This is a genomic window from Streptomyces sp. DSM 15324, assembly GCF_001514285.1.
In the GTDB taxonomy this organism is placed as follows: domain Bacteria; phylum Actinomycetota; class Actinomycetes; order Streptomycetales; family Streptomycetaceae; genus Streptomyces.
This window is the reverse complement of sequence record NZ_KQ949026.1, coordinates 288,358-346,028: the sequence shown is the minus strand read 5'-3', so window position 1 is coordinate 346,028 and position 57,671 is coordinate 288,358. Positions and strand designations below refer to the sequence as shown.

Genomic DNA, 57,671 nt, shown 5'->3' with positions numbered 1-57,671 from the left:
GCGGGTGCCGGTCGCGGTGGGGGCCGACGGCGGCCCGGTCGAACTGGACATCAAGGAGGCCGCGCAGGGCGGCACGGGCCCGCACGGGATGCTGATCGGCGCGACCGGCTCGGGCAAGAGCGAGCTGCTGCGCACCCTGGTGCTGGCTCTCGCCCTGAAGAACTCCTCCGAGACCCTGAACTTCGTCCTGGTGGACTTCAAGGGCGGCGCCACGTTCCTCGGCCTCGACGAGCTCCCGCACACCTCGGCGGTGATCACCAACCTGGCGGACGAGGCGGCCCTGGTGGAGCGCATGCGCGACGCCGTCCACGGTGAGCTCATACGCCGCCAGGAACTGCTGCGGGCCGCGGGCAACTTCACCTCCGCCCTGGAGTACGAGAAGGCCCGCGCCGCCGGAACTCCCCTGGCGCCGCTGCCCAGTCTGTTCATCGTGGTCGACGAGTTCAGCGAACTGCTCGCCGCCCACCGGGACTTCATGGACCTGTTCGTCATGATCGGCCGGCTGGGCCGGTCCCTCGGGGTGCATCTGCTGCTGGCCTCGCAGCGCCTGGACGAGGGACGCATGCACCAGCTGGAGAGTCATCTGTCCTACCGCATCGGCCTGCGCACCTTCTCCGCCATGGAGAGCCGCGGGGTACTGGGGGTCCCGGACGCCTACCAGCTGCCGTCCCAGCCGGGCGCGGGCTTCCTCAAGAGCGGCGTGGAGGCGCTCACCCGATTCCGCGCGGCGTACGTGTCGGGGCCGTACCGGACCCGCCGGGGTCCGGTGCTCCAGGCGCGGCTCGCCAGCCAGGTGGTGCCGTGGACGGCGGACTACGTGGTGCCGCGCGCCCCGGCCCCGCAGCAGCCGGAGCCGGAAGCCGCGGAGGAGGGGGAGGAGGACGCGGCGTCCCTGCTGGCGGTGGCCGTGGAGCGGATGCGCGAGGCGGGACCGCCGGCCCTGCGGGTCTGGCTGCCGCCGCTCGACCTGCCGCCCGCCCTCGACGCACTGCTGCCCGGCCTCGCCGAGGACCCGCAGCGCGGGCTGGTCTGCGCCGACTGGCCGGGGCTCGGCCGGCTGACGGTACCGGTCGGCGTGGTGGACAAGCCGTTCGAGCAGCGGCGTGACCCGCTCGTCGTCGATCTCTCGGGCAGCGGCGGGCACCTCGCGGTCGCCGGCGGTTCGCAGAGCGGCAAGTCGACGGTGCTCCGCACCCTGATCGCCGCGCTCGCCCTCACCCACACGCCGCGCGAGGTGCAGTTCTACTGCCTCGACCTGGGGGGTGGCACGCTCGCGGCACTCGCCGGACTGCCCCACGTCGGCGGGGTGGCGAACCGGCTCGACACCGAGCGGGTCCACCGCACGGTGGCCGAGGTGACCACCCTGCTCAACCGGCGCGAGCAGTTCTTCCTCGACCGCGCCATCGACTCGATGGCGACCTACCGCAGGCGCCGCGCGGCCGGTGAGTTCGAGGACGAGCCCCACGGCGACGTCTTTCTGGTGGTCGACGGATGGGGCACGCTGCGCCAGGACTTCGACGCGCTGGTGCCCGCGCTCAACCAGATCGCCACGCGCGGTCTGAACTACGGCGTGCACCTGGCCGTCGCCACGGCCCGCTGGATGGAGCTGTCCGCCCAGGTGCGCGACCAGGCGGCGACCCGCCTGGAACTGCGGCTGGGTGACGCCATGGACTCCGTCGTCGACATCCGCAGGGCCGCGACCGTGCCCCGCAGCCCGGGACGCGGTCTGACGACGGACGGCAAGCTGCACTTCCTGGCGGCACTGCCGCGCATCGACGGCCGGGAGGACGCCGACGACCTCACCGAAGGGGTGGCCGCGCTGGTGGAGCGGGTCGCCGGCTGCTGGCCGGGTCCTGCCGCACCCCCCGTGCGGACCCTGCCGCACCGGTTGCCCGCCGCGGAACTGCCCGAGCCGGACCTGACAGACGGGCTGCGGATCGCGCTGGGCCTGGACGAGGAGACCCTCTCGCCGGTCCGGCACGACTTCAGCCGCACCCCGCACCTGATCGGCATCGGCGACACGGAGAGCGGGAAGACCAACCTGCTGCGCCTGGTCGTGGCGGCCGTCACCGCCCGCTACGGACCCGACGAGGCCCGTATCCTGGTGGTGGACTACCGCCGCACGCTGGTCGAGGCGGTGCCGCAGGAGTACCGCCTCGGGCACGCGGTCTCGCTCGACGCCCTGCGGGACCTCGTGGCCGGTTCGAGCCGGGCCCTCGGCACCCGGCTGCCCGGACCGGACATCACGCCGGCCCGGATGCGCCTCGCCGACTGGTGGACCGGACCGAGGCTGTTCGTGCTCGTCGACGACTACGACATGGTCGGCGGCGGCTTCGGCGGCACGCACCCCTTCGACCCGCTCTTCGACCATCTGGCCCTGGGGCACGAGGTGGGGCTGCACCTGGTGGTGGTCCGGTCCGCGACCGGTGCGGGGCGCGGCCTGAACGACCCGTTGCTGCGGCGCCTGGACGAGATCAACACACCGGGACTGCTGCTGTCCTGCCCCCCGTCGGAGGGCTACCTCTTCGGCAGTGTCAAGCCGCGCACCCTGCCGCCCGGCCGCGCCCAGTACGTCGCCCGCCGCAAGGCGCTCCTCATGCAGACCGCGCTCGTGGACGAGGGCACCGGGGAGGCGCCGGGCGGGGAATGAGACGCCGCACGGCGCGTCCACGCGAGGTAGGGAGGAGCACGGGGGGCGCTGTCCTTCTCGGCACGGCGGCTCCACGCACCGGCTCTCGAACCTCAAGTCGCCTTCACAGCTGCCCACTTGGGCCGATCCCGTACGTCCGGGCGGGATCGAGCCCGGCACATGGCGATCCAGGATTTCCCGGGCGGGCTCGGTGGCCTCACGAGGTCATGAAAGAGGAGGAACACGCGTGTCACGCCAGGTGCTAATGGTCCGCCCGGAGGGACCCGACGGCTTTCGGACGATCGGTGAGGTTCTGGCCCGGGCGCGAAGCGGCGCCGTCGTCCGGGTGGCTCCCGGCACGTACGCCGAGAACCTGACCCTCGCCACCGCGGTCACCCTCGTCGCGGAGCAGGGCCGGGGCAGTGTCCGGATAGCGCCGCGCCGCGGCAGCGCGCTGGTGCTCAGGGCCGAAGCCGCCCTGCTCACCGACCTGGTGTTCGAGGGGCGTGACGGTGATCTGCCCGTCGTCGACGTGCCGCGCGGACAACTGGCCATGGACGGCTGTGAGATCACCGGCTCCGCGTGGACGGCCCTGCTGGCCCGGGCCGGCGGCTCGCTCGCCCTGCGCGACTGCCGGATCAGCAATCCCGGGGGTGCCGGGGTCGTGGTCACCTCCCCGATGGACAGTTCCGTCGAGTCGTGCACGATCGAGCACCTCGGCACCTCCGGCGTGGTCATCGGGGAGAGCGGCCGGATGACGTTGCGCGGCTGCACGATTCGCGACGCCCGCGGCAACGGCCTCCTGGCCGGCGGGGAGTCCCGGGGGTCGGTCGAGGAATGCGACATCTCCTCGACCGACAAGCCCGCCGTCGCCCTGGAGGGCGAGAGCACCACGCGCGTGCTGCGGACCGTGGTGCACGACACCAGTACGGGGATCCAGCTCGCCAGCCGGGGCCGGTCGGAACTGGAGGAGGTACGGGTCACCGGCACCACCGGCGCCGGCATCGTCGTGAGCGGTGGCAGCGACCCGGTCGTCCGCAGATGCCGTACGTCACGCACCAGGAGCCATGGACTCCTGGTCACCGACCGCTCCCGGGGCACGTACGAGGACTGCTGGCTGGACATGGCCGAGGCCCCCGCCCTCCGGGTGAGCGGTCACGCCTCTCCCGTCCTGATCGGCCTGACCGTCAGGGACTGCGCGGCGACCGCCGTCCTGCTCGAGGAGGAGTCGGCCGCCGAACTGGACCGGCTCGACGTCACCGACGCGCAGGGGGACGGCATGTCCATACGCACCGGCGCCAACCCTCTGGTCAGGCGCGCCCGGATCACCGCGCCGCGCGGACACGGGGTGGAAGTCCTCAAGGACGGCCGGGGCCGGCTGGAGGACTGCACCGTGGAGCGGCCCGGCCGCTGCGGTGTCAGGTCCGAGGACGACGGCAACCTCTACATCGGAGGCGGAGCGGTCCTCGCTCCCGCTGCCGGCGGTGTGTCCGTCGGCACCGACGGCGTCGTGACCGTACGGGACCTGGAGATCACCGGGGCCCAGGAGTCCGGTGTGACCGTGGAGGGCGGCGGGGAGATCACCGCGACCCGGCTCCGGGTGGCCGGCAGCCACCGGCACGGGATCGTGGTCGCCGAGGGCGGACGCGGGGCGTTCAGCTCCTGTGAGATCCGGGGCAGCGCCCAGGACGGTCTGCGCATCGAGTCCACCGAACCGGTGTCCGTGGTCAACTGCGCCGTCCGGGACAACGGCGGGCGCGGGCTCGTCCACTCCGTTCCCGGTGAGCGACTCGCCGTGGACGGACTGACCAGCAGCGGCAACGGCAAGCAGGACTCCTGGGGCGCGGAGCACAGCGGCGCCGCGGACCGCACGCAGGACGACGCCGCCGGCCAGGAAGCGGGGCTCACCCGGGCGGACGGGCCCCTGGGCGCGCTCGACTCCCTCATCGGCCTGGACAACGTCAAGCACCAGGTGCGCACGCTGGTCAACCTGACACGGCTGGCGCAGCGCCGCGCCGAACTGGGGATGCCCGCGCCGCCCATGGGCCGGCACCTCGTCTTCGCCGGTCCGCCCGGCACCGGCAAGACGACCGTGGCCCGCCTCTACGGGGCGATCCTCGCCGAGCTCGGCGCGCTGCGGTCGGGGCACCTCGTCGAGGTCTCACGGGCCGATCTGGTGGCCCAGGTCATCGGCGGCACCGCCATCAAGGCCACCGAGGCCTTCGAACGCGCCCTGGGCGGCGTGCTCTTCGTCGACGAGGCGTACACCCTGCTCTCCGACGGCCGCGGCTCCGGCGCCGACTTCGGACGGGAGGCCGTCGACACCCTCCTCAAGCTCATGGAGGACCACCGCGACGACGTGGTCGTCGTCGCCGCGGGCTACTCCGCCGAGATGGAGGCGTTCCTGGCCTCCAACCCCGGTCTGGCCTCGCGGTTCTCCCGGACGGTGGAATTCGAGAACTACGCGGTGCCCGAGCTGGTGGCGATCGTCGAGAGCATGTGCGCCGGGCACCAGTACGCGCTCGACGACACGACACGGACCGCCCTCGGCGCGCACTTCGAGCGCATGCCGAAGAACGCGTCCTTCGGCAACGGCCGAGCCGCCCGGCAGGTCTTCGAGGAGATGGTCGACCGGCAGGCATCCCGTCTGGCGGCGCTCACGGAGCCGACCGACCAGGACCTCCAGCTCCTCCTCCCGGCGGACCTCGGCGACGAGGCGGCGCGCGCGGCAGCCGGCGAGGCCGCCTCCGGCGCGGACGGCGACCCCTTGGCCCGCCTCGGCGACCTGATCGGCCTGGCCGCTGTCAAGCGTGACGTCACCGACCTGGTCAACCTGCTGTCCGTCACCCGGCAGCGCGAGGCGGCGGGCCTGCCCGCGCCGCGCATCAGCCATCATCTGGTCTTCACCGGGTCCCCGGGGACCGGCAAGACCACGGTGGCACGGCTCTACGCCGAACTGCTGGTCTCCCTGGGGGTGCTTCCACGGGGCCAGCTCGTCGAGGTGGCCCGTGCCGACCTCGTCGGCCGGTACGTCGGTCACACGGCGCAGCTGACCCGGGAGGCCTTCGAACGGGCCCTGGGAGGAGTGCTGTTCATCGACGAGGCCTACACCCTGACCCCCACCGGGCCGGGCTCGGGACAGGACTTCGGACAGGAGGCGGTGGACACCCTGCTCAAGCTGATGGAGGACCACCGGGACCAGGTCGTCGTCATCGTCGCCGGCTACACGGCGGAGATGGAGCGCTTCCTGTCCTCCAACCCGGGGCTCTCCTCACGCTTCTCCCGGCGGGTGGAGTTCACCGACTACTCCTCGGACGAACTGGTCACCATCGTGCGGCAACACGCGACCGCCGCGGGGTACGAGTGCGGGCCGGGCACCGGCCAGGTGCTGCGCACGTACTTCGAGTCCCTGCCCCGCGACCGGTCCTTCGGCAACGCGCGGCTCGCCCGGCAGGTCCTGGAAGGCATGATGACGCGCCAGGCCGGGCGGCTGAGCACCCTGGCCGCCCCGGGGCTGGAGGATCTGCGGCTGCTGCTGCCCCAGGACGCCGTGCCCGGCAAGGCGGTGGCGGAATGATCCGGAGGAGCCCTGCCCCGGGACCGAGGCCGCGTCACGCGCTGCGGGCCCTCGTCGTCCTGCTCCCGGTTCTCGCGGCGGTGGCCTGTCCGCCCGCCGCCGGTGCCGTGTCCGGGGAGCCCGTACGGCTGCCCGTGATGCCCTCCCGGCTGGCGGCCGGGGCCGCCTGCACCGGCGGCTCCGCCACGGTGGCCGAGGCCACCCCCTGGGAACAGCGGGACCTGGAGCTGTCCCGGGTACGGGGGGTCGCCACCGGAGCCGGGGTGACGGTGGCCGTCGTCGACACCGGAGTCTCCGCGAAGGCGCCGTCACTGGCGGGCCGGGTCACGGTGGTCGGTGCGGCCGGTTCCGACTGCGTGGGCCACGGGACGTTCGTGGCCGGGCTCATAGCCGCCGCGCCCGTGCGCGGCGTCGCCTTCGCCGGAGCGGCCCCGCGGGCACATGTCCTCGCGGTGCGCGGCACGGACGAGCGGGGCACGGCGACCGACGCCACGGTCGCGGCCGGCATCCGGGCGGCCGTGGACGCCGGTGCGCGGGTGATCGCGGTCTCCCCGGCCGTGTCGCGCAGCTCGGCCGCGCTCCGGGGCGCCGTCGCCCACGCCGCCGACCACGACGCCCTGATCGTGGCCGCCGCGGCTCCCGACGCCCTTCGCGACCGCACGTCCTCCGCCTCGTCCCGCCCGCCCGCCGACTACTGGCCGGCGGCCGACACCGGCGTACTGTCCGTCGTCGACGTCGACGTGCGGGGGCACAGACCGCAGGGCGCGGTCGTCCCGGTCCACGCAGACCTCGCCGCACCGGGCGACGGCGTCCTCGGTATCGGCCCCCGGGGACGGGGGCACTTCATCGGCTCGGGCCCCTCGCTCGCGGCCGCATACGTCGCCGCCACGGCGGCCCTGGTGAGGTCCGCGCATCCCGGCCTCTCCGCCGCCGGAACGGCCCGCCGCCTGATCACCAGCGCCTACCCGGCGGACGTACCGAGGCTGGATCCCTTCGGGGCCGTCACCCAGGTGCCGGGCGCGGAATCGGTGCAGGCGGCACCGGGCGGCGGTTCCCGGCCGGTCCGCCTGGAGCCGGACGGGTCGGGGGCACGCGCGACCCGGCGGGCCCTGGTGGTGGCGGGGACGGGCGGCGGCCTGCTCCTGGCGGTCGCCTGGGCCGCCGCAGCCGGCCCGAGGGGCCGCGCCCGCCGGTGGCGCCCGGCCGGGAACGACCCGGCGCCGCCGGTCTGAGCCCTACCGGCCCCATCCACCACGGCAATAATCCGGCCAACCACGCAGAGCCACCCCAAGGCCTCGGGTGGGAAGCTTGCGAAGCCGGGGACGAGCGGGAACACTCACGGCCGTTCGCGCATTGAACCGGAAAAGAAGAGGGCGGCCGACCGCCCGGCGACCCGGGCGGCCCGCTCGGCTGGCGTGATCTGTGGGGTCGTGCGTCACGTGGTGTGTCCTCGATGTGACGGGCACATGAAACGGTTTGCCGAACATGCGTAGGGTGCAGAGAACTCTTCAGGACATCCACGGTTTCGACGGGCGAAGGAGGGAGCCGGAGCGATGGGCGACCACAAAGAACAGCCGTTGCGGGTCGGCGCTGCCGTACGGCGGCGACGCCGGGTCCTGGACCTCACCCTCGCCGTCGTGGCCGAGCGCAGCGGCCTGTCGGTCCCGTTCCTGAGCCAGATCGAGAACGACCGCGCCCGCCCCAGCACCGGCTCCCTGGAGAAACTCGCCGACGCCCTGCGCACCACGGCCGTCGAACTCCTCGCCGCCGCCGACCCGGCGTGCAGCGTGGACGTCGTCCGCGCCGAGGTGGCCGAGGCCGCCGAGACGCCGGGGCCCGTACCGCGCTCCCGCTCCCTGGTCCGCGGCCACCACCAGATGCACGCCACCGAGTTCTCCGGCGACCACGAGGCCGGCCGGGAGATCCAGAACCGCAACGACCAGTTGATGTACGTCGCCGACGGCGCCGTGGAGATCGAGGCGGAGGGCCGCGCCTACCGCCTGGGCCGGGGCGACACCCTGTACCTGACCGGCGGGGTCCGCCACCGCTGGCGGGCGACCGTCCCGGACACCCGGGTGGTCGTCGTGGCCGTCGCCGAGCACATCGAGGCGGTCCGGAACCGGAAGCGCTGACGCCCGTGCGGATCGTCTCCCTGGTGCCCTCCCTGACGGAGGCGGTGGCCGTCTCCGTGCCCGGCGCGCTGGTCGGCGCGACCGACTGGTGCAGCCATCCGGCCGACCTGGAGGTCACCCGGATCGGCGGCACCAAGAACCCGGACGTCGAACGGATCGCCGCCCTCGCTCCCGACCTGGTCATCGCCAACGAGGAGGAGAACCGCGCACCCGACCTCGCCGCCCTGCGCACGGCGGGCGTCGAGGTGCTGGTCACAGAGGTGCGGAACGTCCCGCAGGCCTTCCGGGAGCTGGCCCGCGTCCTCACGGCGTGCGGCGCGCGCTCCCGGCCGCGCTGGCTGGACGAGGCCGAGGAGGAGTGGGCCGGGCTGAAGGAGCCCCGGACCCGTCTCTCGGCCGTCGTGCCGATCTGGCGCCGGCCCTGGATGGTGCTGGGCCGCGACACCTTCGCCGGTGACGTGCTGGCCCGCCTCGGCGTCGACCACCTCCACACGCACCACGAGGACCGCTACCCGAGGATCGCCCTGGACGACCTCCTGGCGGCCGCCCCCGACGTCGTCGTCCTCCCCGACGAGCCCTACCGCTTCACCGCCGAGGACGGCCCCGAGGCCTTCCCCGGGCTGCCCTGCGCACTCGTCAGCGGACGGCATCTGACCTGGTACGGCCCCTCGCTCGCCGAGGCTCCCCGGGCGCTGGCCGCGGCCCTGCGCGCGGCGCTCGGCTGACCGGCCCCCGCCGGTACGCCCGTCCGGCCCGCCTCACGGGGCGCCGGGGGCGTCGTAGTCGGTGAGCAGGGGGCTGTGGCGCTCGGTGAGGGGCCCCACGCCGAGGTCGTCACGCATGAGCTTGCGCATCCGGGCGGCCGCCTTGCCGCGCGCTTCCCAGCGGGCGCGATCCTCCGCACTGCTGACGGCAGTGCCCTCGGCGTAGCCGTCGCAGATGCGTCGCAGGCAGTGGAACACGCTGTCGGAGGCCTTGACGACGGGTTGGGGCGCGATGAGCCACATCCGTTCCGATGCGGTGGCTATGCCCGAATCCCGGAAGGCCTCGCGCAGCGCGAGGGCCCGCTCGGCGTCGGAGGGGTGTTCTCGCTCGGCCACGGCCCGCAGGGTTTGGCCGAGGACCTTCACGGTGGTGGTGTACTGCGTGTAGATGTCGAGCCGCAGCCGATGAGCCTCTCTGACGTTCTCGTGCTTCCACCGGTTCCGATCGGCGATGGAAGTGGCGACGATGCCGATCGCGGCCCCGGCCAGGGTGGAGAGCAGTGGCAACCAGTCCATGCGGGCCAGCTTGGGCCATCCCGCGACGGCGGCACCAGCGCCTGCCCCCAGAGCCGGGGACACCCTCGCCGGTGGGACATAAACTGGGCTTATGAGCAGGGAAACGTCGGAGGAACAGCCCGCGGTCACCGGCTCCCTCGCGCATCGCGTGCCGGAGCTCGGAGCGCTGGAACTGCTGCTGGCCGTGGCCCGGCTGGGCAGCCTCGGGGCGGCGGCCCGCGAGGTGGGCATCACCCAGCCCGCCGCGAGCAGCCGGATCCGCTCCATGGAACGTCTGCTCGGGGTGGCCCTCGTCGACCGTTCGCCGCGCGGGTCCCGGCTCACCGACGCGGGCGCGCTGGTGACGGACTGGGCCCGGCGGATCGTGGAGGCGGCGCAGGCCTTCGACGCGGGGGCGCAGGCGCTGCGGGACCGGCGGGACTCACGGCTGCGGGTGGCGGCGAGCATGACGATCGCGGAGTACCTGCTCCCGGGGTGGCTGGTCGCGCTGCGCTCGGGCCGCCCCGACACGGCGGTCTCCCTCCACGCCGGGAACTCGGCGGCCGTGGCGGAACGGCTGCTGGCCGGGGAGGCGGACCTCGGCTTCGTGGAGGGACTGACGGTCCCCGCCGGCCTCGACTCCGCGGTCATCGCCCACGACCGGCTGATCGTCGTGGTGGCCCCCGGACACGCCTGGGCCCGGCGCCGGCGGGGGCTGGCCGCCGCCGAGCTGGCCGGAACCCCGCTGATCCTTCGGGAGAAGGGCTCCGGCACCCGCCAGGTCCTCGACAGCGCGCTGGGCGGTCTTGCGCGCCCCCTGATCGAGCTCTCCTCGACGACGGCCGTGAAGGCGGCGGCGGTGAGCGGGGCCGGACCCGCGGTCCTCAGCGAACTGGCGGTCGGGGAGGAGCTGTCCCTGCGGCGTCTGGTGGCCGTCCCGGTCGAGGGCGTCTCGCTCGCCCGGGACCTGCGCGCGGTCTGGCCGACCGGCCACCGCCCGACGGGCCCGGCGCGGGACCTGCTGTCCCTGACCCGCGGCTGACGCCCCGGCACCGAGGCCGTGGCACCGAGGCCGCCGCACCAGGGCCGTCGAACCAAGGCCGCCGTGCGAAGGCCCCCGGCCCGCTCATGGGGCGGGGGCGGCGGGCGGAGCGGCCCCGGCCGCCTCGGCTGACGGCGCCGCCCCGAGGCCGCGGCCCCGAGGCCGTCGGATCAAGCCCGCGGCATCAGGGCCGCGGCCCCGAGGCCGTCGGATCAAGCCCGCGGCACCAGGGCCGCGGCCCCGAGGCCGTCGGACCAAGCCCGCGGCACCAGGGCCGCCGCGCGAAGACCCCCGGCCCGCTCATGGGGCGGTGACGGCGGGCGGAGCGGCCCCGGCCGCCTCGACCAGTGCCCGCATCACCCGCAGGTCGTCCCCCATCTCCGGATGCCACTGCACCCCGAGCACCCAGCCGTCGGGCGCGGACGGCTCCACCGCCTCCACGGTCCCGTCCGCCGCGTACGCGCTCGCGACCAGACCGCTGCCGAGGCGGTCGACGGCCTGGTGGTGGTAGGCGGGCACGGCGCTCTCCTCCGGGACGGCGGCGGCGTACCGCGTGCCCGGCACCGGCTTGACCGGGTGACTGCCGAACACCCCGACCACCTCGGCGTGCCCCTCGATGTGCTGGGTCAGCGTGCCGCCGAGCGCCACGTTCAGCAGCTGCATGCCCCGGCAGATGCCCAGCAGCGGTACGCCCGCCGCCAGCGCCGCGTCGATCAGGGCGAGTTCCCAGGCGTCCCGCTCCCGGGCCGGCGGGCCGGTACGGGGCTCGCGCTCGGCGCCGTATCGGACCGGTTCCACGTCCGGGCCGCCCGCGATCACCAGGCCGTCCAGCCGGGCGACCGTCGCCGCCGCGTGATCGGGCGCGTCCGGCGGCAGCAGCGCGGCCAGACCGCCCGCCCGCTGCACCAGCCGGGGATATCCGACGGGCAGCAGCGCGGCGTCCAGTTCCCACACGCCCCAGCGCGCCCCGGCCTCCAGATACGTGCTGACCCCGATCAGCGGGCGGCCGCCGTCCGTCATCCGTCCTCCCGACCCGTTCCGTCACCCCGTCCGTCCAATGGACTGTACGCGCACCTTTTGACGGCCGGAAGATCCGCCCCGACGATCGTCGCGGCTCAGGTCAAGAAGCCCCTCAGCAGCGCCGCCGTCCCCGCGCAGTGCTCGCGCATCATCTCCCGCGCCCCGTCCGCGTCCCCGTCCAGCACCGCCTCGACCAGGGCGATGTGCTGGCGCTGCGAGTGCTCCAGGTTGCGCACCAACAGCGGGATGCAGTCGAGCAGGTCGTTCACCCTCGCCCGCACGGCCGCGTACTGCGCCGTCAGCGAGGGGGAGCCGCACAGCTCGGCCAGGGTGAGATGCAGCAGGGTGTCCAGCCGCCGGTAGTCGGCCAGCGGGGCGTCCGCCGTCCGCGCGAGGGCGTCCCGCAGCCGGTCCGCCTGCTCGCCGGTCAGCCCGTGCGCCGCGCACAGCCCGGCCGCGCCGACCTCCAGCACCTCGCGGAACCGCAGCACGTCCTCGACGTCGACCTCGGCGATCCGGCGCCGCAGCTCGTCCTCGCCGCCGGCGTCCGCGCGCGGCAGCACGAACGTTCCGCCGTAGCGGCCCCGCCGGGACTCCACGAGCCCCTGGTCCTGGAGCACCTTCAGCACCTCGCGCAGGGTCACCCGGCTGATCCCGAGCCGCTCCGCCAGGATGCGCTCGGCGGGCAGCCGCTCACCGCCGGGCACCAGGCCCAGCCGGAGGACCTGGAGGATCTGCTCCAGCGCCTCCTCGAAGCCGTTCCCCGCGCGCACCGGTCGCAGCACCGGGGTCAACCGGTCCTCCGAGCCGTCGTCCGCGTCCACCGGCATCTGGCCGTACCCCCCTTCCCAAGCAATGGTTCTCGGCAATACCTTATGGCTCCCGGCCGTCCGAGTCATAGAGGCGAACACCAGCCGAGGAAGCCTGAGGAGGTCCTCCCGTGGCAGACCGCACACCCCCGCTCGCCGTCGAGGAACTGCACGCCCTCGTCGCGAGCGGTGAGATCGACACCGTCGTCCTGGCCTTCCCCGACATGCAGGGGCGGCTCCAGGGCAAGCGGTTCGCCGCCCGCTTCTTCCTCGACGAGGTCCTCCACCACGGTACCGAGGGCTGCAACTACCTCCTCGCCGTCGACACCGAGATGAACACCGTCGACGGCTACGCCATGTCCTCCTGGGAGCGCGGCTACGGCGACTTCGCCATGCACCCCGACCTGTCCACCCTGCGCCGCGTGCCCTGGAACGCCGGTACCGCGATGCTCGTCGCCGACCTCGCCTGGAACGACGGCTCGCCGGTCGTCGCCGCGCCGCGCCAGATCCTGCGCCGCCAGCTGGAGCGCCTCGCCGAGCACGGCCTCACCGCACAGGTCGGCACCGAGCTGGAGTTCATCGTCTTCAAGGACAGCTACGAACAGGCCTGGGACGCCAACTACCGGGGGCTGACCCCGGCCAACCAGTACAACATCGACTACTCGGTCCTCGGGACCGGACGCATCGAGCCGCTGCTGCGCCGCATCCGCAACGACATGGCGGGAGCCGGTCTCACCGTCGAGTCCGCCAAGGGTGAGTGCAACCCCGGCCAGCACGAGATCGCCTTCCGCTACGACGAGGCCCTCGTCACCTGCGACCAGCACGCGATCTACAAGACCGGGGCCAAGGAGATCGCCGCCCAGGAGGGCTGTTCCCTCACCTTCATGGCGAAGTTCAACGAGCGCGAGGGCAACTCCTGTCACATCCACCTCTCGCTCACCGACGCCGAGGGCCGCAACGCCTTCGCCGCCGAGGACGGCGGGATGACCGACACCATGCGGCACTTCCTCGCCGGCCAGCTCGCCGCCCTGCGCGACTTCTCGCTCCTCTACGCCCCCAACATCAACAGCTACAAGCGGTTCCAGAAGGGTTCCTTCGCCCCGACCGCCGTCGCCTGGGGCCACGACAACCGCACCTGCGCCCTGCGGGTCGTGGGACACGGCCGCTCGCTCAGGTTCGAGAACCGGCTGCCCGGCGGGGACGTCAACCCGCACCTCGCGGTCGCCGCTCTGGTCGCGGCGGGCCTGCACGGCATCGAGCAGCGGCTGGAACTGCCCGAGGCCTGCCCCGGCAACGCCTACACCGCCGACTACGCCCACGTCCCCGGCACCCTCCGCGAGGCCGCCGAGCTGTGGGAGACCAGCCCGGTCGCCAGAGCGGCCTTCGGGGACGAGGTCGTCGCCCACTACCGCAACATGGCACGCGTCGAGCTGGAGGCCTTCGACGCCGCCGTCACCGACTGGGAACTGCGCCGCTCCTTCGAACGCCTCTGACGCCCCGCCTGTGACACCCGGCCCGGGACGCCCCGCCTGTGGTACCCGGCCCGGGACGCCCCGCCCCTGACGCCCCACCCGTGAAAGGCCACCCCTTGTCCGACCCGCACGAGCTCGTCGTCCTGAATCCGGCCACCGAGGAGGTCGTCGCCACCGTCCCCGCCGCCGACGCGGCCGACGCGGACGCGGCCGTCCGGCGCGCCGCGGCGGCCCAGCCGCGCTGGGCCGCGCTCGCGCCCGCCGACCGGGCCCGGCTGCTGCGCCGGTTCGCCGACACCGTGGACGCCCACCTCGAAGAGCTGGCGCTGCTGGAGGTCCGCGAGGCCGGCCACCTCCTCGGCAACGCCCGCTGGGAGGCCGGCAACGCCCGCGACCTGCTGCTGTACGCGGCCGGCGGCGTCGAACGCCTCACCGGCCGGCAGATCCCGGTGCCCGGCGGCTGGGACGTCACCTTCCACGAACCGCTCGGCGTGGTCGGGGTGATCGCCCCCTGGAACTTCCCGATGCCGATCGCCGCCTGGGGCTCCTTCCCGGCCCTCGCGGCCGGCAACGCGGTCGTCCTCAAGCCCGCCGAGACCACCCCGCTCACCGCCCTGCGCCTCGCCGAGCTCGGCCTCGAAGCCGGCCTGCCCGAAGGGCTGTTCCAGGTCCTGCCCGGGTACGGCGCCGTCGCGGGACGCGCGCTCGTCGACCACCCCGGCGTGGCGAAGATCGTGTTCACCGGCTCCACCCGCACCGGCCGCGAGGTCATGGAGCGCTGCGCGAGCCAGGTCAAGCCCGTCACCCTCGAACTCGGCGGCAAGAGCCCCAACGTCGTCTTCGCCGACGCCGACCTGAAGGCGGCCGTCGACCCCTTCTCCTTCCTCGACAACTCCGGCCAGGACTGCTGCGCCCGCACCCGGATCCTCGTCCAGGAGTCGGTGTACGACGAGGTGGCCGACCTCCTCGCCCGGGAGCTGTCCGCCGTCGTGGTCGGCGACCCGGCCGACGAGGCCACGCAGATGGGCCCGCTGATCTCCCGTCAGCAGGTCGAGCGCGTGCGGTCGTTCGTCCCGGACGACGCGCCCGGGCTGCGCGGCAGCGCCCCCGAGGGACCGGGCTTCTGGTTCCCGCCGACCGTCCTCACCGGCGCCGCGCCCGACTCCGACGCCGCCCGCGAGGAGATCTTCGGCCCCGTCGCCGTCCTGCTGCCCTTCACCGACGAGGCGGACGCGATCCGGCTCGCCAACGACACGCCCTACGGCCTCTCCGGCTCCATCTGGACCCGGGACGTCGGCCGCGCCCTGCGCGTCTCGCAGGCGGTGCGCGCGGGAAACCTGTCGGTGAACTCGCACTCCAGCGTCCGCTACTGGACCCCGTTCGGCGGCTTCAAGCAGTCCGGCGTCGGCCGTGAGCTGGGCCCGGACGCCCTGACCGCCTTCACCGAGACCAAGAACGTGTTCATCTCCACGGAAACCAGCACGGAGGGCCCCGCACAGTGACCGCATCCACCGAAGAGATCGTCTGCCGTCGCCTCGTCGGCCGCACGGCCGTCATCACCGGAGCCGGCAGCGGCATCGGCCTCGCCACCGCCCGCCGGCTCGCCTCCGAGGGCGCCCACGTCGTCTGCGGCGACGTCGACGAGGCCCGCGGCAAGGCGGCCGCCGAGGAGGTCGGCGGGATCTTCGTGAAGGTCGACGTCACCGACGCCGAGCAGGTCGAGGCCCTGTTCAAGACGGCGTACGACACCTACGGCAGCGTCGACGTCGCCTTCAACAACGCGGGCATCTCGCCGCCCGACGACGACTCCATCCTGGAGACCGGCCTGGAGGCCTGGAAGCGCGTCCAGGAGGTCAACCTGACCTCCGTCTACCTGTGCTGCAAGGCCGCCATCCCCTACATGCGGCGCCAGGGGAAGGGCTCGATCATCAACACGGCGTCGTTCGTGGCCAGGATGGGCGCGGCCACGTCCCAGATCTCGTACACCGCCTCCAAGGGCGGCGTCCTCGCCATGTCCCGTGAACTGGGCGTGCAGTTCGCCCGGGAGGGCATCCGGGTGAACGCCCTGTGCCCCGGCCCGGTCAACACCCCGCTGCTGCAGGAGCTGTTCGCGAAGGACCCGGAGCGCGCCGCACGGCGGCTGGTGCACATCCCGGTGGGCCGGTTCGCCGAGGCCGAGGAGATCGCCGCGGCCGTGGCCTTCCTGGCCAGCGACGACTCCTCGTTCGTCAACGCCGCCGACTTCCTGGTGGACGGCGGTATCGCCGGGGCGTACGTCACCCCGCTGTAGGGCTCACAGGGCTCACAGGAACGTGTGGCCCTCACCCCGGTAGGTGGGCACGGTCGCCGTGACCGTGTCCCCCTCCACCAGGTGCAGCATGTCGAACCGCTCGCACAGCTCACCGGCCTTCGCGTGCCGGAACCACACCTTGTCGCCGATCAGCAGATCGTCGGCGGGGGAGCCGAGGAGCGGGGTCTGCACCTCGCCGGGGCCCTCCTGGGGGTCGTACCGCAGTCCCTCGGGGAGGTGGGGCACGGGGAGCCGGTCCGGTCCGGGGGCACCGGAGGCGGGGTATCCGCCGCCCAGGACGGTCACGACCCCGACCCCCGGCCGCCGTACGACCGGCTGGGCGAACAGGGCGGCCGGACGCCCGGTGAACGACGTGTAGTTGTCGAAGAGCCGCGGCACGTACAGCCCCGACCCGGCGCCGATCTCCGTGACCGCGTCCTCGGCGGCCGTGTGCTGCACACTGCCGGTGCCGCCGCCGTTGACGAACTCCAGGTCCGGGGCGACCGCCCGCACCGCCCGCACCACCGCGGCGCGCCGCTCGGCGAGTTCACGGCGGGCCGTGGCCTGCATCAGCCGGATCGCCCGGGACCGGAACGGCCGCCCGGCCACGTCGTCCCCGACACCGGCGATATGACCCTCGTACGCCATGATCCCCACGAGCTTGAAGCCCGGCCGCCGGGCCACCGCCCGTGCCACCTCGGCGACCTGGGCCGGGGAGTGCAGCGGGGAGCGCAGGGCACCGACCCGCACCCGGCCGCCGAGCAGCTTCAGCGAGGTGTCCAACTCCAGGCAGACGCGGATGACTTCGGTGCCGCCGGCCCGCGCCGCGTCGATCAGGTCGAGCTGGGCGACGTCGTCGACCATGACCGCGACGGCGGCCGCGAGCTTGGGGTCGGCGGCGAGTTCGGCGAAGGCGGTGCGGTCGGCGGAGGGATAGGCGAGCAGGATGTCGTCGAAGCCGGAACGGGCGAGCCAGAGGGATTCGGCCAGGGTGAAGGACATGATGCCCGCGAAGCCGTCCTTGGCGAGGACGCGCTCCAGCAGGGTCCGGCAGCGCACGGACTTGCTGGCCACGCGGATCGGCTTGCCGCCTGCCCGGCGGCGGAGGTCCTCCGCGTTGGCGTCGAAAGCGTCCAGGTCGACGATCGCGAGTGGGGCGTCGAGATGCTCGGTGGCCCGGTCGTAACGGGCCCGGTCGGCGGCGCGCGCAGTCATGAACGAAGCCTGCCAGACTCGATTACCGCAGGGTAGGGGGATGTTCCGGGCAGATGCCCCGTCGGTCACGGACCGGTTCCCGTTCGCTCGGCAACAAGCCGTAGAGTGACGCGCACGCACGGAGGACGGCTCCGGCCGGAGATCCGTGCCGGGATGCCGCTCCCTCCACGCGGGTATGCGTGCCTGGACGGACCGCCGCGTCCGCACCGGGCCGCCGGGCACACGCAGGACGGCCCGCGTACGAGAACGACGGCCCGGGCCAGAGGAAACGGGGGGTGCATGAGCACGGAAGCACGCCGCGCCTCGGTTCCCCCGCGCCCGGACGTGCCGCCCCGTCCGGCCCAGCCGCCCACGGCGGGCGCGGGCCACGAGGAACCGCCGACCGCCGCACCCGGGGAGAAACCCGCGAACGACACAGCGCAGCCGTCCGGAGCCGGCGAGAACGGCACGCACGGCGTCGCGGGGCCACGGAACAGCGCCCCGCATCCCGGGCCGCCGAGGACCCCGTCCCCCTGGGTCCGCCCGTACGCCCCGTCCGTCGACGAGGAGCCCGGCGGCCCGCCGTCCGCTCCCGGCAGGACAGCGCCCTCGGACCGCACCCTCCGCTTCTCCGCCCCCTTCGGCCCGGATCCCGTGGACCCCCCGCCCCCGCCGCCCGCGTCGGCCCGCTTCCCCGACGCCCCGCCACGCCGTCCGGGCACCCCCCGCAACGGCTCCGCCCCGTACCGACCGCCCGGCACGGCGACACCCCGCACGGCCCACCCCGACGACCCGCGCAACCCCCCGACACCGCCCGCCGCCCCTGGCCCACGCCCTGCATCCGCCCCTGGCCCACGCCCTGCCTCGGCCCCGGCGGCACGCCCGAGCACCGGCACGGCACGTGCGGACGGCACGGGTGCCGGTTCCGACCCGCGCTCCGGTGGCGCGCCGGCTGACCGTCCGGGTGCCGGCGCCGGTTCCCGGCCCGCAGCCGCGCCGGCCGATCGTCCGGGTGCCGGCGCCGGTTCCCGGCCCGCAGCCGCGCCGGCCGATCGTCCGGGTGCCGGCCCCGGTCCGCGTTCTGGTGGCGCGCCGACCGACCGTACGGGTGCCCGCCCCGGCGGCGCATCGACTGACCGCACCGACAACGGCCCCGGCACGCGCCCCGGCGCTTCGGCCGACGAGCGTGCGGACCGCCACACCACCGAGCTGCGCTTCGGGGGCCCTGCTGCCACACGTGCCGGCGGTCCCGCTGCCACGCGTGCCCCGGAACCCACCGAAGCGAGCGGCGCCCGCCGCCCGGCCCCCTCGACTCCCCGGTCCTCCGACTTCTTCGGCCCGCGTCCGGGGGCGACGGCCCCCCGTTCCGCCGAGCCCGCCGACGACAGCGGCTCGCGTCCCACCGCTCCCGCCTCCGGCAGTGCCTGGAGCCCGCTGCCCCGCAGCTGGGTCCCGAGCCCGAGCGTCGCCGTGGACCAGGAGACGGGGCAGGGCCCCGGTTCCGCCCGGCGTGCCGCCGCCGCGCAGCCGTCGGCGGGCGAGCCGGACGACCAGCCGGCCTGGACGCCCACCTCCGCGATACCGCCCCCCGACTTCACCCTCCCGCCCCGAGCCCCCCGGCAGGCGCCCCCGCAGCCCACCACCCGCCCGACGGCGGCCTCCCCGGCCCCACCCACTCGCCCGACGCCCGCCCCCGCGCCGCGCCTCACCACGGCCACGGGCGACCCCGCCGCCCCCGTGTCCGGCCCGTCCGGCCGGTCCGCGCCCGGCCCGGAAGCCTCCGGCGGCCGTCCTGCCTCCACGCCGGGGGCCTCCGGTCGCCCCGCTTCGGCTCCGGGCGTCCCCGGGCGCCCCCCGACCGACCCCGTCGGCAGCTCCGCCCGCCCCACCCCGGCCGCGGGAGCCCCCGGCCGTGCCGTTTCCGAGGCGGGTGCCTCCGGCCGTCCCGCGGGCGGGTCGAGCGTCGCCGGTCGTTTCCGGGGCGACGCGGATGCCTCCGCCCGCCCCTCCCTCTTCGGTGACTTCGGCGATGCCGAGCCGGGCGCCTCCACCCGCCGCACGCCCCCGCCCGCGCCGGACACCCCACCGCGCCCCGCTCCCGCCCCGAAGGCGCCCCCGCGCCCCACCGCCGCACCGCACACGCCCCCGCGCCCCACGGTCGCCCCGGACCCGTTCACCGCGCACTCCACCAAGGCGGGCGCCGCCATCCCGCGCCCCTCAGAGCCGCCCCTGCCCGGTGGTCTGTCGCCGGATCCCGCTCTCTCCTGGAGTGCTCCCATGGCTCCCGGCAAGGCGCCCGGTGCCACGCGCCCCGTGGTGACCTTCGCGCGGCCCGAAGGGTTCGGCGACGCGGGACGGGGGGCCGGGCGGCGCGGGCGGACCCTCGTGGCCGCCGCCTGTGTCGTGCTCGGGCTCGGGCTCATCGGCGGTGCCGTCACCGGGAGTTGGCTCGTCGGGGACGCGGAGGGAAGCGGCGCGCGGGACACGTACGCCGCGGCCGGCGGACTCTGGCACAACGTCCCGGTCGACGAGCTGTTCCCGGTCACCGTCGACGGCCAGGGCGCCGGGCCCGGCGGAGCCGACCGCACCTGGACCCGGATCGCCGTCGCCCCGGACAGCGGCTGCGCCGACGCCTTCGACCCGCTGCTGCGCCAGGCCCTCACCGCGGTCGGCTGCCAGCGGCTCCTGCGCGCCACCTACACCGACGCCACCCAGAGCTACGTCACCACCGTCGGCCTGCTCTTCACCACCGCCGACGCGGCCGGCATGCGCGCCCTCGACACCCGGTTCGACAAGGAGGGCCTGGCCCGCCGCACCGACCTGATGCCGAAGCCGTACGCCGCGAAGGGCACCGCCGCCGCCTCCTTCGGCGACCGGCAGCGCGCCTCGTGGACGCTCTCCGTCCTCACCGACGCCCCGGTCGTCGTCTACGCCGTCTCCGGCTGGGCCGACGGCCGTACCGTCGAGAGCCCCGAGCCCGCCACGCAGGCCACCGCCTCCGGCTCCACCGCGGCCCCCGCCCAGGCCGGCCTCGGCAACGAGGCCCAGGGCCTCGCCGACCGTATCGAACGGAGCCTGCGCAAGACCGCCGTCACGCCGCCCCCGGAGCAGCCCTCATGAGCCGCCGCAGCACGCGCAGCCCGCACCGTCCTCGCGGCCTCGGCGGCCACCGTCTTCGCGGGGCCGGCCTGCTCTGCTGTCTGCTCGCCGGTTCCGTCGCCCTGCTGCCCGCCGCCCCCGCGTACGCCGACGGCATCCGCGCCCAGCAGTGGGCCCTCGACGCCATGCACACCCAGGAGGCCTGGCAGACCACCAAGGGCAAGGGCATCACGGTCGCCGTCCTGGACACCGGTGTGGAGGCCGACCACCCCGACCTGGAGGGCAACGTCCTCCAAGGCAGGGACATGGTCGGCTTCGGCGCGAAGGAGGGCGAACGGCCCTGGGCCCGGCACGGCACCGCCATGGCCGGCATCATCGCCGGTCACGGGCACGGGTACGGCGACGAGGACGGCGTCATGGGCATCGCGCCCGAGGCCAGGATCCTTCCCGTCCGCGTGATCCTGGAGGACGACGACCCCCAGCGCACCAAGGCCCGCAACAGCCGCGGCAACGCCCTCGCCGAGGGCATCCGCTGGGCCGCCGACCAGGGTGTCGACGTCATCAACCTCTCCCTCGGCGACGACTCCGCCTCCGCCCACCCCGAGCCGGCCGAGGACGAGGCCGTGCAGTACGCCCTGAAGAAGGGGGTGGTCGTCGTCGCCTCGGCCGGCAACGGCGGTGACAAGGGCGACCACATCTCGTACCCGGCGGCCTACCCGGGCGTGATCGTCGCGACCGCCGTCGACCGCTACGGCACCCGCGCCGACTTCTCCACCCGCCGCTGGTACGCCACGGTCGCCGCCCCCGGCCAGAAGGTCGTCATCGCCGACCCCGACCACAAGTACTACGAAGGCTGGGGGACCAGCGCGGCCTCCGCGTTCGTCTCGGGCGCGGTCGCGCTCGTCAAGGCCGCCCACCCCGGGCTCACCCCGGCGCAGATCAAGAAGCTCCTGGAGGACACCGCCCGCAACCCTCCCGCCGGCGGCCGTGACGACTCCCGGGGCTTCGGCTTCATCGACCCCGCCGCCGCGATCCGCGCCGCCGCCGACCTCCGGCCGGAGGGCCTGAAGGCCGCGTCCTACGGCAAGAAGTACTTCGGCGCGGGCCCCGACGCCGCCCGCGCCGAGGACGACTCCTCCGACTGGGCCGCCCCGCTCGCGGGCGGAGCCGGAGTGGTGCTCCTGCTCGGCGCGGTCGTCCTGTGGCGCGGCCGCCGCGAGCCGGACGGCTTCGAGACCTATGAGACGTACGAGGCCTACGACGTGTGACGCGTGACATGTGACATGTGACATGTGACGCGTGACGTGCGAGGCGACGGAGGCCCGGTGGTCGGCTATTCCGTCGCCGTCGCCGTCGCCGTCGCCGTCGCCGTGCCGTCCGCGAACGCCGAAATCGCCGCCTTCGCCGCCGCCTCCACCAGCGAGATCCCCTTCGCCTGCGTCGCGTTGCCGTTCGACAGCACCGCCACCAGGTACGCGCGCCCGCCGGACGTCACCCGTCCGATGCTGTTGACGTCCCACAGCCCGGTGGTGCTCCTGGGCAGCCAGCCGTTCTTCAGCGCCCAGGACGAGCCGTCGGCCGCCGCTGAGACACCCCAGTGCTGGTCGGCCGCGATCTGCCGCATCAGGCCTTGCAGATACGTCCGCGACGCCTCGCTCAGCTCCGAGTCGTCCCCGAAGACCTGCCCGAGCAGCGTGAGCTGGTCGGCGGCCGTGGTCTGGGTGAGCCCCCACAGCATGTCGTCGCCGCCCTCGGTGCCGGTGAGCCCGAACCGCGCGTTCGCCGCGTCCAGCCCCTCCGCCTTGCCGATGATCCGCCACAGCTCCGACGCCGAGGTGTTGTCGCTGTTCTCGATCATCGTGGTGGCGTACGTCTTCTCGGCCGCCGTGAGATGCCGGCCCGCGTCCTGCGCCTGGAGCAGCAGGGTCGCCAGGATGTCCACCTTCACGATGCTCGCCGTGTCGAACGCGGCGGAGCCGTAGGCCGCGCTGTCCGCGGAGTCCACGTCCAGCACCGCCACGGACACCTGCGCGTCGGCCGGCACGCTCACCGACTCCATCGCCTCGGCGAGCAGCGCGTCGTAGTCCACCTCGGGTGCCGCCACCGACTCCACCGTCACGCCTCCGTCCGCCGACCCCGACGCGGACGCCGACGGCTCCGCGGAGGACGACGATACGGCCCCCTCACCGCTGTGCGCCTGTGCCTTCACATAGGCGGTGCCGCCGGCGGTGGCGCCGACGACGGCCAGGGTGGCGAGCGCGCTGTACAGGAGGGGACGGCGCCGGGACGGGCGGGCGCGGCGGCCGCCTCGGGCTCTGGGAGACTCCATGCCCGAGATGGTGGTGGCGCCGACTGTGCGGGCCGTTAGCCGGACGTAAGAGGTACGTCAGCGAACGCCGAGAATCCTGTGAATGCCGTCTCAGTCGCGTTTCGGGCCCCGCACAAGCCCAGCAGCATCCCCCCGATAAGGTCGGTGACCGTGGCGAACAAGAACATTCCCGACCCCGGCTACTCCGACGACGATGGCTCCGCCGACCCCCGGCTGAGCGCGGCGCTCGCCGCCTGGGCCGAGGACCGCACCGCCGTCGGACCCGTCCTGGAGGCGCTCAAGGACACCCGGCTGCTCGTCCCGGTGGTGGCCGTGCTCGGTGAGGTCGAGGAGGACGAGAACGGGTTGCGCCGCGAGAAGACCAGCGACATGGCCGTCCCCACCCTGAAGGCCGGCGGCCGCACCGCGCTGCCCGCCTTCACCTCCACCGACTCCCTGGCCCGTTGGGACCCGGCGGCGCGTCCCGTCGCCGTACCCCTGCACCAGGCGCTGCGGGCCGCCGCGCACGAGAAGGCGGACACCGTGGTGCTCGACCTTGCCGGGCCGGTGGCGTTCGAGCTGACGGGACCGGCGCTGCGGGCGCTCGCCGAGGGCCGTACGACCACCGATCCGCTCGCCGATCCGGCCGTGCGGGAAGCGGTGCGGGCCGCGGTGGCCGCCGAGCCGGACGTCGTCCGCGCGCACCTCGGGCCGGGGCAGGCGGACGGCACGCTCGCCCTGGTCCTCGACCCGGCCGCCGCCCCCGCCGAGGCCGCCCGCGCGGTGGCCGGCCGGCTCGCCGCCGACGAGACGCTGAGGGCCCGCCTGGTGCGGGGTCTCGACCTGGCACTCCTGCCGGCCGGGACCACCCCGCCGGGCGAGCCCCTGTACGTACGTGGTTGATCCTGAGCTGTTGAGCTGTTGAGCTGTTGAGCCGCGGGCCGGGTGTTCTAGCCGTAGACGGGGCCGGTGTACTTCTCGCCCGGCCCCTGACCCGGCTCGTCCGGGACGAGCGAGGCCTCGCGGAAGGCCAGCTGGAGCGACTTCAGGCCGTCGCGCAGCGGGGCGGCGTGGAAGGAGCTGATCTCGGTCGCGCTCGCGTCCAGCAGGCCGGCGAGGGCCGTGACCAGCTTGCGGGCCTCGTCGAGGTCCTTGTACGTGTCGCCCTCCTCGGTCAGCCCGAGCTTCACGGCGGCCGCGCTCATCAGGTTGACGGCGACCGTCACGATCACCTCGACGGCCGGGACCTCGGCGATGTCGCGGGTCATCTCGTCGAAGTCGGCGGAGGCGGGGTCCGGGGAGCCGGCGGGGGAGGTCTCACTCATGCCCCACACGATAGGCGCAGGCCGCCCGGCCCCCGTACCGAGGCTCGATTCGCCGTTCCGGGCGCGGGCTGCTAATCTCGATGAACGACCGGTCGGACACGCGTGCCACCCAGCAGGCGGGCCCGGCCCACAAGTGGAGGCTCCGAACTCCCACCCGATCGCCCCCCGAGGGCGGCGGGTCACCCCGGTCAGGCGGCCGCCATCGTTCCGTACGGACGATGGAGTCGCCCGGTAGTGCGCCCCGCGATCCCCGCGAGGGTGCTCCGGTAGTGCTTGGAGCCCCCGCATGTGATCGTTCGGGGCATTTTTTGTGCTTCGGCGTGGTTATAGGTCTAACGACACAAGACGTTACGCGGCCGTCCGCCAGACCGTCGCGTAGTGCTACCGAGGAGGATCCATCAGCGCCGAGCCCCGCATCAACGACCGGATTCGCGTTCCCGAGGTGCGACTTGTCGGTCCCAGTGGCGAGCAGGTGGGCATCGTCCCCCTGGCCAAGGCACTGGAGCTTGCGCAGGAGTACGACCTGGACCTGGTCGAGGTCGCGGCGAACGCCCGCCCGCCGGTCTGCAAGCTCATGGACTACGGGAAGTTCAAGTACGAGTCGGCCATGAAGGCCCGTGAGGCGCGCAAGAACCAGGCGCACACGGTCATCAAGGAGATGAAGCTCCGGCCGAAGATCGACCCGCACGACTACGACACCAAGAAGGGTCACGTCGTCCGGTTCCTCAAGCAGGGCGACAAGGTCAAGATCACGATCATGTTCCGTGGTCGCGAGCAGTCCCGGCCCGAGCTGGGCTACCGACTGCTGCAGCGTCTCGCGGAGGACGTCCAGGAGCTCGGGTTCGTCGAGTCGAACCCGAAGCAGGACGGCCGCAACATGATCATGGTCCTCGGTCCGCACAAGAAGAAGACCGAGGCGATGGCCGAGGCCCGTCAGGCGCAGGAGGCCCGCAAGGCCGAAGCGAAGGCCAACCCCGGCCGCTCGCAGAACCCCGCGGACGCCGAGTTCACCGACGCCGAGGTCGAGACCACCGAGGCCCCTGCCGAGGCTTCCGCCGAGGCGTGATCCGAGGGACGTACGTACGTCCCCTGGAGCCAACCCATACAGCAGCGACGCTCCACCCAGTGCCCGGTTTCACGACCGGGCACCGGAGCGCCACCGACGAGGAGAGAACGGCGCTATGCCGAAGAACAAGTCGCACAGCGGTGCCAGCAAGCGCTTCAAGGTCACCGGCTCCGGCAAGGTGCTCCGTGAGCGCGCCGGCAAGCGCCACCTGCTCGAGCACAAGTCGTCCCGAGTGACGCGTCGCCTCACCGGCAACGCCGAGATGGCCCCGGGCGACGCCGCGAAGATCAAGAAGCTTCTCGGCAAGTGAGGCCGGGCGCCCAGCGCCTGACCCTCGCACACCGGGACCCAATCGATTCCGGGCCGTGTGACGACACCCACGGCCCCGCTACAAGGAGTTAACAAGTGGCACGCGTCAAGCGGGCAGTCAACGCCCACAAGAAGCGCCGGGCGATCCTCGAGGCGGCCTCCGGCTACCGCGGTCAGCGTTCGCGCCTGTACCGCAAGGCCAAGGAGCAGGTCACCCACTCGCTGGTCTACAACTACAACGACCGCAAGAAGCGCAAGGGCGACTTCCGTCAGCTGTGGATCCAGCGCATCAACGCCGCTGCCCGCGCCAACGGCATCACCTACAACCGCTTCATCCAGGGTCTGAAGGCCGCCAACGTCGAGGTCGACCGCAAGATCCTGGCCGAGCTCGCCGTGAACGACGCCAACGCGTTCGCCGCGCTCGTCGAGGTCGCGCAGAAGGCGCTGCCGTCGGACGTCAACGCGCCCAAGGCCGCGTGACGCTGCGCTGGCTCTGAGCCGACGTGATCGAAGGACCCGCAGGTCTCATCCTGCGGGTCCTTTGTTGCTGACGCTCGCCGAGGCCGCCCATCGGGTGCGGGCCGTTGGGGGCTTGTCGCGCAGTTCCCCGCGCCCCCAGGGGGTTGCAGTCGTCCCCCGATGCCAAGCCGACCGCACATCTACTTAAGGTGAACCAGAACATGCCCCCCGCAAGCCCCGAGCTGATCTCGCCCCGTTCTCCCCGTGTGGCCGCCGCGCGGCGGCTCGGGCGGCGGAACTTCCGCGGGAAGGAGCGGCTGTTCCTCGCGGAGGGGCCGCAGGCCGTGCGGGAGGCGGCGGGGTACGGCAAGGAGACGCTGGTCGAGCTGTTCGCCACCGTCGAGGCCGCGGAGCGGTACGCCGACATCGTGGGGGAGGCCAGGACGGCCGGCGCCCGCGTCCACCTCGCCGACGAGCAGGTCATCGCGGACATCTCCACCACCGTCACCCCGCAGGGGCTCGTGGGCGTCTGCCGGTTCGTCGACACCTCCTTCGAGGAGATCCTCGCCGCCCGGCCCCGGCTCGTCGCCGTCCTGGCGCATGTGCGCGACCCCGGCAACGCCGGCACCGTGCTGCGCTGCGCCGACGCCGCCGGCGCCGACGCCGTCGTCCTCACCGACGCGTCCGTCGACCTGTACAACCCCAAGGCCGTCCGGGCCTCCGTCGGGTCGCTGTTCCATCTGCCCGTCGCCGTCGGCGTCCCTGTGGAGCGGGCCGTGGCCGGGCTGCGGGAGGCCGGGGTGCGGATCCTCGCCGCCGACGGCGCGGGCCGGGACGACCTCGACGACGAACTGGACCGGGGCACCATGGGCGGGCCCACCGCCTGGGTGTTCGGCAACGAGGCCTGGGGCCTGCCCGAGGAGACCCGCGCCCTCGCCGACGCCGTCGTCCGCGTCCCGATCCACGGAAAGGCCGAGAGCCTGAACCTGGCCACCGCCGCGGCCGTATGTCTCTACGCATCGGCCCGTGCACAGCGCGCCTTGGGAGGGTGCCGCTCCGTCACCGAGAGCTAGTAGGGTGGCGGGCTCGGGGAGCCTCTTCCGGAGGGATGGGAGTTGAGGTACGGGGATGAGTGTCGGCACGAGCAGCGCACCGGGAGCGGCCCGCCCTGCCGGTGACCTGGCCGAACTCGGCATCGACCCCGACGGCCTGCCCGACGGGCTGGTCGTCGCCGACGAGCAGGGCCGGGTGATCTGCTTCAACGCCGCCGCGGCCCGCATCACCGCCGTACCGCCCGAGCAGGCCCTCGGGCAGCGGCTGGACAAGGCCCTGCCGTTGGAGGACCTCGAAGGCCGCCGCTGGTGGCAGCTCACCGACCCCTACGGAGGGCTCGCCATCCGCACCGGCCAGCCCGAGCGCAACCTGCTGCTGCCCGGCGGCCGCGAGGTGCTCGTCACCGCGCGGTACGTCCGCACCCGGCCCACCGGACCCGTCCGCCGGGTCGTCGTCTCCCTGCGGGACACCGAGGCCCGCCGCCGCACCGAACGCAGCCACGCCGAGCTGATCGCCACCGTCGCCCACGAACTGCGCTCCCCCCTGACCTCCGTCAAGGGCTTCACCGCCACCCTCCTCGCCAAATGGGCCCGCTTCACCGACGACCAGAAGCGGCTGATGCTGGAGACGGTGGACGCCGACGCCGACCGTGTCACGCGGCTCATCGCCGAGCTGCTCGACATCTCGCGGATCGACTCCGGACGGCTGGAGGTGCGGCGCCAGCCCGTCGACATAGGCGCCGCCGTCGGACGGCACATCCAGGCCTACGTCGCCGCAGGGCAGCCCGCCGACCGCTTCCTGCTCCGCATCCAGCAGCCGCTGCCCGCGCTGTGGGCCGACCCCGACAAGGTCGACCAGGTCCTCAGCAACCTCATCGAAAATGCCGTGCGCCACGGCGAGGGGACCGTCACGATAGACATCACGCCCGCCGCGTCCCCCCGGGAAGGGGAGGACACCGGCACGTCGGTCACCGTGAGCGACGAGGGTGCCGGCATCCCGGAGGAGTCCATGAACCGCGTCTTCACCCGCTTCTGGCGGGGCAGCAAGCGCGGCGGCACCGGCCTCGGGCTGTACATCGTCAAGGGCATCGTCGAAGCCCACGGCGGCACCATCACGGTCGACCGCGCCCCCGGCGGCGGCGCCGAGTTCCGATTTACGTTGCCCGTGGGCGCCCCGGCGTATCTCGCCTGACGGCCTGCGGGCTCTTCGTTCAGCTCCACCCCGTTAGACTCGGCCTTTGGCACCTTTGTGTCCCGAAAACCATGACGCACTGGCCAAGAGCACTGTCCATGAGCCGGTGACGGGGACCATCCGCCAGCAATCGGAAGCACGGGAAGAGATGTCGGCACCCAATAAGTCGTACGACCCTGTCGAGGTCGAGGCGTTGAAACCGGAAGAGATCGAGCGCATGCGGGACGAGGCGCTCGCCGCCTTCGCCGCCGCGGACTCCCTCGACGCGCTCCAGGAGGCCAAGGTCGCCCACACCGGCGGCACCTCCCCGCTGGCGCTCGCCAACCGCGAGATCGGCGCGCTGCCCCCGCACGCCAAGGCCGCCGCCGGCAAGCTGGTCGGCCAGGCCCGCGGCGCGGTGAACAAGGCCCTCGCCGGGCGTCAGGAGGAGCTGGAGGCCGAGCGTGACGCCCGGGTGCTGGTCGAGGAGGCGGTGGACGTCACCCTGCCGTACGACCGCGTACCGGCCGGCGCCCGCCACCCGCTCACCACGCTCTCCGAGCGCATCGAGGACATCTTCGTGGCCATGGGCTACGAGGTCGCCGAGGGCCCGCAGGCCGAGGCCGAGTGGTTCAACTTCGACGCCCTCAACATCGGCCCCGACCACCCGGCGCGCGGCGAGGCCGACACGTTCTTCGTGCAGGGCCCCGACGGCGGCACCGAGTCCGGCGTCGTCCTGCGCACCCACACCTCGCCCGTGCAGATCCGCTCGCTGCTCTCGCGCGAGCTGCCGGTCTACGTGATCTGCCCCGGCGTCGTCTACCGCACCGACGAGCTGGACGCCACGCACACCCCGGTCTTCCGCCAGGTCGAGCTGCTCGCCGTGGACGAGGGCCTGACCATGGCCGACCTCAAGGGCACCATGGACCACATGGTCCAGTCGCTGTTCGGCGAGGGCATCAAGACCCGGCTGCGGCCCAACTTCTTCCCTTTCACCGAGCCGTCCGCCGAGATGGACATGGTGTGCTACGTCTGCCGCGGCGAGTCCGTCGGCAACCCCGACCGCCCCTGCCGTACCTGCTCCTCCGAGGGCTGGATCGAGCTCGGCGGCTGCGGCATGGTCAACCCCAAGGTGCTCACCGCCTGCGGCGTCGACCCCGAGAAGTACAGCGGCTTCGCCTTCGGCTTCGGCATCGAACGGCTGCTGATGTTCCGCCACAACGTCGAAGACATGCGAGACATGGTCGAGGGTGACATCCGGTTCACCCGGCCGTTCGGGATGGAGATCTGATGCGGGTCCCGCTTTCCTGGCTGCGGGAGTACGTCGACCTCCCCGCCACCGAGACCGGCCGTGACGTGCAGGCCAAGCTGGTGTCCGCCGGCCTCGAGGTCGAGACCGTCGAGCAGCTCGGCACCGACCTCAAGGGCCCCCTCGTCGTCGGTCAGGTGCTGACCATCGAGGAGCTGGAGGGCTTCAAGAAGCCGATCCGCTTCTGCACCGTCGACGTCGGCACCGCCAACGGCACCGGCGAGCCGCAGGAGATCGTCTGCGGCGCCCGCAACTTCGCCGTCGGCGACAAGGTCGTCGTGGTCCTCCCGGGCGCCGTCCTGCCCGGCGGCTTCGCCATCGCCGCCCGCAAGACGTACGGCAGGACCTCGCACGGCATGATCTGCTCCAGCGACGAGCTGGGCATGGGCGACGACGGCACCAAGGGCATCATCGTGCTGCCCCCGGAGACCGAGGTCGGCAAGGACGCCATCGAGCTGCTGGAGCTGGTCGACGAGGTCCTGGACATCGCCGTCACCGCCAACCGCGGCGACTGCCTGTCGATCCGCGGCGTGGCCCGCGAGGCCGCCATCGCCTACGGCCTGCCGCTGCGCGACCCGGCCCTGATCGACGTACCGGCCCCGAACGCCTTCGGCTACCCGGTGCAGGTTGCCGACCCGCTCGGCTGCGACCGCTTCACCGCCCGCACCGTCACCGGTCTGAGCCCCGAGGCGCGCTCCCCGATCTGGCTCAAGCGCCGGATCCAGAAGGTCGGCATGCGCCCGATCTCGCTCGCCGTCGACGTCACCAACTACGTGATGATGGAGCTCGGCCAGCCGCTGCACGCCTACGACCGCGCACTGGTCCAGGGCACCATCGGCGTCCGCCGGGCCGCGGAGGGCGAGCAGATCGTCACCCTCGACGGCGTCACCCGCACGCTGCACGCCGAGGACCTGGTCATCACCGACGACCGCGGTCCGATCGGCCTCGCCGGCGTCATGGGCGGTGCCGACACCGAGATCGCCGACCACGACGACACCGAGCAGTCCACCGGTGACGTCGTGATCGAGGCCGCCCACTTCGACGCGGTGTCCATCGCGCGCACGGCCCGCCGCCACAAGCTGTCCTCCGAGGCCTCCCGCCGCTTCGAGCGCGGCGTCGACCCGGCCGCCGCCGCGGCCGCCGCCCAGCGCACGGTCGACCTGCTGGTGCTGCTCGCGGGCGGTACGGCCGACGCGGGCGTCACCGAGGTGGTCACCCCCTTCGGCCCGCGCACCATCACGGTCCCGGCGAACCACCCCGACCGGGTCGCCGGTGTCGGCTACGGCCGCGAGACGGTCGTGCGCCGCCTCCAGGAGATCGGCTGCGACGTGTACGGGCAGGACGAGCTGATCGTCACCGTCCCGTCCTGGCGGCCCGACCTCACCGAGATCAACGACCTGGCGGAGGAGGTCATCCGCCTGGAGGGCTACGAGAACCTGCCCTCCACGCTGCCCAAGCCCCCCTCGGGCCGCGGTCTCACCCACCGCCAGCGGCTGCACCGCCGCGTCGGACGCGCCCTGGCCGGCGCCGGATACGTCGAGGCCCCGAACTACCCGTTCATCGGCGAGGGCGTCTTCGACCAGCTCGGCCTGGCCGCCGACGACCCGGCCCGCCGTGTCGTCAGGCTCACCAACCCGCTCAACGACGAGGAGCCCGCGCTCCGTACGTCGCTGCTGCCGGGCCTGCTGGGTGCCCTGCGGCGCAACGCCGGCCGGGGCAGCCACGACCTCGCGCTGTTCGAGACCGGCCTGGTCTTCCACCCGCGCGAGGGGGCCGGCGTCGCCGGTCATCTCCCGGTCGACCGCCGCCCGACCGACGAGGAACTCGCGGCGCTCGACGCCGTCCTCCCCGAGCAGCCGCGCCATGTCGCCGCCGTCCTCACGGGCGCCCGCGAGCAGGCCGGCTGGTGGGGCAAGGGCCGTCCGGCCGACTGGGCCGACGCGGTCGAGGCCGCCCGCACCGTCGCCCGCGAGGCCGGTGCCGAACTCGTCGTGCGGAGCGGGCAGTACGGCCCGTGGCACCCCGGCCGCTGCGCCGAGTTCGCGGTCGTCGCCGACGGCACCGAGCGGGTCGTCGGGCACGCGGGCGAGCTGCACCCCCGGGTGCTGAAGGCGCTGGGCCTGCCCGCCCGCACCTGCGCGATGGAGCTGAACCTCGACGTCCTGGAGGCGGTCGGCGACGACACCCCCCGGGCGCCGAGCATCTCCACGTTCCCCGTGGCCACGCAGGACGTCGCCCTTGTCGTCGACTCCTTCGTCCCGCACGCGGACGTCGAGGCGGCGCTGCGCGAGGGGGCGGGTGAACTGCTGGAGGGCATCCGGCTGTTCGACGTGTACGTCAACGACGAGCAGCTGGGTGACGGCAAGAAGTCGCTGGCCTACGCGCTGCGCTTCCGCGCGGGGGACCGGACGCTGACCGTGGACGAGGCTTCGGCCGCGCGGGACGCGGCGGTCGCTCTCGCCGGTGAGCGAACGGGGGCGGTCCTTCGGGGCTGACGCCGTACGCCGGGTGCGGGTGGACTGTGGCTGGTCGCGCAGTTCCCCGCGCCCCTGGTGGGCTGTACTCCACCGCTGGGTGGAGCCTGATCACGGCGCATCGCCGGGTCGTCGCGTAGTGAGGGGGAGCCGACGACCCGGCGAACCTCTTTCGAGGCATCTCAGTCAACCGGCCGGGAACTCTCCGCGACAGCGCGCACACAGCATGGATACGCGCACTCCGTTCACACCCCGTGTGAAGACGCACCCACTAGTCTGGCCGCACCGAGGCACCGGGGGGCACCCATGCAGCCCAACACTCTGCTCGACGCGATCCTGGACGAGGCGGGCGTCTCGCACGCGGGCCTCGCCGCCCACGTGAACCAGGCCGGACGGGCTCGCGGACTCGCCCTGCGCTACGAGCACACGGCGGTCGCCCGATGGCTGAAGGGCCAGCGCCCGCGCGGCCAGGTGCCCGACCTGATCTGCGAGGTCCTCGCGGGCCGGCTGCACCGGCCGGTCACCCTGGACGACATCGGCCTCGGCGTACCGGGCGAGCCGTCCGCCCCGCACACCACCTCACTGTCCGGCTTCGTCGAGCGGGCCACCGCCCTGTGGCGCTCCGACGAACAGCAGCGCCCCCACCTCCTCGGCGCCCCCGCGATGACGGGGACGCCGGCCGTGATGCCGGTGTGGGAGTGGGAGAACCCGCCCGAGGACGTCGACGTCTCCCGGGGCGGCCGGCACCGCGTCACCTGCGGCGACCTCGAGATGCTGCGGGCCGCCCGCACCCACTACGAGCAGATGTACCGCAAGGCGGGCGGTATCGCGACCCGCAGCCGTATCGTCGGCTTCCTCAACGCCGAGGCCGCGCCGCTGCTGCGCGGCAGCTACACCGACGAGACGGGCCGTCAACTGCACCGGGCGACCGGCGCCTTGGTGGCCGTCGCCGGGATCTGCGCCTACGACTCCGACGCGCACGGCCTCGCCCAGCGCTACTTCCACCAGGCCCTCAGACTCGCCAAGGCCAGCGGGGACCGGGGACTTGGCGCGTACGTCATCGCCCTCCTCGTCAACCAGTCCCTGTTCATGCGGGAGTTCCGGCAGGCCGTCGCCTTCGCGGAGGCCGCGCTGCGCACGGCGGGCAGGCACATCACCCCCGCCCTGTCCTCCGATCTGTACGCGATGCAGGCCAAGGCGTACGCCCACCTCGGCGACGGTACGAGCGCGCTGTCGTGCATCCGGCGGGCGGAGACGGCCGCCGATCGCATCCGGCGGGGCGTCGAACCCGACGAGACCGGCTATGTCCAGCCCGGTCTGGTCAATGTGCAGGTGGCGGAGGCGCTGCTCAGCCTCGGGGAGATCGCCGCGGCCGCCGAACACGCCCGGGCCGCCGTCGGCACGCCCGCACACGACCGGGGCCGGGTGCACCGGCTCGCCATGCTCAGCACGATCGAGCTGCGCCAGGGTCACGCCGACAAGGCCGTGGTCACCGCCGTCCGGATGGCCGAGCAGGCCCGGGGCATGGAGTCCCAGCGGCTGCGCGACCGACTCCGCGCGGTGCGCGAACACCTGGTGCGCAGCGGCTGCTCGGGCACCGCCGAGGCGGCCGAACTCATCGACGGAGCACTGCGCGTACCGCTCTAGACCTTCGGGGCGCTCCACAGTCCCTGCTGCGATATTGCCACTCACCCGACGGAAGGTGGCAGAACCGTGCAGTGGACGAAACAGAACGAAAAAACTGTGTATGAAAACCGCTGGTTCAGCGTCAACCTGGCCGATGTGGAGCTGCCGGACGGCCGGCACCTGGACCACTTCCTGATACGGCTGCGGCCCGTCGCCGTGGCCACGGTGGTCAATGCGGCGAACGAGGTCCTGCTCCTGTGGCGCCACCGCTTCATCACCGACAGCTGGGGCTGGGAACTCGCGGCGGGCGTCGTCGAGGACGGCGAGGACATCGCCCGCGCGGCCGCCAGGGAACTCGAGGAGGAGACCGGCTGGCGGCCGGGGCCCCTGCACCACCTCATGAGCGTGGAACCGTCCAACGGCCTCACCGACGCCGTCCACCACATCTACTGGTCGGACCGGGGCGAGTACGTGGGACACCCCGTGGACGACTTCGAGTCGGACCGGCGGGAGTGGGTCCCCCTGAAGGTCGTACCCGACCTGGTCGCCCGGGGGGAGGTCCCGGCCGCCAACATGGCGGCCGCGTTGATGCTGCTGCACCACCTCAGACTGACGGGAGAGTAGGGGAGCGGCAGGAAGCCGGCGGGGCCTAGCGGGCCAGTGCCTGCCAGAGGGTCACGACGAGCGCGCCCAGCGCGGTGAGCGCCGCGAGTGAGGGCAGCGGCCAGCGCGCGTGTTCCAGCGAGACCATACGGGTGTTCAGCTCGTCCAGCTCCTTGGCTGTCTCCTCGGCGCGATGGGTGATCAGGGCCAGCCCGCCCTCGACACGGGCGTAGGCCACGTCCAGCCGGCGACGTAACTCTGCGAGTTCTCCATGGACGACGGGATGCTCGGGATCGGCGGTCACGTGTCCGCTCCTTTCCGTGGTCGGCTCACATCCCTGCATGTGCATGGTGAGTCAACCCGCCTGGTGGGCCGGTGGGGAGCGTGTGCGCGCGGCATATGCGGGCCCGTCGCGCACACGGTGTGTGAAACACGCGGGCCCGGCACTCCGAGGAGCGCCGGGCCCGCGTCGACCACCGTGGGTGATCGGGAGGTCAGTAGGTGTAGAACCCCGAACCGGTCTTGCGGCCCAGCCGGCCCGCGTCCACCATGCGCGCCAGCAGCGGGGGAGCGGCGTACAGCGGCTCCTTGTACTCGTCGTACATCGACTGCGCGACCGAGGCGACCGTGTCCAGGCCGATCAGGTCGGACAGCTTCAGCGGGCCCATCGGGTGGGCGCAGCCCATCTCCATGCCGTTGTCGATGTCCTCGCGGCTGGCGATGCCCGTCTCGAACATCCGGATCGCGGACAGCAGATACGGGATCAGCAGCGCGTTGACGACGAAGCCGGAGCGGTCCTGGGCGCGGATCGCGTGCTTGCCCAGCAGCTTCTCGGCGAACAGCTGCGCCCGGCTCAGCGTGCCCTCGGAGGTGGTCAGGGCCGGGATCAGCTCGACCAGCTTCTGCACGGGGGCCGGGTTGAAGAAGTGGATGCCGACGACCTGATCGGGCCGAGAGGTGGCGACCGCCAGCTTCACCAGCGGGATGGAGGAGGTGTTGGAGGCCAGGATGGCGTCCGGGCGGCTCACCACCTGGTCGAGGACCTGGAAGATCTCCGTCTTGACCTGCTCGTTCTCCACGACGGCCTCGATGACGAGGTCCCGGTCGGCGAACTCGCCGAGGTCCGTGGTGAAGCTCAGCCGCGCCTGCGTCGCGTCCCGCTCCGCCTCGGAGATCTTGCCGCGCTCCGCGGCCTTGGCCAGGGAGCCGAACAGCCGGGTCCGGCCGAACTCCAGGGCCTCACCGGTGGTCTCGGCGACCTTGACGTCGAGTCCGGCGCGCGCGCAGACCTCGGCGATGCCCGCACCCATCTGGCCGCAGCCGACGACTCCGACGCGTTCGATGTCCGTCACATCGTCCCCTTCGCTGACTCTCACTGGGGCACCGGCGGTGGCGCCGGCCCCGGGTCGGTTGTCCGTGACAGGTCTGCCGGTTCCCGGTCGGCCTGCTCCGATCGTGCACGTTACTAGCAAGTATCGATGATCGATCACCGGGGGCGGTGCATGCTGTGCGCGGAGACGATCCGTGACCGAGCGGATCCATGGCGTGACAGGGATGGGTGCGATGGGGCGACTGACCCGGAGGGCGTTCGCGCTCGCGGCGCTGTCGGCGTTCACCACGACGGGAGCGGCGGGCTCGGCGGCGCCCGCTCCCGCACCGGGCGGAGCGGGCCGGGGCCGGGCGACGGCCGAGATGCGGGGCATGTGGCTGGCCACGGTGGCGGGCCGCGACTGGCCGTCCAAGCCGGGGCTGACCGCCGCACAGCAGCGCAAGGAGCTGACCGACTGGCTGGACCTGGCGGTGCGCGACCGGCTCAACACGGTGGTCTTCCAGGTCCGGCCCACGGCCGACGCGCTGTGGCCCTCCCCGTACGAGCCCTGGTCGCAGGTCCTCACCGGCACCCAGGGGAAGTCCCCGGGCTGGGACCCGCTCGGCACCGCCGTCAGCGAGGCCCACGCCCGCGGCCTCGAACTGCACGCCTGGTTCAACCCGTACCGGGTCGCCACCCACGCCGACCGCTCCCGGCTGGCCGCCTCCCATCCGGTCCGCAAGCACCCGGAGTGGGCGGTGGAGTACGGCGGCAAGCTCTACTACAACCCGGGCCTGCCGGCGGTCCGCGCCTTCGTCCAGGAGGCGATGCTGGACGCGGTGAAGAAGTACCCCGTCGACGCCGTCCACTTCGACGACTACTTCTACCCCTACCCGGTCGCGGGCCAGTCCTTCGACGACGACGAGGCGTACGACGCCTACGGCGGCGCGTTCACCACCCGGGCCGCCTGGCGACGGGACAACGTCGACAAGCTGGTGAAGGAGATGGCCGCCCGGATCAAGACCGCCCGCCCGGGCACCCAGTTCGGCATCAGCCCGTTCGGGGTGTGGCGCAACGCCTCCACCGACGCACGCGGCTCGGACACCCGCGCCTTCCAGTCGTACGACGAGATCTACGCCGACAGCCGCAAGTGGGTGAAGGAGGGCTGGCTCGACTACGTCGTCCCGCAGCTCTACTGGGAGATCGGCAACTCCGCCGCCGACTACGCCAAGCTCGTGCCCTGGTGGGCGGAGACGGTCAAGGGCAGCCGGACCCGGCTCTACCTCGGTGAGGGCCTGTACAAGGCGGGCGCCTCCGGACAGCCCGCCGCCTGGTCGGCCAGGGCCGAGCTGAGCAGGCACCTCACGCTCGCGAAGAAGTACCCGCAGGCGCGCGGGCATGTCTTCTTCGCCGCCAAGGACGTACGGACGGACCGGATCGGGGCGATGGCGCGGGTGGTCGCCGACCACTACGGGCAGTCGGCGAAACCCCCGCGCTGACGGCCTACCGGCGTTCCTCGGACGCGGTCCGGTGCCTGATCTCGGTGTCCGGGCCGGGTGAGCACACGCCCACATGCCCGTCGGTGAAGCGGACGCGGAACGGCGGGTTGCCGTCCTGGCCCAGTACTTCGACGATCTCGCCGACCTTGTCGTGTTGGCCGACCACCCTGCCGTGCTGGACAAACTGGTCGCCCGCGGTTGCACGCATCTGCGGGGCCTCCTCGCCGTGTGGAAGGGAGCGGTGGTCCGTGGTGTCGCTTCCCGTGCCTGCCTCCCGGCTCGCCACCGGGACTGGGCGGACCCGGCCCGGTGCTGTGACCGGAAAGGTTCACCGGCTCGCCGGAACCTTTCCGTGCACGGCACTAGCCCCGCGCCCGCTGGGTGACGGCGATGCAGATCAGCACCGCAGCCGCGGTCAGCGGTGCGGCGGGCGTCAGGTGTTCGCCCAGCAGCAGCACCGACCACACCAGTGTGAGCAGCGGCTGCGCCAACTGCAACTGGCTGGCCTTCGGGATGCCGATGGCCGCCATGCCCCGGTACCAGACGACCAGGCCGAGGAACTGCGAGCCGGCCGCCACCCACACCAGCCCGGCCACGCTGTGCGCGGTCAGCGCGACCGGCTCGTGGGCGAGGGCGAGGGCCGCGGCGGGCACCCCCAGCGGCAGGCAGAGGACCAGCGCCCAGCCGATCACCTGCCAGCCCGGCATCACCCGGGCCAGTCGGCCGCCCTCCGTGTAGCCGGCCGCGCACACCAGCAGCGCTCCGAACAGATAGAGATCGGCGCCGGTCAGCGCCCCGCCGCTCTGCTGCACGGTGAACGCCGCCACCGCGGCGGCCCCCGCGAGCGCCGCCGTCCAGAAGGTGCGCGAGGGCCGGGTTCCCATGCGCAGGGCGGACAGCAGCGCGGTGGTCAGCGGCAGCAGGCCGACGACGACGGCGGCATGGGCGGTGGTGGAGGTCCGCAGCGCGAGGGTGGTCAGCAGCGGGAAACCGACCACCACCCCGCCGGCCACCACCGCGAGTCCCGCCCAGTGCCGCCGCTCGGGCACCGGGACGCGCAGCACCAGCAGGCAGCCGCCCGCGACGACCGCGGCCAGCACACTGCGCACGGCCACCAGCGACCAGGGGCCGAAGCCCTCCAGGCCCCAGGCCGTCGCGGGGAAGGTGAGGGAGAAGGCGACGACCCCGAGGGCCGCCTGGAGGGTGCCGAGGCGCGGGGCGGGCGGGACGCTGACCGCTATCGAAGGCGGTGCGATAGCGCTACTCTGTGTCTTCATGCAAGAGCGTAGCAGTGTGGCTGAACTGGCGGATCGCCTCCGAAGCGAGCTGGACCGCTACTCTCCCGGCGGAAAGCTCCCTTCCAGCCGGGCGCTGGTCGAACGGTTCCGGGTGAGCCCCGTGACCGTCTCGCGGGCGCTCGCCCAACTGGCCGCCGAGGGACTGGTGGTGACCCGGCCCGGGGCCGGCGCGTTCCGGGCCCGGCCCCGCCCCGTGACCACCCCGGCCGGGGACACCTCCTGGCAGGAGGTCGCCCTGAGCGCGGACGGCGCCGCCGACCGCGTGCCGCGCTCGGTCGACGCCACGGGTGTCACCGTCTCCCTGGCCGTCCCGCCGCCGGGTGTCGTCGAGTTCAGCGGCGGCTATCTGCACCCCTCGCTGCAACCCGAGCGCGCCCTGTCCGAGGCCCTGGCCCGCGCCGGACGCCGGCCCGGCGCCTGGGGACGGCCCCCGATGGAGGGCCTGCCGGAGCTGCGGGAGTGGTTCGCCCGCACCATCGGCGGGGGCGTCGGCGCGGCCGAGGTGCTGGTCAGCGCCGGCGGTCAGGCGGCGCTCACCACCGCTCTGCGCGCCCTCGCCCCGCCCGGCGCACCGGTCCTCGTCGAGTCCCCGACCTACCCGGGCATGCTCGCCATCGCCCGCTCGGCGGGTCTGCGCCCCGTTCCGGTCCCCGTCGACGCCGACGGTGTGCGACCCGAGCTGCTCGCCGACGCCTTCCGGGCCACCGGCGCCCGGGTGTTCGTCTGCCAGCCGCTGTTCCAGAACCCGACCGGCGCCGTCCTCGCCCCCGCCCGGCGCGGCGAGGTGCTGCGCATCGCACGGGAGGCGGGCGCCTTCGTCGTCGAGGACGACTTCGTACGCCGGCTCGCCCACGAGGACGCCGGCCCCCTGCCCCGCCCGCTCGCCGCCGACGACCCCGACGGAGTCGTCGTCCACGTCGGCTCGCTCACCAAGGCGACCTCGCCCAGCTTCCGGGTGTGCGCCCTCGCCGCGCGCGGACCGGTGCTGGAACGGCTGCGCGCGATCCAGGTCGTCGACACCTTCTTCGTGCCCCGCCCGCTCCAGGAGGCGGCCCTGGAACTCGTCGGCTCGCCCGCCTGGCCGCGCCATCTGCGGACCGTCGCCGCCGAACTCCGCGCCCGCCGGGACGCGATGACCTCCGCGCTCCGGCTGCGCCTGCCCGAACTCACCCTCCCGCACATCCCGTCCGGCGGCTACCACCTGTGGCTGCGGCTGCCCGACGGCACGGAGGAGAGCGCGTTCACGGCCGCCGCCCTGCGCGCCGGTGTCGCCCTGACGCCGGGCCGCCCCTACTTCAGCGCCGAACCCCCGGCCGCCCACGTCCGGCTGAGCTTCGCGGCCGTCGCGGGCGCACAGGAGATCGCGGAAGGGGTACGACGGCTGCGCGCGGCCTGCGACGAGACGCTTCCGGCAAATCGTTCGACATGAGCCGCCGCCCGCTGTGAGGATCCGGCCATGAACGCCGCCCCACCCCTCGCCGAGGGCTACGAGATCTCCGCCGACCCCGCCCGCATCGACGCCGGGCGCGTCCACCGCTGGCTGTCCACCGACGCGTACTGGGCGCTCGGGCGCGAGCGGGAGCGACAGGACCGGGCGATCGCCGCCTCGCTGAACTTCGGGGTCTACGACCGCGCCTCGGGCGAGCAGGTCGCCTACGCGCGCGTGGTGACGGACCTCGCGACCTTCGCCTGGCTGTGCGACGTCTACGTGGACCCGGTGGCGCGCGGCAAGGGCATCGGGACCGCGCTCGTCGCCGCCGTACGCGACCACCTGCTGCCGCACGGACTGCGCCGGATCCTGCTGGCCACGCAGGACGCCCACGGGGTGTACGAGAAGGTCGGCTTCGAGGCGCTGGAGGAGCCGGACCGGTGGATGGCGCTGATCTACGCGAAGCTCGGCATGGCGTGAGGCCTTCGTGGGGCCTGCGCGGGGCCTGCGCGGGCCTGAGCGGCCCCACCCCGCTCGGGGCCTGCGCGCAGCGCGGCGGCAGGCCTGCACGAGACTCTTTTTCTCAGGACTTGTCCGGCACCGCCTGACTCGCCGGTGAGAATTCCGGTGTCGGTCGCCCGGCCCCCCTTGACCTGCGCAGGTGCTCGGCTCACCATCACCGCATGCCACTTCGGGTGACGTTCGTCGCAGCCGCGCGCAGCTCGCCCCTGCTCGCGGAGCGCTTCGAGGACGACCGGCCGCTGGACCAGGCGGGCTGGGACGAGGTACAGCGGGTGGTCCCCGACCTCCTGCCCCTTGCCGCCGCCGAGCTGCGCTACTGCTCGCCCACGCCCAGCAGCCGGACCACCGGTGACGCCCTCGGCTACACCCCGCTCGTGCAGCTCGCCCTGCGCGACTGTGCCATGGGGCGCTGGCGGGGCCTGACCCTGGGTGAGGCGATGGCCCGTGAGCCGGCCGCCGTCGACGCCTGGCTGGCGGATCCGCTGGCCACCCCGCACGGGGGCGAGTCCCTGCTGGACTTCATCACCCGCGTGGGCGACTGGCTCGACACCCGCCCGCTCGGGGACGGCGACCGGATCGTGGCGGTCGCCGAGCCGGGCGTGATCCGGGCGGCGGTGGTCTACGCGCTCAAGGCGCCGCCGTCGACGTACTGGAACATCGATGTGCGGCCCCTGTCGACGACCACCGTCACCGGCCGGGGCGGGCGCTGGAACCTGCGTCTGGAAGGGGCGTCGGTTCAGCCCACGCGCGCGTAGTTCCGTGGTGAGCAGCAGCTCCCTGCACGCGGCCCGGCGGACGGCGCGGAAGGCCTCCTGCAAAGCGTCCGTGCCACGACGACACGCGCGGACGCCCCATTGACGCGCTCATGACCCATCTCTATCTTGCCGTTCGATGTATTGATCAGTGTTCGGTTTTTCGAACAGTGCGACCGGGTGGCGCCCCTCTGATCCGCCCCCCTCGCACCCCGACCTTTAGAGCCGCGGAGCGTACATGCCACGCACCACCCGCAACCGTCTGGGACTCGCCCTCGGGGCAAGCGCTTTCCTCCTGGCCGTCGGCGGAGTTCCCGCCCTCCCCGCCCAAGCCGCCGACACCACCGACTACGTCCTCACCGTCGACCCCGCCGCCAAGGGCGCGAAGATCGACGACACCATGTACGGCGTCTTCTTCGAGGACATCAACCGGGCCGCCGACGGCGGTCTGTACGCCGAACTGGTGCAGAACCGGTCCTTCGAGTACACGACCGTCGACAACCGCTCGTACACCCCGCTGACCTCCTGGACGGTCTCCGGCTCGGCGAACGTCGTGAACGACGACGGCCGGCTCAACGACCGCAACCGCTCCTACCTCTCCCTGGGTGCGGGTTCCTCCGTCACCAACGCCGGCTACAACACCGGGGTGCCCGTCGAGAAGGGCGAGAAGTACGACTTCTCGGTGTGGGCCCGCGCCGCGGCCGGTACGGCGCTCACGGTCTCCCTCCAGGACGCCGACGGCGCCCTCGCCGCCGCCCGCCGGGTCGCCGTGCGCGCGGGCGGCTGGGCGAAGTACAGGGCCACCTTCACCGCCGGCCGCACCAGCAGCACCGGCCGGCTGACCGTGGCGTCCTCGGAGGCGGCCGCGCTCGACATGGTGTCGCTGTTCCCGCGCGACACCTACCGGCACGAGCCCAACGGCCTGCGCAAGGACCTCGCCGAGAAGATCGCCGCCCTGCACCCGGGCTTCGTCCGCTTCCCCGGCGGCTGCCTGGTCAACACCGGTTCCATGCAGGACTACAGCGCGGCCTCGGGCTGGCAGCGCGCCCGCTCCTACCAGTGGAAGGACACCGTCGGCCCGGTCGAGGAACGGGCCACGAACTCCAACTTCTGGGGCTACAACCAGAGTTACGGGCTCGGCTACTACGAGTACTTCCGCCTCGCCGAGGACATCGGCGCGATGCCGCTGCCCGTCGTCCCGGCCCTGGTCACCGGCTGCGGCCAGGACAGGGCCGTCGTCGACGACGCGCTGCTCAAGCGGCACGTCCAGGACACCCTCGACCTCATCGAGTTCGCCAACGGCCCCGTGACCTCCACGTGGGGCGGGCTGCGCGCGAAGATGGGCCACCCGAAGCCCTTCCACCTCACCCACATCGAGGTCGGCAACGAGGAGACCCTGCCGGGCGAGTTCTTCGCCCGCTTCAAGGAGTTCCGCTCCGCGATCGAGGCCGCGTACCCCGGCATCACGGTGATCTCCAACTCCGGCCCGGACGACGCCGGTTCGACCTTCGACAAGGCCTGGCAGCTCAACCGGGACGCCAAGGTCGCCATGGTCGACGAGCACTACTACAACAGCCCGCAGTGGTTCCTCCAGAACAACGACCGCTACGACTCCTACGACCGTGGCGGCCCGAAGGTCTTCCTCGGCGAGTACGCCTCCTGGGGCAACGCCTTCAAGAACGGCCTCGCCGAAGCCGCGTTCATGACCGGCCTGGAACGCAACGCCGACGTCGTGAAACTCGCCTCCTACGCCCCGCTGTTCGCCAACGAGGACTACGTGCAGTGGAGCCCGGACATGGTGTGGTTCAACAACCACGCCTCCTGGAACTCCGCCAACTACGAGGTCCAAAAGCTGTTCATGACCAACGTCGGCGACCGCGTCGTCCCCTCCACGGCCACCGGCACGCCCTCCCTCCAGGGCCCGATCAGCGGCGCGGTCGGCCTGTCGACGTGGGCGACGACGGCGGCGTACGACGACGTGAGGGTCACGGACGCGGACGGCGCCCCGCTCCTCACCGACGACTTCTCGGGCGACGCCTCCCGGTGGACCCACACCGGCGGCGGCAGCTGGTCCCTCCAGGACGGGCAGTACGTCCAGACCGACGTGGCCGCCGAGAACACCATGGTCTCCGCCGGTGACGTGCGCTGGCACGACTACGACCTCCACGTGAAGGCCACCAAGAAGGCCGGGAAGGAGGGCTTCCTCGTCGCCTTCGGCGTCCAGGACACCGGCACCTACTACTGGTGGAACCTGGGCGGCTGGAACAACACCACGACCGCCGTCGAGCAGGCCGTGGACGGCGGCAAGTCCACCCTGATCTCCCAGGCCGGGACCGTCGAGACCGGTCGCGCCTACGACATCGACGTCAAGGTGCGCGGCCGCCAGGTCACCCTCTACCTCGACGGCCGGGAGTGGGGCAGCTTCACCGACGACAAGCCGGCCGAGCCGTTCCGCCAGGTCGTCACCGAGGACCGGAAGACCGGTGACCTGATCGTCAAGGTCGTCAACGCCCAGTCCGCCGACGCCCGCACGGCGATCGACCTCGGCGGCGCGAAGGTCCGCGCCAAGGCCCGGGTGACGACCCTGACCGCCGCCCCGAACGCGGTCAACACACAGACGGCGACCCCGGTCGCGCCGGTGACGTCCACCTTCACCGGCGTCGCCGACCGGTTCACGTACACCTTCCCGGCGAACTCGATCACCTTCCTGAGGATCAGGCAGAGGTAGCCGGTCGGGGCGGGCGTGGACGGCCGCCGTCCACGCCCGCCAGGCGCCCCCGCGCCGGAACCAGCCCCGCCCACTGCGGCGTCGCCGAAGCGAACAGGCCATTCGTATGGCTCATTGACTCGACCTTCCGGGGAGTCGGTGGATCAACATCGTCGAGCCGTTAGGATCACGGCATGATCACGGCCAGGTCGCCCCGGTGCACAGCGCGCAACCGCGTGTCTGCCGGGCTGCCGCGTGTGCTGGCCCTTGCCGTCATGCTCTTCGGCGTTCTCCTCGCTCACGGAGTGCACGTCGAGGGCACCGGAGGACACCTGTCCACCAGCTCCGCAGCCGCCCTGGCGGGCCCGGCCGGGACGGAAGCCGGAGTCCGCGGAGACATAGCCCCTTTCGCCGCCGTGGCGACGGACGGCGAGCATGACGGTCACGGTTCGCCGTACCCCGCCGAGCATTGCGCCTCCGGACAGGTCCAGCAGGCGACGACAGCGGTGTCTCCCTGCTGTGCCGTGTCGGTTCGCAAACCGGTCACCGCCGTACGTTCCGCTGTGAAGCCGGGTCCTTCCGGTGCACTGCACGGGGTGTCTGCGCAGGCCATCAGAGCTGCCGTGGTGCAGCAGGTCTAGGCACCGCGGAATCCTCCACTCGGCCGTTCCGCCGCCGCACCCGTCTGTACCGGACGGGAAGCCGGGGTGTCTCGGCCGGTGTTCCGGCCGACGAGACAGCCCGTCCGCCCGAGGCGACTCGCCTCCCGGTCAGGTTCGTCGACGCGTCCTTCTCCCACCACCCATGCCCGCCGCATCCCTCCCCCTGGATGGAGGGCGGCGGACGCACGGAGGACCTGTGCCACCCCGTTCCCCAGCGGTCTCGCGCGCCCGGAGCGCTCCCGGCGGCTCGTCCGGGCCGCGCCGGATCGCCGCCGTGATCCATGGCGTCCTGCTCCTGGCGATCATCCTGTGCGCCGTAGGGCACGGCGGAAGCACCGAGCAGCACCACGGGCGGATGCCCGAGGCCGTCGCGGCCTCGGCGGTGACGGCGGGCGGGGCGCAGCCGCACGCGCCGCACCGTGCTCACACGTGCCCGTCGGATGCGGTCGTCCGCACGACCGTCCCGCCGTTGGATCAGCCAGTCGGCGACGCCGTTGCTCCCGCGGCCGTGGCCGCCGGTGTCGCTGCCCTGAGGCGTCCGCCTGTCCCCGGCGCAGCGCGCAGACGGCGACGACCGCGCAGCGGCCGGGCGGCGCTTGTCCGTACGTCCCGGTGGCGCATCTAGATCTCCCGCACCGCAGTCGGCACGGCCGACTGCCGCGTCCTGACGGTGCCGGGCGCGGACCGAGGTCCGGGCCCGTCGCCGCGGCGCGTGATGAATCACCCCCACCGTGCGTTCATCGAGCGAGAGCGAAGCATGCAGTCACTCACATCACTGACGAAGCACCCCCTCACCTCCGGCCGGTCCGCACTGTCGGCGCTGGTCGGGAACACGCCGCTGCTGCGCGTTTCGGAGCCGCTGGCTCCGGCAGGGCGCGGTTTCTGGGCCAAGCTGGAGGGCTTCAACCCCGGCGGCATCAAGGACCGTCCGGGGCTGCACATGGTCGAGCGGGCCCGCGCTCGGGGCGATCTGCGGCCCGGCGGACGGATCATCGAGTCCACCAGCGGCACCCTGGGTCTGGGGCTCGCACTGGCCGGCATGGTCCACGGCCATCCGGTCACCCTGGTCACCGACCCGGGGCTGGAGTCGTCCATGACCCGGTTGCTGACCGCGTACGGCGCCCAGGTCAACGTCGTCTCCGAGCCCCACCCCACGGGCGGCTGGCAGCAGGCCCGCCGCGAACGCGTGCAGCGACTGCTGCAGCAGCACACCGATGCGTGGTGCCCGGACCAGTACAACAACCCGGACAACGTCGCCGCCTACACCCCGCTCGCCCTGGAACTCGCCTCCGAGATGGGCCACATCGACGTGCTGGTGTGCAGTGTCGGCACCGGCGGCCACTCCGCGGGCGTCTCCCGGGTGCTGAGGCAGCTCTACCCGGAACTGGCCGTCGTCGGCGTGGACACGATCGGCTCGACGATCTTCGGCCAGCCCGCGCGGACCCGCCTGATGCGGGGCCTGGGCTCCAGCATCTACCCGCGTAACGTCGCCTACGAGAACTTCTCCGAGGTGCACTGGGTGGCCCCGCACGAGGCGGTGTCGACGTGCCGCCGACTCGCCGCCTCCCACTACGCCACCGGCGGCTGGAGCGTCGGCGCGGTCGCCCTGGTGGCCGGCTGGTTCGCTCGCACGATGCCCGCGGACGCCCGCATCGCGGCCGTCTTTCCCGACGGCCCCCAGCGCTACCTGGGCACCGTGTACGACGACGACTACTGCGCCGCGCACGGTCTGCTGGACACGCCCCCCGCCGCCGAGCCGGACGTGATCGGCCGCCTGGACGAGAAGGAGGTCACGCGCTGGACCCGGTGCACCGCAGTGGCCGATCCCCTCACCCTGCGGGAGAGGCAGCAGGACGTCACCGCGGCCGACGACACCGGGGCCGCCTCCGACCCCGCGGAGGCGGACCGGTGAAGGGGCTGCTCACGCAGGTCCGCTCCTACGAGCGCAGCGTCCAGTTGCTGATGGTCAACCAGTTCACCATCAACCTCGGCTTCTACATGCTGATGCCCTACCTGGCGGCCCACCTCTCCGGCACCCTCGGACTGTCCGGCTGGGTCGTCGGACTCGTCCTCGGCGTGCGCAACTTCAGCCAGCAGGGCATGTTCCTGGTCGGCGGGACGCTCGCCGACCGGCTCGGCTACAAGCCGATGATCGTGGCCGGGTGTGTGCTGCGCACGGTCGGCTTCGCCGCGCTCGGGCTGGTGGACTCGCTCGCCGCGCTGCTCGCGGCCTCGGCGGCGACGGGACTGGCCGGGGCGCTGTTCAACCCGGCGGTACGGGCCTACCTCGCGGTGGACGCGGGGGAGCGCAGGGTGGAGGCGTTCGCTCTGTTCAACGTCTTCTACCAGGCCGGGATCCTGCTCGGCCCGTTGGTGGGAATGGTGCTCACCGGAGTGGACTTCCGCGTCACCTGCCTGGTGGCAGCCGGGATCTTCGCCCTGCTCAGCATCGTCCAGATCCGCGCACTGCCGGCCCGGCGCAAGGACGGGGAGCAGGAGCGGGGCGGAACACGCGGGAGCGTGCTCGCCGAGTGGCGGGGCATCCTCGCCAACCGGCCGTTCCTGCTCTTCTCCGCGGCCATGATCGGCTCGTACGTCCTCACCTTCCAGGTCTACCTGTCCCTGCCGCTGGAAGTGCGACGGCTGGGCGGCGACGGGGAGTCCGGGACCGCTGCCGTGGCGGTCCTCTTCGCGGTGTCCGGGCTGGGCACCATCCTCGGCCAGACGAGGGTCACCGCCTGGTGCAAGGCCCGCTACGAGCCGGGCCAGGCGCTCGTGAGGGGGCTTGCGGTGATGGCCCTGGCGTTCGTGCCCCTGCTGCTCGCCACCGCCGTGCCCGTACCCGGGGCCGGCGCGGGGCGGTGGCTGCTCGCGGCGCTGCCGCCGACGCTCGCCGCCCTCCTGCTGGCCGTGGGCACGATGATCGCCTATCCCTTCGAGATGGACACCATCGTCCGGCTCTCCGGTGACCGGCTCGTCGCCACCCACTACGGGCTCTACAACACCGTCTGCGGCATCGGCATCACGCTCGGGAACCTGCTCACCGGCGCCGCGCTCGACGCGGCACGCTCTGCCGGGATGCCGGCGCTGCCGTGGATCTCGCTGACCGCGCTCGGCCTCGCCTGCGCGGCCGCGCTGTACGGCCTGCACACCACGGGCCGGCTGAGGGCTCTCCCCGAGCAGCGGCCCGCCACGGTGTGACACCGGCCCCTGCATGACGCCGGGGCGGTCACTCCGCGGCCGCCCCGGCTGGGCCCCGATCCGGTGTCCGGCGCGACCACCGGTGTGACCGAGAACTCTAGTTGGCAAATCATGGACTGAGATGCGCAGGTCAGGAGCGGGTGGAGAATCCTTGTTGGCAAATCATGAGAAGGATAGTTGGCAAATCATGGTCGCCGTCGTTGACTCTCTGTAACTGGAGGTAACTCTACCTGCGACGACACCAGCGAGAGGTTGAGTGTGCTGCACAAGGCTTGCGAGATGACCGAGTCGACTGGCTAGGCCACCACTCGGCCGCCCTGGTCGTGGACGGGCTGGGGAACTGGCTGCCCCTCGATGTCTGCGGCGTCAACCACTCTCGTTCCCCTGAGGGGTGGCGTTCCATGCCAGGCCGCCGAGGTCGAGTTGGTGGCGGGCACGGGTGACGGCGACGTAGGCGAGACGGGCGTCCGTGCCGCTTACTTCCGGGGCCTGGTCGGCCGCGCTCGTACCGGAGTTGGGGTCCTTCGGCTGGGGGAAGTCGTTGCCGATCCTGACGGTCGGCCATTCGCGGCCTTTGGCTTTGTGGGCGGTGGAGACGGTGACGTCGGCGTGTGCTTCCTCGGTGAGGTCGGACACGGCAGCGAGGATGGTGTCGGGACCGTGGGTGTCGATGAGGTCGACGAAGGGCTGCAGGTCGCAGCCGGCCGGATCGTAGGCGGCGTAGTCCTGCAGGTCGCCCCAGGACGCGAACAGCACCAGCTCGGGGTGATGAGTGCGGCGCCCTTCCTTCAAGTCGCGTGCCGCAGAGGCGAGTTGGGCCAGTTGCTGGCCTCCCCGGGTGAGGGCTACGCGGTGTCCTTCGCCGAGCAGACGCATGACCTCTGTCATGGCGCCGATGTTGGTGCGGCACAGCACGGCGTCGGGGTGGTCGACGCTGCTGACCTCTGCGGGAACGCTGGTGGTGCCCGTCAGCCGGATTGGGGCGTCGGCGAGCGCGAGCCACCGGTTGGCCTCGTTGGCGATCTGTGGCCCGAAGCGGAACGAGCGGGTGAGGGTCAGCTGTTCGGCGTCGAAGCCGGTCATCACGTCGGTTGCGCCCCGCCAGCCGTAGATGGCTTGGGCGGAGTCGCCGACCATGACGAGCTGGGCGTGGTCGCGCTGTGCGGTGAACACCTGCTCCAGCACCGGGTTGGTGTCCTGGGCCTCGTCGAGGAGGAGGAAGTCGGCCTCGATCTTCGGCCTGGTCAGCGCCCACATCTTGAGGTAGTGGTCGTGTTCGAAGCGGACGATGCCGTGGTCGGGGCGCTGCAGGTCCGCCCATGCCTTGGCGGCGAAGGGGAGCACGAGTTCGGCGAACTGACGATGGGCGGCGGGGGCGTCGAGGCCGCGTAGGCGCGGCACGTGGTGTTGGGCCAGTGCGCTGTCGGCGGAGTGGCAGAAGCGGGTGACGGTGCGCAGCACGTTGTGGGACAGGGTTCTCTGGCTGATCTCGTGGTCGGCGATCCGTACGGGGCGGAGGATGCCGAGGGACTGTCCGGTCTTCCAGGCCGGCTGGCGGGGGCTGTTGAGTCGGTCGGCATAGCGGTGTCCGAGTGCGGCGAAGGCGGTGGCGTGGGCGGTCCGGCACTGCACCGTGGACGGGAAGCGGGCTGCGGCGTCCTGCGCGATGTCCTTGTTGAAGGCCAGGTAGCGTCCCCGGCGTTTGGTGCCGGCGGCGAGCATGCACAGGGTGCTGGTCTTCCCGGTTCCGGCTCCGGCCTGCAGTGCGAGGTGCCGTCCGGCGCGGAAAGTGTCCGCCGCGTGGACCTGTTCATGGGTGGGGGTGGGCAACGTGGGCTCCGTGGGATGGGAACGGCCGGAACGGGGCGTAGCGGGTGGCTGCGTCCGGCCGGGGAGGCGACGGCGGGCTCAGCGTGGCAGACGTACCTGCAGAAGGCGGCCTGCGGCGCAGGCCAGAACTTCTTCCAGGGGGTGGTGGGTGAGCAGGCGCTGTATCTGCGATTCGAGGCGGTGGCGCCGCTGGCGTTGCTCGTGCGCGAGATAGGCCGTGATTCGTTCGGCCAGGACGTCCCCGGCGCGCTGGCCAAGCGCGGCCGCCTCCTCGCGGATCTGCGCGTCGGCGCGGCGGCTGAGGGCGACATTGAGCAGGACATGGCCCTGGCGGTCGGGATAGTGCGTGGCCAGCACGTCGATCGGCAGGACCGCGTCCAGGCGGCGGCGCAGGCGGTGCAGGGCGCGGCCCGGGCTCTTGCCGCGCTGCACCGTCATCAGCCGGGTGCGGTCTGCGTTCGCGGCGAACGTCACCCGGTGGCGGGCCTGGTGAAGTTCCCGAACGGTGGCGGGCCGCGTCAGGACGATCTCGACGGCGTACTGATGCGTCACGACCAGACTCGCCGGGGTGCGTGGCCGCCGGGGCGGCGCCCGTGCGTGGGCAGGCGGGTGTGGATGTGCTCGTGGTGGCGGAGCGGGTCGAAGGGTTCCCAGTCCGCGACGGCGAGGTCACCGGCGGTCGACGCTGTGGCATGGTCCCGGCACCGTTGGGTGCGCCAGCGCAGCTGTTCCTGGTACGGAAGTGCGGACAGGCTGTAGACGGCCATGACATCCGACGGCAGTGCGAGCTGACCGTGGTGCACGGTCACGGGTACCAGGGTCCACACCCCGTGCAACCCGCCGGGGCCGAGGGCCTCGGCCGTACAGCGGGTTCGGCGCCGGGTCTGGGCGACGCACTGGATCTCATCGACGGGGCGGGAGGCCAGGTAGCGGACGAACAGCAGCTGCACGACGGGCCGGGCCGGACGGCAGACGGCCTCGCCCGGCGGCGGGCCGCCTGCCAGTGTGGCAGGTGGAGCGAGGACTCCGGTGTCCAGCAGACGGCGGGTGCACAGGGCGAGAGTCCGGCGCAGGCCGGACAGCTGCGGCGCGGCCGTCGGAGCCGGGCGGGCTGGGCACAGCAGGTCGTGTGCCAGCCGGCACCAGCTGCTCCCGTCGCCCGCGGGATGGGCGATGCCGCGGCTGACGTGCCAGCGGCAGGACTCCGGCACCCCGGCCACCGGCAGTTCGTGCGGATGCAGCCGCACCAGCCGGTCGTCGGCCCCCAGGTAGCACTCGACCGGATTGCCGCATTCGCGGCAGGACGTGGTCTGGCCGCATCGCAGCAACCGGCTGGCACTGTCGGGGGCGATACGCAGGGACCGCCGCTGGGGCGCGCTCGCGCGGCTGCCGTCCCAGCGGCGCGCGGAAGGAGAAGGAGAGGAGCACATGCGGGCGAACCTGCCAGCCGACACGCCCCGCCTGCGGTACGCGACCCTGATGATCCCCCGGGCAGAGCAGAACGGGGCGACAACGGTGCGAACGCTTGCTCGCGCATTCGATAGGGCATTGCCGGATCGAGTGAATCGCCGCCGACGCTGGACGGGCCCGTATCAGCTGTCGGAGCTGTCGTCGGTGCCGGGGAGGCCGTGCTCGTGGCAGAGGGTGGCGAAGAGCTCGTCGAGCGGTGTGTCCAGGGCGTGTGCGAGGGCGTGCCATGTCTTGAGGGTGCCGACGGTGCGGCCCTGCTCGATCTCGATCACAGTGCGCCTGCCCAGGCCGCTGCGGGAGGCGAGCTCGTCGTAGCTCCACCCGCGCCCAGCCCGCAGACGCCCGAGCTCCAGTCGAAGGGCGTCGAGGTCCGGATCGGGCGGCAAGATCGTCACCCGACCATCCGACGGTGCAGACCCCTGCCCTGTCAGTGCAGACCTCTGCCCCATTTCTCCCGATGGCTCCACCGGCGGGAGGGCAGGGGTCTGCACTACGGTGTCGGCCGTCCCGCCGTACCGCGCGGTGGGGCTGGCGCCGGACCGGGAAGGGAGGGACACACGCCAATGAGGCTGCGCACCGTGTGTCCACAGGCGGCGCGGACCTGGACGGTGGAACTGCGATGCCAGACCAGCGGGCTCGTTCTCGTTTGCCAGCACTGTCCCCAGGATGGCCGGCGGGTCACCGCGCAGTCCGCGCGCTCGGCGGCCCTTGCTCACCTCGCCCGGCATGCCCGCGGTGACATGAGGGCTCCTCACCTGCGGATCTGTCAGTGTCATGAACGCGGCTGCCGTTGGCACCGCCGTCACCGCGGGTGCGCGGGGCCCATCCGCCTGCTCCTGGCTTGCGAACGTGGCGGCCGTGTCTGGCGCCTCGCCGACGCCTGCGGCGCCTGCGCCGCGGCCACCGCCCAGGCCGCCGTCGTGCCCGACACCGTGCTGGCCGCACCGTTCCACCCGCCTTCCGCGCGGCCGCGCGGTCCCCGGCCCAGCCGGGGGCCGGGGGAGCGTGTCCGCGTGAGCGAGATCCTCAGCTACCTGGCCGCGGCCCTGCCCGCGGACGTGTCCGCCGGGGCGAGGCTCCTCGCCCTGCAGTGCGCCCTGCGCATGAACGCGTACCTGCACGTCGAACTCCGTGCGGGCCTGCTGCGCAGCCTTCGTATCGATCCGGTGCAGGCCTGCCGCGAGTTGGAACAGGCGCGGTGGGCAAGCATGGTGAACGGTCCCGGAGCGGCCGGGGTGGCTGCGGAGCTTCGCGACGCCACGCTGCTCGCCCAGTCACCGGCCCGCCCCGACCGGCGGCGCGCGGCCGACTGGGCGTTGCGCACCGGGTGCCCTGCCCGGATCGGTGGGGCAGAGCCGCAGCTGCGACTGTCGGGCGTCTATCTCGCGGCGCGCAGCGATCCGTCCTCGGGGGAGGGACTGAGTGAGTGCGACCGGATCATCCGTGACTGTGGCCTGCGCGATCAAGGGTTCCACGGTGTGCTCAGCCATCTGACGGCGAACGGCGTTTTGGAAGGGTGGTGGATCTGCCCGGATTCAGGCGACGTGCACTGGACGCTAGCGCCGAGGCGATGACCGGCAACCCCTTGCCGACCGTGAGATGCGGGAACGGCCGGCGGGGGTGACTTGGCTCGTCAGACGTGCTGTCGGGTAAGCGGTTGCAGGTTCGAACCCTGGAACGGGATGAGCGAGGGAAACGCCTGACCGCGCCGGCGGCGAGGGGACCGATGGCGACGTGACCGACGTCGCGGCCAGGCCCGAACTGGTCACGGTCACCCCAGTGTTCCGCCTTCCTCCGCTGGACCGCGCACACGAGTAGAGAAGGGTGCATGCAGGGGCTGTCGTCGGTCTCTCAGAACACAGGTCCTGTGGATACCGGTGTCCTCCGTCGTCAGGGCACCGCGTAGGTGTCGATCCCGTCGTCAGTCGTGGGCAGTCTCGGCCTCGTCGTCCGGCGTCGTGGACAGTCCGGCCGCGTCGGCGAGATCTGGGTCCTCCATGCTCTGGTTTCCAGCAGGTGTGTCCGACTCCTCGTTCGAAGTCCGGTCGCCGTCGGCGAGTGTCGGGAGGACATATGCCTGGGCTAGCCCCGCGAGGTGGAGTGGGAGAGGGAGAGACAGGGCAGCGGCGTAGTCCGGGGCCTGGCGGAGCTGGTGCATGGCGAGGGCCAGCGCCTCGGGGTCGTCGGGCTTTTCCGGTACGGGGGCAGCCAGGTCGTCATCCTCGTGGCAGCCCAGTACCGCGATCTCCACCAGGGTTGGGTTCCAGGCGCTGGTGCCCGCCTGCGAGGTGAGGTTGCCTGCCGCGTTGACCCGGGTGGCGAGGCGGTCGAGTGCGGGGGAGATCGCATGGGTTCCGGGGCGTTCGGTGGTGCTATAGAAGACCCGCTCGCGCGACGAAGTCCCGTCCCCGTAACGCTGCTGGGGATCCTGTGCCCAGAAGCCAGCCGGCTGTCCGTGGGGCTTGCCCGGGTCGGCCAGCCCCCACCACTGGGCGCTCTCGCGACCGCCGCATCCGCGCACGCGTACGAGGCGCAGTTCGTCGTCCAGTCGTCCTGCCGGGGCGTGGCCGGTCTTGATCAGATCGCGTTCGGTCTGGCCGTCCTGGAGCCAGGGCCAGTGCAGTCGGCTGTTCTGAGCGTGGGTGATCAGTGCGGTGGGTTGCCCTCGGAGAGAGTGCAGCACGCGTTGGAGGAATGCCGCGCTCTCCCTGCGCTGTTGGGCGAGGTTGCTGCGCCACTGCTTGCCGGTGACCCTAGGGGCATCGGGACGTGCGTCATCGTCTGGAGTCCCGGGTTCCGTGAACGCTTCGGGGTCGATCTCCGCCTGTTTCACCAGACCGAGGAGGAACTGCGGGTAGGGCACCCATTGCCCCGCGGTGTCATCCCAGCCGCGTACGGCTGCGAGGCCTTCCCCGGCCGGGAGCGGGGTGACGAGGACGGCCACAGGCAGGTGCTTGGGCAACCGGGTCGGGCCGTCCTTGCGACGTTTCACCATCCACACCGCCGCGTATTGCAGCGAGTCCGGAAGATCGTCACCGAGGGTGTGCTGGGGCAGGACGCGGACGCCGAGCTGGCGCAGTCCGTCGAGCCACGAGCTGCACGTGCGGTGGTCGAGGCTTTCCACATTGTCGATCTGCCGGTCGATGGACGGGGTGACGACGAACTGAGTCAGCAGGCCCGCGTCGGCGCACCCGAGGCGGATGGCGAACTTGGGGTCCGTCGACGCTGGGCGGAACGTGCTGCGGTGTGCGACTTCCACGAGGGCGAGTTCGGGGCGGGAGGGGTCCGCGCCGTCCGCGCGGAGCCAGGCGCGCAGGGCGCGGCGCCGTTCGGCGACGGCCGCCGCGAGCGCCGTGCCTTTGCCCTTGACCGCCAGGTCGGGCACGAGCCGGTCGCCCAGTCCGTCGGCGAGGGGCAGGCAGCGCAGCCGGAGTGTGACCTCTGCCGTCCGCCACTCCAGGACGACCGGTGCTCCGGGCGTGGCCTCGTCGAAGTCCCGGTCCGTGACATGGGCGGCACTGGCGCCGCCGTCGCCGTCGAGGCCCAGGGCCTTGGCGAACTGTTCCACTGCCTCGCCGCGTACCTCGGGTGACTGCCACAGCAGCCGCACCTCCACCACGGGCGGGCCGGTTTGTTCCGGGCCGTCGGAGGCGATCTGGACCTGTGCCGCGAGTGCCACGCGCCGTGCCTGGGTCTCGCGCAGCAGCTCGGCCTTCTTGGCCTCGTCTGTCCTGGGCTTGGGCCGCCGGTTCTGCGGCGCGCCGATGCCCTTGCCGCGTCCGCGCGTGAGGTCGGGTACCCGGGCCAGTGTTTCAGGGAGGGCCTGCTCGGCCCATTCGGTGAGCTGGGCCCGCTGGTTGGGCATGAAGCCTGTGCCGATCTCGTGCTTGCCCATCCTGGTGCTGTGGACCACGGCCGCGCGGACACCGCGGCCCTCCCCGATCCAGGAGACCGGTTCGGTGAGGAGTTGTTCGGGGTCGGGGAAGTTGCCGGCGAGGCTGAGTCCGCGCAGGATGCCGGCGGTGTCGTTCTCCGACCAGACGAAGGTGTCGGCGGCCCGGTCGCGGCGCAGGCGTGCCAGTGCGTAGCGTTCGGTGGCCGGTGCGCCCGGCAGCCAGGGGATGGTGGGCCGCAGGTAGACCGTAGTGGCCTCCCGGTAAGGCAGGTTGAGGCGCTTGGTGGTGGTCCGAGGGTGGGTCGCCCAGCGGCGTACACCCCAGTGCAGGTGGAGCCGCGGCCTGGGGTCGAAGGGCGTGGTGTGCAGGGAGATGTTCAGGAGGACGGAGAACCACCACTCCTTGCGTTTGACGGTCCGGCACAGAGGCTGCGACATGAGTTCCGCGCCCTGGTCCTGAGGCCCGCGGGGCAGGGCTCGGAACCGCAGCTCCCCGCCCTCGAACGGGAAGGGATCGAGGGTCAGGATGCGGCGTGCCAGGGCGTCGGTGGCGAGTTGGAACTGGCGCGGTTCCGGGGCGGCTGTGCCGCCCCCAGTGGTCGGGGTGGTGAGGAGTTCGACGCCTGTGACCGGCTGCCACTCGGGCAGGTTCTGCTTCAGCTCGGTGCTGCTCGCGAGCAACAGTGAGCGGAACCGGGGATCCTGTGCGGAGTCCTTGGGGCCGAGGGTACGCAGCCAGGCATCGAGGAGTTGCTGCATGGAACGGCCCGGGAGGGGGTCGGGCGCCGAGGCCGGTACATACATCCAGAAGTCCTCGGCGGCCTGCGGCCCCGGTTCCACGGGGATCCGCGGCCGGGGGCGGACGATCACGTCGGGGGCGAGGGTCTGGAGCACGCCGTCGAGTCGGCGGGTGGGCAGCGTCGGCTGCCGCTTCTCCTCGTCCCGCCCGTGGTTGTGCAGTTCGAGGAGTCCGGCATGCCAGTGTTCGGGGAAGGGAAGTGCGTGGAAGTCCTCGGTCCAGGGGGTGCCCTCCTCGGCCAGGTGGTACGCGGATCGGCGGATGTTCTTGTACATATCGGTTCTCCCTGCGATGTCCATACGTAGGCGGTGCGGTTGCTCGCCAACAGTGCTGCTCAGGGCGGTGGTTGACGTATTTCAGTCGATCGGTCGCGGGCCGGGTGACGTCCCCATGGCGCACAGTGCTTCGTACAGCGGGCGGTAGAGCAGCTTGACGAGTGCGGCGTCGGCGGGATCGGTGCGCGCGCCGTACTCGACGGTGCCGGTGTCCTTGTCGGTGTGGGCGAAGTACGGCGCCAGAACGTCCCGTAGCCTGACCAGCAGCCCGGGGTCGCCTGCGCGGCGTGGACGCCGGCCCTGGCCGGTGAAGGGGGCCTGTGCCGCGGCGAGTTGCGGTGCGAAGGCCGCGTCGACGAACACGACGCGGGCGGGTACGCCACCGCGGACGAGGCGCCCGATGACCTGCCAGATGGTGACGAGCTGGTCCCAGACGAAGGACTTCTTCTCGTCATCGGAGAGCGAGGAGTAGATGAAGGGCCGTGACAGTACGTGCCGCCACACGCCGCGTGCGGTGGTCCTGAAAGCACTGCCTGCCGCGTTCAGGTCCCCGGCCTGGGTGACCATGTCGCTGAACGTCCCTTCGTCCGGCAGCTTCAGCTGACCGCGTACGAACCGCGTCGCCCAGTCGTTGATGGCGAAGACCGCCAGGGAGAGGTCGTCAGGGCGGGGATGCGGGCGGACCAGGAAGAACACCGTTCCGAACGCCGCCACCTTCTCCTCGCCGGGCCGTTGGGGGGCGGTGAGGATGTTGTGTCCTCGCTCCACGGCGAGGAGGGGCGCCACGAGCAGTTCGGCGTCCGGGTCGTCGGCGAAGGACGCGAGGTCCCCACGCCGGACCGCTCCCGCACCTGATCCCGTGCCCGGCGCCTGGCTCCCCGTCGGCGCCGTCCCGTCGACGGCTGCCTCCAGTTCGGCGTCGTCGGCGGCCAGGACGCGTACCCGGCCACGCCAGCGCGGGATCTCGTTCAGGGCGGTGGCGGCCACCTTGGCTTCCGCGTAGCTGCCCACCAGAAGCAGGGCACGCTTGCGGCGCTGGTCGGGGATCTGGGCGAGTTCGCTCTGGAGAGGGGAGGAGTTGCCGTCGCTCCGGGACCGGGCGAGCCGGTCGATCATCAGGCGCAGGACGTCCTCGCGCTGGTCGGGGTCCTGGCCGGAGAGCCGGATCGGCTGTCCTGCGGCGTCGTAGAGGAACTCGGTGCGGAACACGGTCTTCCGGATAGCATCGAGAGCCTTGCGCTGCGGTTTCAGTACGGCGCGGACGGGGGCGAGGACGTGGGCCCGGGTAGAGGTGCCGGCCCAACTGGTGCCCGACATCAGCAGCACGTGTGGGCCTGCCTTGCCGAGGCCTGGGTCGGCGCCGAGCTGGTGAAGACCCAGGAGCAGTTCCCGGCCCACGCCCGCGCAACGGAAGAAGCGCAGGGTGCCGGTGCGGTGCCCGTCCTTGTTGCGGGCGGCGGCCCGTTCGTCCACCAGGTACTGGAAGCCCAGGACGTTGCCCATGGGCGCTTCGGGCAGTAGTGGCGCGTAGTCGAGGGGCGGGCGGCGGGTCAGCTCGTGGGCCGCGGAGTCCAGCCGTAGCGCTGCCTCCACCTGAGGCCACAGGAACGTCACCCGGTCCAGGCGTTGGTGCAGGGCGGCGAGGACGAGGGTGAACTCCAGCCGCCGTGCGTTGAGTTCACGCCACTCCTCGGTGAGTGGTACGTCCTCGGGGGCAGGCTCCTTGCCTCGCTTGGCAGCGGGCATGGGGCGCTGTTCCGGGCCCGGCGCTCCGACGAGGAAGGAGTCGAGGAGCGCG

45 protein-coding genes (2 of these 45 only partly in view) are annotated in these 57,671 nt (G+C 72.7%); 29 read left to right on the top strand and 16 right to left on the bottom strand.

Annotation, left to right across the window (positions count from 1 at the left end):
- The 5 genes from eccCa to AQJ58_RS15665 form a co-directional block, all read left to right on the top strand.
- On the top strand, positions 1-2,650 hold the 3' portion of the coding sequence (eccCa, locus tag AQJ58_RS15685) for a type VII secretion protein EccCa (protein ID WP_067250398.1). 1,298 nt of this gene lie to the left of the window's left edge; 2,650 of the gene's 3,948 nt are visible here — the last part of the coding sequence; its start codon lies off the left edge, out of view; it ends in the stop codon at positions 2,648-2,650.
- Positions 2,651-2,894: 244 nt separating this feature from the next.
- Complete coding sequence (locus AQJ58_RS15680) at positions 2,895-6,206, top strand: right-handed parallel beta-helix repeat-containing protein (protein WP_079078947.1); 3,312 nt, start codon at positions 2,895-2,897, stop codon at positions 6,204-6,206.
- The gene (locus AQJ58_RS15675) at positions 6,203-7,438 is read left to right on the top strand and encodes a S8 family serine peptidase (RefSeq protein ID WP_067250393.1); all 1,236 of its coding nucleotides are present in this window, start codon (positions 6,203-6,205) and stop codon (positions 7,436-7,438) included. Before AQJ58_RS15680 ends, AQJ58_RS15675 begins: the two co-directional genes overlap by 4 nt.
- A gap of 321 nt (positions 7,439-7,759) precedes the next feature.
- The gene (locus AQJ58_RS15670; RefSeq protein WP_067250391.1) at positions 7,760-8,338 is read left to right on the top strand and encodes a helix-turn-helix domain-containing protein; all 579 of its coding nucleotides are present in this window, start codon (positions 7,760-7,762) and stop codon (positions 8,336-8,338) included.
- Between the two features lie 5 nt (positions 8,339-8,343).
- A complete protein-coding gene (locus AQJ58_RS15665) occupies positions 8,344-9,063 on the top strand; it encodes a helical backbone metal receptor (RefSeq protein ID WP_067250388.1) in 720 nt (239 codons plus the stop codon).
- A 33-nt stretch (positions 9,064-9,096) separates the two neighbouring features.
- Here AQJ58_RS15665 and AQJ58_RS15660 read toward each other — a convergent pair whose 3' ends face one another.
- Complete coding sequence (locus AQJ58_RS15660; protein WP_234360062.1) at positions 9,097-9,618, bottom strand: hypothetical protein; 522 nt, start codon at positions 9,616-9,618, stop codon at positions 9,097-9,099.
- A 91-nt stretch (positions 9,619-9,709) separates the two neighbouring features.
- Between AQJ58_RS15660 and AQJ58_RS15655 the strand changes: the two genes are divergently transcribed.
- Positions 9,710-10,639 carry a LysR family transcriptional regulator gene (locus tag AQJ58_RS15655; RefSeq protein ID WP_067250385.1) on the top strand — a complete coding sequence of 310 codons (930 nt, stop codon included), beginning with the start codon at positions 9,710-9,712 and terminating at the stop codon, positions 10,637-10,639.
- Between the two features lie 300 nt (positions 10,640-10,939).
- Here AQJ58_RS15655 and AQJ58_RS15650 read toward each other — a convergent pair whose 3' ends face one another.
- Complete coding sequence (locus tag AQJ58_RS15650; RefSeq protein ID WP_067250383.1) at positions 10,940-11,659, bottom strand: gamma-glutamyl-gamma-aminobutyrate hydrolase family protein; 720 nt, start codon at positions 11,657-11,659, stop codon at positions 10,940-10,942.
- Between the two features lie 95 nt (positions 11,660-11,754).
- A complete protein-coding gene (locus AQJ58_RS15645) occupies positions 11,755-12,489 on the bottom strand; it encodes a FadR/GntR family transcriptional regulator (protein WP_067250381.1) in 735 nt (244 codons plus the stop codon).
- A 110-nt stretch (positions 12,490-12,599) separates the two neighbouring features.
- Here AQJ58_RS15645 and AQJ58_RS15640 point away from each other — a divergent pair, with 110 nt between their 5' ends.
- The 3 genes from AQJ58_RS15640 to AQJ58_RS15630 all read left to right on the top strand — a co-directional run bounded on the left by AQJ58_RS15640 (position 12,600) and on the right by AQJ58_RS15630 (position 16,230).
- Entirely contained in the window at positions 12,600-13,961 is a 1,362-nt protein-coding gene (locus tag AQJ58_RS15640) for a glutamine synthetase family protein (RefSeq protein ID WP_067250378.1), read from the top strand.
- 95 nt (positions 13,962-14,056) lie between these two features.
- Entirely contained in the window at positions 14,057-15,442 is a 1,386-nt protein-coding gene (locus AQJ58_RS15635) for an aldehyde dehydrogenase family protein (RefSeq protein ID WP_067250376.1), read from the top strand.
- Positions 15,439-16,230, top strand: coding sequence for a 3-oxoacyl-ACP reductase (locus AQJ58_RS15630; RefSeq protein WP_067250374.1), 792 nt, complete (start codon positions 15,439-15,441; stop codon positions 16,228-16,230). The genes AQJ58_RS15635 and AQJ58_RS15630 overlap by 4 nt, the downstream gene beginning before the upstream one ends.
- 12 nt (positions 16,231-16,242) lie before the next feature.
- On the opposite strand, the gene AQJ58_RS15625 is transcribed toward AQJ58_RS15630, so the two are convergent.
- Complete coding sequence (locus AQJ58_RS15625) at positions 16,243-17,445, bottom strand: amino acid deaminase/aldolase (protein ID WP_067250372.1); 1,203 nt, start codon at positions 17,443-17,445, stop codon at positions 16,243-16,245.
- A 1,449-nt stretch (positions 17,446-18,894) separates the two neighbouring features.
- Here AQJ58_RS15625 and AQJ58_RS44415 point away from each other — a divergent pair.
- Both AQJ58_RS44415 and mycP read left to right on the top strand, forming a co-directional pair.
- Positions 18,895-20,544 (top strand): hypothetical protein, encoded by a 1,650-nt coding sequence (locus tag AQJ58_RS44415; protein WP_234360061.1) that lies wholly within the window; start codon positions 18,895-18,897, stop codon positions 20,542-20,544.
- Positions 20,541-21,791 carry a type VII secretion-associated serine protease mycosin gene (mycP, locus tag AQJ58_RS15615; RefSeq protein WP_079078945.1) on the top strand — a complete coding sequence of 417 codons (1,251 nt, stop codon included), beginning with the start codon at positions 20,541-20,543 and terminating at the stop codon, positions 21,789-21,791. Before AQJ58_RS44415 ends, mycP begins: the two co-directional genes overlap by 4 nt.
- A 65-nt stretch (positions 21,792-21,856) precedes the next feature.
- Here the strand turns inward: mycP and AQJ58_RS15610 are convergent, their stop codons facing one another.
- Positions 21,857-22,852, bottom strand: a complete 996-nt coding sequence (locus tag AQJ58_RS15610) for a serine hydrolase (protein WP_067250369.1) — start codon at positions 22,850-22,852, stop codon at positions 21,857-21,859.
- Positions 22,853-23,002: 150 nt separating this feature from the next.
- Here AQJ58_RS15610 and AQJ58_RS15605 point away from each other — a divergent pair, with 150 nt between their 5' ends.
- Complete coding sequence (locus tag AQJ58_RS15605) at positions 23,003-23,734, top strand: SseB family protein (protein WP_067250918.1); 732 nt, start codon at positions 23,003-23,005, stop codon at positions 23,732-23,734.
- Positions 23,735-23,781: 47 nt separating this feature from the next.
- Here AQJ58_RS15605 and AQJ58_RS15600 read toward each other — a convergent pair whose 3' ends face one another.
- On the bottom strand, positions 23,782-24,156 hold the full coding sequence (locus tag AQJ58_RS15600) for a DUF1844 domain-containing protein (RefSeq protein WP_067250366.1): 375 nt from the start codon (positions 24,154-24,156) through the stop codon (positions 23,782-23,784).
- 397 nt (positions 24,157-24,553) lie between these two features.
- Here AQJ58_RS15600 and infC point away from each other — a divergent pair, with 397 nt between their 5' ends.
- The 9 genes from infC (at position 24,554) to AQJ58_RS15555 (ending at position 34,246) form a co-directional block, all read left to right on the top strand.
- Entirely contained in the window at positions 24,554-25,222 is a 669-nt protein-coding gene (infC, locus tag AQJ58_RS15595; RefSeq protein ID WP_079078944.1) for a translation initiation factor IF-3, read from the top strand.
- A 115-nt stretch (positions 25,223-25,337) separates the two neighbouring features.
- A complete protein-coding gene (rpmI, locus tag AQJ58_RS15590) occupies positions 25,338-25,532 on the top strand; it encodes a 50S ribosomal protein L35 (RefSeq protein WP_004933563.1) in 195 nt (64 codons plus the stop codon).
- Between the two features lie 95 nt (positions 25,533-25,627).
- The gene (rplT, locus tag AQJ58_RS15585; RefSeq protein ID WP_020938960.1) at positions 25,628-26,011 is read left to right on the top strand and encodes a 50S ribosomal protein L20; all 384 of its coding nucleotides are present in this window, start codon (positions 25,628-25,630) and stop codon (positions 26,009-26,011) included.
- Positions 26,012-26,211: 200 nt separating this feature from the next.
- Positions 26,212-27,063, top strand: coding sequence for a TrmH family RNA methyltransferase (locus AQJ58_RS15580; protein WP_067250360.1), 852 nt, complete (start codon positions 26,212-26,214; stop codon positions 27,061-27,063).
- Positions 27,064-27,118: 55 nt separating this feature from the next.
- Positions 27,119-28,234 (top strand): sensor histidine kinase, encoded by a 1,116-nt coding sequence (locus tag AQJ58_RS15575; protein WP_067250357.1) that lies wholly within the window; start codon positions 27,119-27,121, stop codon positions 28,232-28,234.
- A 148-nt stretch (positions 28,235-28,382) separates the two neighbouring features.
- Positions 28,383-29,504, top strand: a complete 1,122-nt coding sequence (pheS, locus tag AQJ58_RS15570) for a phenylalanine--tRNA ligase subunit alpha (protein ID WP_067250354.1) — start codon at positions 28,383-28,385, stop codon at positions 29,502-29,504.
- Positions 29,504-32,017 (top strand): phenylalanine--tRNA ligase subunit beta, encoded by a 2,514-nt coding sequence (pheT, locus tag AQJ58_RS15565; RefSeq protein ID WP_067250353.1) that lies wholly within the window; start codon positions 29,504-29,506, stop codon positions 32,015-32,017. Before pheS ends, pheT begins: the two co-directional genes overlap by 1 nt.
- Positions 32,018-32,302: 285 nt before the next feature.
- Positions 32,303-33,643: an NsdA family TPR-like regulatory protein gene (locus AQJ58_RS15560; RefSeq protein ID WP_067250350.1), complete on the top strand. Its 1,341-nt coding sequence runs from the start codon at positions 32,303-32,305 to the stop codon at positions 33,641-33,643.
- 66 nt (positions 33,644-33,709) lie between these two features.
- Positions 33,710-34,246, top strand: coding sequence for an NUDIX hydrolase (locus AQJ58_RS15555; protein WP_079078943.1), 537 nt, complete (start codon positions 33,710-33,712; stop codon positions 34,244-34,246).
- Positions 34,247-34,271: 25 nt separating this feature from the next.
- Here AQJ58_RS15555 and AQJ58_RS15550 read toward each other — a convergent pair whose 3' ends face one another.
- On the bottom strand, positions 34,272-34,529 hold the full coding sequence (locus AQJ58_RS15550) for a hypothetical protein (RefSeq protein WP_067250344.1): 258 nt from the start codon (positions 34,527-34,529) through the stop codon (positions 34,272-34,274).
- A gap of 190 nt (positions 34,530-34,719) precedes the next feature.
- Positions 34,720-35,577, bottom strand: a complete 858-nt coding sequence (locus tag AQJ58_RS15545; RefSeq protein WP_067250341.1) for a 3-hydroxybutyryl-CoA dehydrogenase — start codon at positions 35,575-35,577, stop codon at positions 34,720-34,722.
- Between the two features lie 211 nt (positions 35,578-35,788).
- Between AQJ58_RS15545 and AQJ58_RS15540 the strand changes: the two genes are divergently transcribed.
- Positions 35,789-37,033 (top strand): glycoside hydrolase family 10-like protein, encoded by a 1,245-nt coding sequence (locus AQJ58_RS15540; protein WP_067250338.1) that lies wholly within the window; start codon positions 35,789-35,791, stop codon positions 37,031-37,033.
- 4 nt (positions 37,034-37,037) lie between these two features.
- Here AQJ58_RS15540 and AQJ58_RS15535 read toward each other — a convergent pair whose 3' ends face one another.
- Together AQJ58_RS15535 and AQJ58_RS15530 are read right to left on the bottom strand one after the other, a co-directional pair.
- A complete protein-coding gene (locus AQJ58_RS15535; RefSeq protein ID WP_067250335.1) occupies positions 37,038-37,241 on the bottom strand; it encodes a DUF1918 domain-containing protein in 204 nt (67 codons plus the stop codon).
- Between the two features lie 154 nt (positions 37,242-37,395).
- Positions 37,396-38,310: a DMT family transporter gene (locus AQJ58_RS15530; RefSeq protein ID WP_067250332.1), complete on the bottom strand. Its 915-nt coding sequence runs from the start codon at positions 38,308-38,310 to the stop codon at positions 37,396-37,398.
- Between AQJ58_RS15530 and AQJ58_RS15525 the strand changes: the two genes are divergently transcribed.
- The 6 genes from AQJ58_RS15525 to AQJ58_RS15500 all read left to right on the top strand — a co-directional run bounded on the left by AQJ58_RS15525 (position 38,309) and on the right by AQJ58_RS15500 (position 47,604).
- On the top strand, positions 38,309-39,760 hold the full coding sequence (locus AQJ58_RS15525) for an aminotransferase-like domain-containing protein (protein ID WP_079078942.1): 1,452 nt from the start codon (positions 38,309-38,311) through the stop codon (positions 39,758-39,760). The two genes, AQJ58_RS15530 and AQJ58_RS15525, sit on opposite strands and share 2 nt — an antisense overlap.
- Positions 39,761-39,787: 27 nt before the next feature.
- The gene (locus AQJ58_RS15520) at positions 39,788-40,240 is read left to right on the top strand and encodes a GNAT family N-acetyltransferase (protein WP_067250327.1); all 453 of its coding nucleotides are present in this window, start codon (positions 39,788-39,790) and stop codon (positions 40,238-40,240) included.
- Positions 40,241-40,443: 203 nt separating this feature from the next.
- Positions 40,444-41,037, top strand: a complete 594-nt coding sequence (locus AQJ58_RS15515; RefSeq protein ID WP_067250324.1) for a histidine phosphatase family protein — start codon at positions 40,444-40,446, stop codon at positions 41,035-41,037.
- A gap of 235 nt (positions 41,038-41,272) precedes the next feature.
- A complete protein-coding gene (locus AQJ58_RS15510) occupies positions 41,273-43,762 on the top strand; it encodes an alpha-L-arabinofuranosidase C-terminal domain-containing protein (RefSeq protein ID WP_067250321.1) in 2,490 nt (829 codons plus the stop codon).
- A gap of 1,398 nt (positions 43,763-45,160) precedes the next feature.
- Complete coding sequence (locus AQJ58_RS15505; RefSeq protein ID WP_067250318.1) at positions 45,161-46,315, top strand: PLP-dependent cysteine synthase family protein; 1,155 nt, start codon at positions 45,161-45,163, stop codon at positions 46,313-46,315.
- Entirely contained in the window at positions 46,312-47,604 is a 1,293-nt protein-coding gene (locus AQJ58_RS15500; protein ID WP_067250315.1) for an MFS transporter, read from the top strand. Before AQJ58_RS15505 ends, AQJ58_RS15500 begins: the two co-directional genes overlap by 4 nt.
- Positions 47,605-47,970: 366 nt before the next feature.
- Here AQJ58_RS15500 and AQJ58_RS15495 read toward each other — a convergent pair whose 3' ends face one another.
- From AQJ58_RS15495 to AQJ58_RS15480, 4 genes are all read right to left on the bottom strand, one after another.
- A complete protein-coding gene (locus AQJ58_RS15495) occupies positions 47,971-49,434 on the bottom strand; it encodes a UvrD-helicase domain-containing protein (protein WP_067250312.1) in 1,464 nt (487 codons plus the stop codon).
- A gap of 78 nt (positions 49,435-49,512) precedes the next feature.
- Complete coding sequence (locus AQJ58_RS15490) at positions 49,513-49,986, bottom strand: hypothetical protein (RefSeq protein WP_008404665.1); 474 nt, start codon at positions 49,984-49,986, stop codon at positions 49,513-49,515.
- Positions 49,983-50,864: a DUF6083 domain-containing protein gene (locus AQJ58_RS15485; RefSeq protein WP_067250310.1), complete on the bottom strand. Its 882-nt coding sequence runs from the start codon at positions 50,862-50,864 to the stop codon at positions 49,983-49,985. Before AQJ58_RS15485 ends, AQJ58_RS15490 begins: the two co-directional genes overlap by 4 nt.
- 162 nt (positions 50,865-51,026) lie before the next feature.
- Positions 51,027-51,299: a helix-turn-helix transcriptional regulator gene (locus AQJ58_RS15480; protein WP_067250307.1), complete on the bottom strand. Its 273-nt coding sequence runs from the start codon at positions 51,297-51,299 to the stop codon at positions 51,027-51,029.
- Between the two features lie 618 nt (positions 51,300-51,917).
- Here AQJ58_RS15480 and AQJ58_RS15475 point away from each other — a divergent pair.
- Positions 51,918-52,478, top strand: a complete 561-nt coding sequence (locus tag AQJ58_RS15475; RefSeq protein ID WP_008404671.1) for a hypothetical protein — start codon at positions 51,918-51,920, stop codon at positions 52,476-52,478.
- A gap of 347 nt (positions 52,479-52,825) precedes the next feature.
- On the opposite strand, the gene AQJ58_RS15470 is transcribed toward AQJ58_RS15475, so the two are convergent.
- A complete protein-coding gene (locus AQJ58_RS15470) occupies positions 52,826-55,873 on the bottom strand; it encodes a pPIWI_RE module domain-containing protein (RefSeq protein ID WP_067250304.1) in 3,048 nt (1,015 codons plus the stop codon).
- 81 nt (positions 55,874-55,954) lie between these two features.
- Positions 55,955-57,671, bottom strand: the end of a protein-coding gene (locus tag AQJ58_RS15465) for a pPIWI_RE_Z domain-containing protein (RefSeq protein WP_067250302.1). It continues 2,054 nt past the right edge of the window; only the last 1,717 of its 3,771 coding nucleotides appear in the window; the start codon falls outside the window, past its right edge — the gene reads right to left on this strand; the stop codon is at positions 55,955-55,957.

Excerpts from the sequence above, each read along its gene's own strand:
- AQJ58_RS15580 (WP_067250360.1), top strand. The coding sequence starts at position 26,212 with ATGCCCCCCGCAAGCCCCGAGCTGATCTCGCCCCGTTCTCCCCGTGTG.
- rpmI (WP_004933563.1), top strand. The coding sequence starts at position 25,338 with ATGCCGAAGAACAAGTCGCACAGCGGTGCCAGCAAGCGCTTCAAGGTC.
- AQJ58_RS15505 (WP_067250318.1), top strand. The coding sequence starts at position 45,161 with ATGCAGTCACTCACATCACTGACGAAGCACCCCCTCACCTCCGGCCGG.
- AQJ58_RS15610 (WP_067250369.1), bottom strand. The coding sequence starts at position 22,852 with ATGGAGTCTCCCAGAGCCCGAGGCGGCCGCCGCGCCCGCCCGTCCCGG.
- AQJ58_RS15600 (WP_067250366.1), bottom strand. The coding sequence starts at position 24,156 with ATGAGTGAGACCTCCCCCGCCGGCTCCCCGGACCCCGCCTCCGCCGAC.
- AQJ58_RS15675 (WP_067250393.1), top strand. The coding sequence starts at position 6,203 with ATGATCCGGAGGAGCCCTGCCCCGGGACCGAGGCCGCGTCACGCGCTG.
- AQJ58_RS15680 (WP_079078947.1), top strand. The coding sequence starts at position 2,895 with ATGGTCCGCCCGGAGGGACCCGACGGCTTTCGGACGATCGGTGAGGTT.
- AQJ58_RS15510 (WP_067250321.1), top strand. The coding sequence starts at position 41,273 with ATGCCACGCACCACCCGCAACCGTCTGGGACTCGCCCTCGGGGCAAGC.
- AQJ58_RS15535 (WP_067250335.1), bottom strand. The coding sequence starts at position 37,241 with ATGCGTGCAACCGCGGGCGACCAGTTTGTCCAGCACGGCAGGGTGGTC.
- pheS (WP_067250354.1), top strand. The coding sequence starts at position 28,383 with ATGTCGGCACCCAATAAGTCGTACGACCCTGTCGAGGTCGAGGCGTTG.
- AQJ58_RS15655 (WP_067250385.1), top strand. The coding sequence starts at position 9,710 with ATGAGCAGGGAAACGTCGGAGGAACAGCCCGCGGTCACCGGCTCCCTC.
- AQJ58_RS15530 (WP_067250332.1), bottom strand. The coding sequence starts at position 38,310 with ATGAAGACACAGAGTAGCGCTATCGCACCGCCTTCGATAGCGGTCAGC.
- AQJ58_RS15660 (WP_234360062.1), bottom strand. The coding sequence starts at position 9,618 with ATGGACTGGTTGCCACTGCTCTCCACCCTGGCCGGGGCCGCGATCGGC.
- AQJ58_RS15645 (WP_067250381.1), bottom strand. The coding sequence starts at position 12,489 with ATGCCGGTGGACGCGGACGACGGCTCGGAGGACCGGTTGACCCCGGTG.
- AQJ58_RS15670 (WP_067250391.1), top strand. The coding sequence starts at position 7,760 with ATGGGCGACCACAAAGAACAGCCGTTGCGGGTCGGCGCTGCCGTACGG.
- AQJ58_RS15575 (WP_067250357.1), top strand. The coding sequence starts at position 27,119 with ATGAGTGTCGGCACGAGCAGCGCACCGGGAGCGGCCCGCCCTGCCGGT.
- AQJ58_RS15520 (WP_067250327.1), top strand. The coding sequence starts at position 39,788 with ATGAACGCCGCCCCACCCCTCGCCGAGGGCTACGAGATCTCCGCCGAC.
- AQJ58_RS15515 (WP_067250324.1), top strand. The coding sequence starts at position 40,444 with ATGCCACTTCGGGTGACGTTCGTCGCAGCCGCGCGCAGCTCGCCCCTG.
- pheT (WP_067250353.1), top strand. The coding sequence starts at position 29,504 with ATGCGGGTCCCGCTTTCCTGGCTGCGGGAGTACGTCGACCTCCCCGCC.
- AQJ58_RS15470 (WP_067250304.1), bottom strand. The coding sequence starts at position 55,873 with ATGTACAAGAACATCCGCCGATCCGCGTACCACCTGGCCGAGGAGGGC.
- mycP (WP_079078945.1), top strand. The coding sequence starts at position 20,541 with ATGAGCCGCCGCAGCACGCGCAGCCCGCACCGTCCTCGCGGCCTCGGC.
- AQJ58_RS15540 (WP_067250338.1), top strand. The coding sequence starts at position 35,789 with ATGGGGCGACTGACCCGGAGGGCGTTCGCGCTCGCGGCGCTGTCGGCG.
- AQJ58_RS15625 (WP_067250372.1), bottom strand. The coding sequence starts at position 17,445 with ATGACTGCGCGCGCCGCCGACCGGGCCCGTTACGACCGGGCCACCGAG.
- AQJ58_RS15650 (WP_067250383.1), bottom strand. The coding sequence starts at position 11,659 with ATGACGGACGGCGGCCGCCCGCTGATCGGGGTCAGCACGTATCTGGAG.
- AQJ58_RS15485 (WP_067250310.1), bottom strand. The coding sequence starts at position 50,864 with ATGTGCTCCTCTCCTTCTCCTTCCGCGCGCCGCTGGGACGGCAGCCGC.
- AQJ58_RS15525 (WP_079078942.1), top strand. The coding sequence starts at position 38,309 with ATGCAAGAGCGTAGCAGTGTGGCTGAACTGGCGGATCGCCTCCGAAGC.
- AQJ58_RS15560 (WP_067250350.1), top strand. The coding sequence starts at position 32,303 with ATGCAGCCCAACACTCTGCTCGACGCGATCCTGGACGAGGCGGGCGTC.